This window comes from Bradyrhizobium sp. STM 3557, from assembly GCF_045571465.1.
Taxonomy (GTDB): domain Bacteria; phylum Pseudomonadota; class Alphaproteobacteria; order Rhizobiales; family Xanthobacteraceae; genus Bradyrhizobium.
This window is the reverse complement of sequence record NZ_CP120697.1, coordinates 2787411-2845081: the sequence shown is the minus strand read 5'-3', so window position 1 is coordinate 2845081 and position 57671 is coordinate 2787411. Positions and strand designations below refer to the sequence as shown.

General features: G+C 61.4%; 45 protein-coding genes, 1 tRNA gene and 9 pseudogenes (1 of these 55 only partly in view). 23 read left to right on the top strand and 32 right to left on the bottom strand.

Annotated features, from left to right (window positions below):
• A protein-coding gene (locus P6U24_RS12915; protein WP_407159481.1) for an AAA family ATPase crosses the window boundary here: on the top strand, positions 1-141 show its end. Its footprint begins 5730 nt before the window's first position; the window shows 141 of its 5871 coding nt (coding positions 5731-5871); its start codon lies beyond the left edge, outside the window; the stop codon is at positions 139-141.
• A 59-nt stretch (positions 142-200) separates the two neighbouring features.
• Here P6U24_RS12915 and P6U24_RS12910 read toward each other — a convergent pair.
• The 4 genes and pseudogenes from P6U24_RS12910 to P6U24_RS12895 all read right to left on the bottom strand — a co-directional run.
• A pseudogene (locus P6U24_RS12910) lies at positions 201-404 on the bottom strand (IS21-like element helper ATPase IstB); the annotation flags it as partial.
• Positions 401-694 (bottom strand): annotated as a pseudogene (locus P6U24_RS12905) (IS630 family transposase); the annotation flags it as partial. The pseudogenes P6U24_RS12905 and P6U24_RS12910, both read right to left, overlap by 4 nt.
• Positions 583-972: a serine hydrolase gene (locus P6U24_RS12900; protein ID WP_407160439.1), complete on the bottom strand. Its 390-nt coding sequence runs from the start codon at positions 970-972 to the stop codon at positions 583-585. The pseudogene P6U24_RS12905 and the gene P6U24_RS12900, both read right to left, overlap by 112 nt.
• 185 nt (positions 973-1157) lie before the next feature.
• Entirely contained in the window at positions 1158-2129 is a 972-nt protein-coding gene (locus P6U24_RS12895) for a GlxA family transcriptional regulator (protein ID WP_407159480.1), read from the bottom strand.
• 89 nt (positions 2130-2218) lie between these two features.
• On the opposite strand from P6U24_RS12895, the gene P6U24_RS12890 reads away from it, so the two are divergent.
• The 4 genes from P6U24_RS12890 (at position 2219) to P6U24_RS12875 (ending at position 8527) form a co-directional block, all read left to right on the top strand.
• A complete protein-coding gene (locus P6U24_RS12890) occupies positions 2219-3382 on the top strand; it encodes a DJ-1/PfpI family protein (protein WP_407159479.1) in 1164 nt (387 codons plus the stop codon).
• A gap of 431 nt (positions 3383-3813) precedes the next feature.
• On the top strand, positions 3814-5277 hold the full coding sequence (locus tag P6U24_RS12885; RefSeq protein WP_407159478.1) for a DUF5939 domain-containing protein: 1464 nt from the start codon (positions 3814-3816) through the stop codon (positions 5275-5277).
• Between the two features lie 1144 nt (positions 5278-6421).
• Positions 6422-7873 carry a hypothetical protein gene (locus P6U24_RS12880; RefSeq protein WP_407159477.1) on the top strand — a complete coding sequence of 484 codons (1452 nt, stop codon included), beginning with the start codon at positions 6422-6424 and terminating at the stop codon, positions 7871-7873.
• Positions 7874-8062: 189 nt separating this feature from the next.
• Positions 8063-8527, top strand: a complete 465-nt coding sequence (locus tag P6U24_RS12875; RefSeq protein WP_407159476.1) for a cache domain-containing protein — start codon at positions 8063-8065, stop codon at positions 8525-8527.
• A 409-nt stretch (positions 8528-8936) separates the two neighbouring features.
• Here the strand turns inward: P6U24_RS12875 and P6U24_RS12870 are convergent, their stop codons facing one another.
• The 6 genes and pseudogenes from P6U24_RS12870 to P6U24_RS12845 all read right to left on the bottom strand — a co-directional run bounded on the left by P6U24_RS12870 (position 8937) and on the right by P6U24_RS12845 (position 15814).
• Entirely contained in the window at positions 8937-9392 is a 456-nt protein-coding gene (locus P6U24_RS12870) for a DUF3237 domain-containing protein (RefSeq protein WP_407159475.1), read from the bottom strand.
• 262 nt (positions 9393-9654) lie between these two features.
• The gene (locus P6U24_RS12865; protein ID WP_407159474.1) at positions 9655-10026 is read right to left on the bottom strand and encodes a nuclear transport factor 2 family protein; all 372 of its coding nucleotides are present in this window, start codon (positions 10024-10026) and stop codon (positions 9655-9657) included.
• A gap of 298 nt (positions 10027-10324) precedes the next feature.
• Positions 10325-11753 (bottom strand): annotated as a pseudogene (locus P6U24_RS12860) (IS1182 family transposase).
• Between the two features lie 167 nt (positions 11754-11920).
• Entirely contained in the window at positions 11921-12478 is a 558-nt protein-coding gene (locus tag P6U24_RS12855; protein WP_407159473.1) for a DUF305 domain-containing protein, read from the bottom strand.
• Positions 12479-12854: 376 nt separating this feature from the next.
• Positions 12855-14254: pseudogene (locus tag P6U24_RS12850) on the bottom strand (IS1182 family transposase).
• 207 nt (positions 14255-14461) lie between these two features.
• The gene (locus P6U24_RS12845) at positions 14462-15814 is read right to left on the bottom strand and encodes a transposase (RefSeq protein WP_407154848.1); all 1353 of its coding nucleotides are present in this window, start codon (positions 15812-15814) and stop codon (positions 14462-14464) included.
• Between the two features lie 2056 nt (positions 15815-17870).
• On the opposite strand from P6U24_RS12845, the pseudogene P6U24_RS12840 reads away from it, so the two are divergent.
• Positions 17871-17960: pseudogene (locus P6U24_RS12840) on the top strand (zinc ribbon domain-containing protein); the annotation flags it as partial.
• A 194-nt stretch (positions 17961-18154) separates the two neighbouring features.
• On the opposite strand, the gene P6U24_RS12835 reads toward P6U24_RS12840, so the two are convergent.
• Both P6U24_RS12835 and P6U24_RS12830 read right to left on the bottom strand, forming a co-directional pair.
• Positions 18155-19045 carry an SH3 domain-containing protein gene (locus P6U24_RS12835; RefSeq protein WP_407159472.1) on the bottom strand — a complete coding sequence of 297 codons (891 nt, stop codon included), beginning with the start codon at positions 19043-19045 and terminating at the stop codon, positions 18155-18157.
• Between the two features lie 93 nt (positions 19046-19138).
• A pseudogene (locus tag P6U24_RS12830) lies at positions 19139-19225 on the bottom strand (DUF2066 domain-containing protein); the annotation flags it as partial.
• A gap of 22 nt (positions 19226-19247) precedes the next feature.
• On the opposite strand from P6U24_RS12830, the pseudogene P6U24_RS12825 reads away from it, so the two are divergent.
• Positions 19248-19741: pseudogene (locus P6U24_RS12825) on the top strand (transposase); the annotation flags it as partial.
• A 378-nt stretch (positions 19742-20119) separates the two neighbouring features.
• Positions 20120-20656, top strand: a complete 537-nt coding sequence (locus tag P6U24_RS12820; protein ID WP_407159471.1) for a nucleoside kinase — start codon at positions 20120-20122, stop codon at positions 20654-20656.
• A 35-nt stretch (positions 20657-20691) separates the two neighbouring features.
• On the opposite strand, the gene P6U24_RS12815 is transcribed toward P6U24_RS12820, so the two are convergent.
• From P6U24_RS12815 to P6U24_RS12795, 5 genes are all read right to left on the bottom strand, one after another.
• Positions 20692-21690, bottom strand: coding sequence for a hypothetical protein (locus tag P6U24_RS12815; RefSeq protein ID WP_407159470.1), 999 nt, complete (start codon positions 21688-21690; stop codon positions 20692-20694).
• Positions 21691-22186: 496 nt separating this feature from the next.
• A complete protein-coding gene (locus tag P6U24_RS12810) occupies positions 22187-23137 on the bottom strand; it encodes a sensor histidine kinase (RefSeq protein WP_407159469.1) in 951 nt (316 codons plus the stop codon).
• A gap of 903 nt (positions 23138-24040) precedes the next feature.
• Entirely contained in the window at positions 24041-24487 is a 447-nt protein-coding gene (locus tag P6U24_RS12805; RefSeq protein ID WP_407159468.1) for an MFS transporter, read from the bottom strand.
• Positions 24448-24828, bottom strand: a complete 381-nt coding sequence (locus tag P6U24_RS12800) for a hypothetical protein (protein WP_407160822.1) — start codon at positions 24826-24828, stop codon at positions 24448-24450. The genes P6U24_RS12805 and P6U24_RS12800 overlap by 40 nt, the downstream gene beginning before the upstream one ends.
• A 12-nt stretch (positions 24829-24840) precedes the next feature.
• Positions 24841-25080, bottom strand: coding sequence for an MFS transporter (locus tag P6U24_RS12795; RefSeq protein ID WP_407159467.1), 240 nt, complete (start codon positions 25078-25080; stop codon positions 24841-24843).
• Positions 25081-25825: 745 nt separating this feature from the next.
• On the opposite strand from P6U24_RS12795, the gene P6U24_RS12790 reads away from it, so the two are divergent.
• Positions 25826-26605 (top strand): hypothetical protein, encoded by a 780-nt coding sequence (locus P6U24_RS12790; protein WP_407159466.1) that lies wholly within the window; start codon positions 25826-25828, stop codon positions 26603-26605.
• Between the two features lie 1195 nt (positions 26606-27800).
• Here P6U24_RS12790 and tnpC read toward each other — a convergent pair.
• From tnpC to P6U24_RS12740, 10 genes and pseudogenes are all read right to left on the bottom strand, one after another.
• Positions 27801-29333 carry an IS66 family transposase gene (gene tnpC / locus P6U24_RS12785; RefSeq protein ID WP_407160438.1) on the bottom strand — a complete coding sequence of 511 codons (1533 nt, stop codon included), beginning with the start codon at positions 29331-29333 and terminating at the stop codon, positions 27801-27803.
• A 142-nt stretch (positions 29334-29475) separates the two neighbouring features.
• The gene (tnpB, locus tag P6U24_RS12780) at positions 29476-29826 is read right to left on the bottom strand and encodes an IS66 family insertion sequence element accessory protein TnpB (protein ID WP_407153976.1); all 351 of its coding nucleotides are present in this window, start codon (positions 29824-29826) and stop codon (positions 29476-29478) included.
• Positions 29823-30227, bottom strand: coding sequence for an IS66-like element accessory protein TnpA (gene tnpA, locus P6U24_RS12775; protein WP_407153975.1), 405 nt, complete (start codon positions 30225-30227; stop codon positions 29823-29825). The genes tnpB and tnpA overlap by 4 nt, the downstream gene beginning before the upstream one ends.
• A gap of 488 nt (positions 30228-30715) precedes the next feature.
• A pseudogene (ftsZ, locus tag P6U24_RS12770) lies at positions 30716-31669 on the bottom strand (cell division protein FtsZ); the annotation flags it as partial.
• Between the two features lie 44 nt (positions 31670-31713).
• Positions 31714-32205 (bottom strand): hypothetical protein, encoded by a 492-nt coding sequence (locus P6U24_RS12765; protein WP_407159465.1) that lies wholly within the window; start codon positions 32203-32205, stop codon positions 31714-31716.
• 527 nt (positions 32206-32732) lie between these two features.
• A pseudogene (locus tag P6U24_RS12760) lies at positions 32733-33231 on the bottom strand (tyrosine-type recombinase/integrase); the annotation flags it as partial.
• A 420-nt stretch (positions 33232-33651) separates the two neighbouring features.
• A complete protein-coding gene (locus tag P6U24_RS12755) occupies positions 33652-36807 on the bottom strand; it encodes an efflux RND transporter permease subunit (protein ID WP_407159464.1) in 3156 nt (1051 codons plus the stop codon).
• Positions 36804-37880 carry an efflux RND transporter periplasmic adaptor subunit gene (locus P6U24_RS12750; RefSeq protein ID WP_407159463.1) on the bottom strand — a complete coding sequence of 359 codons (1077 nt, stop codon included), beginning with the start codon at positions 37878-37880 and terminating at the stop codon, positions 36804-36806. The genes P6U24_RS12755 and P6U24_RS12750 overlap by 4 nt, the downstream gene beginning before the upstream one ends.
• On the bottom strand, positions 37877-39001 hold the full coding sequence (locus P6U24_RS12745) for an efflux RND transporter periplasmic adaptor subunit (protein ID WP_407159462.1): 1125 nt from the start codon (positions 38999-39001) through the stop codon (positions 37877-37879). Before P6U24_RS12745 ends, P6U24_RS12750 begins: the two co-directional genes overlap by 4 nt.
• A complete protein-coding gene (locus P6U24_RS12740) occupies positions 38998-39867 on the bottom strand; it encodes a histidine kinase dimerization/phosphoacceptor domain -containing protein (protein ID WP_407159461.1) in 870 nt (289 codons plus the stop codon). Before P6U24_RS12740 ends, P6U24_RS12745 begins: the two co-directional genes overlap by 4 nt.
• A 13-nt stretch (positions 39868-39880) precedes the next feature.
• Between P6U24_RS12740 and P6U24_RS12735 the strand changes: the two genes are divergently transcribed.
• Positions 39881-40699: a TetR/AcrR family transcriptional regulator gene (locus P6U24_RS12735; RefSeq protein ID WP_407159460.1), complete on the top strand. Its 819-nt coding sequence runs from the start codon at positions 39881-39883 to the stop codon at positions 40697-40699.
• Positions 40700-40874: 175 nt separating this feature from the next.
• Here the strand turns inward: P6U24_RS12735 and P6U24_RS12730 are convergent, their stop codons facing one another.
• Both P6U24_RS12730 and P6U24_RS12725 read right to left on the bottom strand, forming a co-directional pair.
• Positions 40875-41522 carry a TetR/AcrR family transcriptional regulator gene (locus tag P6U24_RS12730; protein WP_407159459.1) on the bottom strand — a complete coding sequence of 216 codons (648 nt, stop codon included), beginning with the start codon at positions 41520-41522 and terminating at the stop codon, positions 40875-40877.
• A gap of 10 nt (positions 41523-41532) precedes the next feature.
• The gene (locus P6U24_RS12725) at positions 41533-41901 is read right to left on the bottom strand and encodes a hypothetical protein (RefSeq protein WP_407159458.1); all 369 of its coding nucleotides are present in this window, start codon (positions 41899-41901) and stop codon (positions 41533-41535) included.
• A gap of 570 nt (positions 41902-42471) precedes the next feature.
• On the opposite strand from P6U24_RS12725, the gene P6U24_RS12720 reads away from it, so the two are divergent.
• The 9 genes from P6U24_RS12720 to P6U24_RS12680 all read left to right on the top strand — a co-directional run bounded on the left by P6U24_RS12720 (position 42472) and on the right by P6U24_RS12680 (position 47801).
• Positions 42472-42675, top strand: a complete 204-nt coding sequence (locus P6U24_RS12720; protein ID WP_407159457.1) for a hypothetical protein — start codon at positions 42472-42474, stop codon at positions 42673-42675.
• Positions 42672-42827 carry a hypothetical protein gene (locus P6U24_RS12715; protein ID WP_407159456.1) on the top strand — a complete coding sequence of 52 codons (156 nt, stop codon included), beginning with the start codon at positions 42672-42674 and terminating at the stop codon, positions 42825-42827. Before P6U24_RS12720 ends, P6U24_RS12715 begins: the two co-directional genes overlap by 4 nt.
• Positions 42828-42829: 2 nt before the next feature.
• Positions 42830-43069, top strand: coding sequence for a hypothetical protein (locus P6U24_RS12710; RefSeq protein ID WP_407159455.1), 240 nt, complete (start codon positions 42830-42832; stop codon positions 43067-43069).
• Between the two features lie 40 nt (positions 43070-43109).
• On the top strand, positions 43110-43679 hold the full coding sequence (locus P6U24_RS12705; protein WP_407159454.1) for a hypothetical protein: 570 nt from the start codon (positions 43110-43112) through the stop codon (positions 43677-43679).
• A gap of 216 nt (positions 43680-43895) precedes the next feature.
• Positions 43896-44315 carry a PepSY domain-containing protein gene (locus P6U24_RS12700; RefSeq protein WP_407159453.1) on the top strand — a complete coding sequence of 140 codons (420 nt, stop codon included), beginning with the start codon at positions 43896-43898 and terminating at the stop codon, positions 44313-44315.
• Positions 44316-44724: 409 nt separating this feature from the next.
• Positions 44725-45897: a DUF3734 domain-containing protein gene (locus P6U24_RS12695; protein ID WP_407159452.1), complete on the top strand. Its 1173-nt coding sequence runs from the start codon at positions 44725-44727 to the stop codon at positions 45895-45897.
• 34 nt (positions 45898-45931) lie between these two features.
• Complete coding sequence (locus P6U24_RS12690; protein WP_407159451.1) at positions 45932-46726, top strand: acetoacetate decarboxylase; 795 nt, start codon at positions 45932-45934, stop codon at positions 46724-46726.
• Between the two features lie 403 nt (positions 46727-47129).
• Entirely contained in the window at positions 47130-47312 is a 183-nt protein-coding gene (locus tag P6U24_RS12685) for a hypothetical protein (protein WP_407159450.1), read from the top strand.
• Positions 47313-47459: 147 nt separating this feature from the next.
• Complete coding sequence (locus tag P6U24_RS12680) at positions 47460-47801, top strand: hypothetical protein (RefSeq protein ID WP_407159449.1); 342 nt, start codon at positions 47460-47462, stop codon at positions 47799-47801.
• Between the two features lie 313 nt (positions 47802-48114).
• Here P6U24_RS12680 and dinB read toward each other — a convergent pair whose 3' ends face one another.
• Positions 48115-49359: a DNA polymerase IV gene (gene dinB, locus P6U24_RS12675; protein ID WP_407159448.1), complete on the bottom strand. Its 1245-nt coding sequence runs from the start codon at positions 49357-49359 to the stop codon at positions 48115-48117.
• 313 nt (positions 49360-49672) lie between these two features.
• Between dinB and P6U24_RS12670 the strand changes: the two genes are divergently transcribed.
• Positions 49673-49749, top strand: a tRNA-Arg gene (locus P6U24_RS12670).
• A gap of 191 nt (positions 49750-49940) precedes the next feature.
• Here the strand turns inward: P6U24_RS12670 and P6U24_RS12665 are convergent.
• On the bottom strand, positions 49941-50177 hold the full coding sequence (locus tag P6U24_RS12665) for a multiprotein-bridging factor 1 family protein (RefSeq protein ID WP_407159447.1): 237 nt from the start codon (positions 50175-50177) through the stop codon (positions 49941-49943).
• Between the two features lie 436 nt (positions 50178-50613).
• On the opposite strand from P6U24_RS12665, the gene P6U24_RS12660 reads away from it, so the two are divergent.
• The 3 genes from P6U24_RS12660 (at position 50614) to P6U24_RS12650 (ending at position 56713) form a co-directional block, all read left to right on the top strand.
• Entirely contained in the window at positions 50614-50847 is a 234-nt protein-coding gene (locus P6U24_RS12660) for a hypothetical protein (RefSeq protein WP_407159446.1), read from the top strand.
• A gap of 57 nt (positions 50848-50904) precedes the next feature.
• Positions 50905-51084, top strand: coding sequence for a hypothetical protein (locus P6U24_RS12655; protein ID WP_407159445.1), 180 nt, complete (start codon positions 50905-50907; stop codon positions 51082-51084).
• Between the two features lie 808 nt (positions 51085-51892).
• Positions 51893-56713, top strand: a complete 4821-nt coding sequence (locus P6U24_RS12650) for an NAD-glutamate dehydrogenase (RefSeq protein ID WP_407159444.1) — start codon at positions 51893-51895, stop codon at positions 56711-56713.
• Positions 56714-57101: 388 nt separating this feature from the next.
• On the opposite strand, the gene P6U24_RS12645 is transcribed toward P6U24_RS12650, so the two are convergent.
• Positions 57102-57335, bottom strand: coding sequence for a hypothetical protein (locus tag P6U24_RS12645; protein ID WP_407159443.1), 234 nt, complete (start codon positions 57333-57335; stop codon positions 57102-57104).
• Positions 57336-57671 lie beyond the last annotated feature (336 nt).

The window sequence follows — 57671 nt, the reverse complement described above, 5'->3', positions numbered from 1 at the left end:
CCTGGCGGTCTGGGGATGGGACTGTCAATCTGCCGCTCGATCATCGAAGCGCATGCCGGGCGCTTGTGGGTGACCGCCAATGCACCCCATGGCGCGATTTTCCACTTCACAGTGCCTGCCCATCCGGGCAGCGCGTCGTGACGATCCCGCATGGTTGCTTTTTGAGACCCCGCTCCGGCGTTCACGCCAGTTCCGATGTGTCAATCGGCGTTCAAAAATGACCCCCGATCGGCATCCAATTCTGCCCCCTCCGGCCACGCGTGCGGCGGTAGCGCTCGCGGCGTCGGAGCTGGTCGGGGTTGCGGAGACGCCGCGAGCGCGGGTTGGTACGTGATCGTCTTCGCGACTCTTGAAGCGCCAACTATCGTTCCCGTTTCGATGATGTCACAGCAGTGGGTGAGGCGATGTCGACGCGATCTTGGTACTTCGTCCATTGGCTTCGTCGCCGCGCGACGTCAGGACGATCGCGTTCGCCAGCCACCATGCCTTTTTTGAAGCTGAGCTTCTCGGCGTAGACGAACTCGCACACCGAGCGGTAATCGACCTTCAAGCCGCGCTCGGCAAGCTCGGCGACCAGCCCTCTTAAGGTGAAGTCGCTCTCTCTGATGCGTTGTCGCAGCCAAACGGCATACTCGCCCGAGATCGCCTTGGGCTTATGGCCACCCATCTGGCCAGGTTCGACGCTGCCGGTCTCAGCCTCGAGTCTGCTTTCATGCCAGGCAATCCGCGCGCAAGCGGGCGAACGCCTTCCTCCGCCGGCGAGGGGGTCGGGACGGCCATAGGACTCCTCTCTTCTGAGCCGAGTTCGCCCGTCCGCGCCCATCGCTTGCTGATCGAGCCGACCGGGAAGATGGTGTCGGGCGTCATCGCCTTCGTCCTGCCGAGATCCGCGAAGCCAAAGCCCTTGCTCCATACTGCCCCGTCCTGTCCGACGATCGCGATTGCGAGTGAGGGGATGTGCTCTTGTCGCATTCCCTGTCCGATCGACTGTCCCAGTGCCGCAAAGAGCCTCTCACCTCGGGCGAGCATAAGCGGGGCTCGCAATCAGTGAGAGCAGGGTAACAAGCGGCAGCATCCGCGCAGGAACGCCCATTTACCACCGTCAGCACGCTCGGCCCGGAGATAGAATAGAGATGCTCCTGCGCTGTGGCAGCTGATCAGGGTTCGGCGTGCATCTCGCGGAACAGACGCGGAGAGACACCGAACCGGCGCTCAAAGGCTTCGGAAAGTCTTGCCGGCGGAGACAGTCCCACCTGCGCGGCCACGGCCTTTAGCGACAGACCGCGCGAAAGGAGCATGCGCGCCGCGTCCAGCCGTACAATTTCGACGAAGCGGGCCGGCGTCTCCCCGGTCGCCGCAGCGAACTTGCGATGGAACGTTCGCTCGGTCAGTCCCGCGCGTGTTGCCAGCGCCGGTACGTCCAGCGGTGCATCGAGATTAGAATGTATCCATCCGAGCAGATCGGCGAACGGGCTGTCGGCCTTCACTTGCGCTTGCAGCAATGAGCTGAACTGGGATTGATAGCCTGGTCGTCGTGCATAGAGGACGAGCCGTTTCGCGACCTCACCGGTAATGGTCGCGCCAAGATCGTGAGTGATCATCGCTAAGGCCATGTCGATGCCAGTCGTCACCCCCGCCGACGTCCAGAGCCGCCCGTCGATGACATAAAGAGCGGCGGGATCGACGTTCAGCGAAGGAAAGGCTTCAGCCAACGATGTGCAGGCGTCCCAGTGGGTGGCGACCCGCTTGCCATCAAGCAGTCCAAGTGCGGCCAGGAAGAAGACGCCGGTACAGACCGAGCCGAATCTTCTGGCTTTGCTTGCGATTTGCGGAAGTGTTTGTCCCATAGCTGCATCCGATATCGCGTCGAGAAGCGGTTCCCGCTCGGCACCTGGGATCAGCAAGGTGCCGATCGGCTTGGAGGAAAGCTGGTCGATGGCACGTGTGTTGATGACGATCCCGCTGCTGCTCGCGACGGGTCCGCCACACTTGGAAACCAGCTCAATCTCGTAGAAGCGCGCTTTCCCAAGGACTCCCAAAGCGCGGTTGGCGCTGTTGAACGCGGAACTCGGCCCCGACACATCGAGGATTTCGAACGCTGGATAGACGGCGAACACGACACGATGCATTGGCAGAAATTACGAGATTTTTGTCGTTTCCGCCAGAAGGCGCCGTCGAATATGTTGGTAGGGCCCTCTACCCTGTCCGGAGAAATCCGATGGTGCTGCTGCGATACGTCATGTGGGGTGGACTGGCGTTTGCAACACTCTCGCTAGCAGGCTTTGGCCTCTGGCTGAGCAGCTTGCCGCTTCCGACCGCCCCCCAGGCGACGCCGGTCCCAAAAGCCGAGGAGGACGCGATGCTCGCAGCGCTCAGGCCGCCGAAGGGGGATCGGCCCCTGATAGTCGTCGTGGGCATCAACGACGCCACCGAAACCAATGACTACCTGATGCCGACGGGAATCCTGCGGCGCGCCGACGTGGCCAACGTGATGATGCTGTCGACGGGCCCCGGGCCGGTGCAGCTCTACCCTGTGCTGAGGGTTGAGCCCGATGCGAGCATTGCCGCGTTCGACGCATCGCACCCGGAAGGCGCCGACTACGTCATCGTGCCGGCCATGAGCCGCGACGACGATCCGGCCGTGCTCGCTTGGCTGCGGACGCAGTCGCAGAAGGGCGCGAAGATCATCGGCGTCTGCGCCGGGGCCAAAGTGGTCGCGGCGGCGGGACTGCTCGACGGCCGCCGGGCCACAACCCATTGGTACTACGTCGGCGAGATGCTGAAACGAAACCCGACGATCAAGTACGTTGCAGATCGGCGGATGGTGTCGGACGACGGAGTGACGACGACCACCGGCATCACCGCAAGCATGCCGATGATGCTGACGCTGATCGAGGCGATTGCCGGCCGGGACAAGGCGGACGCGGTGGCGCGCGACCTCGGGCTCGACCACTGGGACGCGCGGCATGCGAGTGCCGCGTTCAAGTTCACGCGTCCATTCGCAATGACCGCACTTCTGAACACGCTCACCTTCTGGAACTGGGAAAGATTTGGCATTTGGCTGAAGCCGGGTGTGGACGAGGTGTCGCTTGCGTTGATAGCGGATGCCTGGTCGCGGACCTACCGGTCGAGCGCGGAGACTTTCGCCGCCACGGCCGAAGCAGTTGAGACCCGAAATGGCGTCCGCGTCCTGCCCGACCGGGTTGCGACCGGGAGGCCGGAAGAGCGCCGTCTATTGGCGATTACTGATCGCCACCCTGTAGGAACTCTGGACGAAGCCCTTCATTCCATCGGCCTGCGTTACGGCATGCCCACGGCCTATATGGTCGCGATGCAGCTTGAGTATCCCGACCTGGGACAGACAGCAATTGGGCCGCGCTGAGCAATGCCGTCCCAGTGGCGTAGACAAAGGACAAGAAGCGTCAGACTTGCGGCTACCAGATCACGATAGACAACGCGCTCGCCACTCCTCTCCAGATCGGGCTTTAGTGCCGAAGCTAATTGATTCGAGAGTGATGCTCAGCTGAAGCTGATGTTACCGACGCGAGGGCAAACGAGCAGAGTCGACGAGCCTGAGCTAGTCCGCAATTGGACGGAGGCCGAAGTGGTCCAATCGCTCTGGCACCTCCGCAGAGAAGGCCAGACCGGACCTGTCCCGAACGCCACCACACCCTCGTACCTGATCATGTGCGACATGACCGGATTGGTGCAGCAGGACGTGCTGCCACTGTGTTATGATTTGTAGCCGGGCTGGCGGCGGATAGTCCGCGTCGCTCTGCGAAGCTGATTGATTGTTGCCGTCAGGAGCTGGCGATGACATCCATTGACGAACGGCTTCTCGAGATCAAGATGACCGAGATCGAGCAGGCCCGCGCCTGGAGCCCGCGCGTCATCTCCAAATTCGAAGCGCTGATCCGCAGCGGCGACGAGGTCAGCGTCTTCCGCGCCAATCCCCTGGCCTTCGCTCGCGATCGCGGTGTGGCTGAGCCGGAGTCGATCGATCTGTTCCTTCACGCTGCTCGCACCGGACTGGTCGACCTGCATTGGGACATTCTCTGCCCTCATTCCGGCCTGGTGCTGGAAAGCTTCGGCAAGCTGCGCGCGCTCCGGAGCCATTTCGTCTGCGGACTGTGCGATATCGACGGTGAGACGGACCTCGACGACTTCATCGAGGTTTCCTTCTCCGTCTCGCCGCAAGTCCGGCGTCTTGCGTTGCACGACGTCGACAACCTCTCGATCGAAGACCTGCACTGGAAGCTGAAATTCGCCGACAGCGGGCGGCTGCCCGGCGGACAAACCCGGTTTGTTGACGTCCTGCGAACCCTCGTGCGCGGCATGACATATCTGCCACCTGGCGTGACAACGACGCTGCAGGCGAAGGTTGGGCCCGGCGCCCTCTCAGGCGTCAACGTCCAGACGCAGGCTGGTTTCATGCTTCCGGTCGTGGACTCCTCCGCTGCCGGACTGACACCCGACACTCCGACCATCGTTCGCATCACCTACGATGGGCAGCGTTTCACATCCGCCGTTTCGGCCGTGCCGTCGGGGGCCGCGGTCTTCGAGATCAGCAACACCGGCCCCAAGCGCGGCTCGCTACTCCTGATCAACTGGCCACCTGAAGTCGTGGCCATGCCAGAGAAGCCGACTCTCGAATTCGACCCCTACGTCTCCGGAGGCATGCTGCTGACGCGGCAGACTTTCCGCAAGCTCTTCCGCTCCGAGCGCGTGGACGAGGAGGAAGGCCTCGGCATCCGGCAAGTGACGCTCCTCTTCACCGACTTGAAAGGCTCGACCGCTCTCTACGAGCATCTCGGGGATCTCAATGCCTATGCGCTGGTCCGGGAGCATTTCGCGCTGCTCGACGCAGTCGCCCATCGGCATGCCGGCGCCATCGTGAAGACCATCGGCGACGCCGTCATGGCGGCGTTTTCGCGACCGGTCGACGCCGTGGCGGCGGCGCTCCACATCTTGCAGGAAATCGGCCAGTTCAACCGCGAACACGGCCAGCCCGCCATCATTCTCAAGATGGGCGCCCACTGCGGGCCATCCATTGCCGTGACCCTCAACGAGAATCTCGACTATTTCGGTCAGACCGTGAACATAGCCGCTCGGGTGCAGGCATTCGCCGATGCCGGCGAGATCTGTCTGACGGAAGCCCTCTACACGGCAGCCGGCGTTCGCCAACTGCTGGCGGGCCACGATGTCGAGGAGTTCGACGCGCCGCTGCGCGGTGTCGAGGGCAATGCACGCGTCTATCGCGTCACGGCCCGATCGTAGCGTCCGGTTCCTCGATCCGCTCAACGCAACCATTCCGGCCGAGTTCTGCTTCAGACATTTGGCGACGCTTCCGCTAGCACCGCCGTCCAAACTCCAAAGACCCGGCGTCCCCACGCGATCACGCACAACACAGTCTGCCGCGACGCCATCTTCGGCTATGGGCAATCAGCCGACATCAGCCTGCCAACCAGGGTGGCCTCACTGAATTTGGTGGCGCCCCGGCGTGGGCCACGCCGAAAGGGCGCGCGGGAGAGGCGATCATTGGCGTGCTGTAGGTTTTTGGCGACGAGCTTTAGGACGTTATTCGTCAGTGGCAAGTTGCCACTCGCCCGCGCTTCAAACAAGCTCCTCCGGTTTGCGAGCCGAACTGTGGTGTCGACGATAGCCTCGGTGGTAACCGATGCGCCGCAGACGTCACCTGGCAAATGAAACGTGTTGATCTGGCGACGACCATCGGGAAGTAGCTTGTAGCTCCGAACGGCGGCTTCGCTAACCTGATATGTGTATTCTGCTAACTGTCCATGCCAAGACATTTCAGCGTCCGGTCGTATCCGAACTCACTGCAGATCACGTTCGTGCCTGTTACAGCATCTATTTCGACGATCTTGACCTCTTGCCCGCATATTCATGAATTCTGACAAGCATCGCATCGGCTCCCTTGCAAGCATCGCATCGGCTCCCTTGCGGCTGTGCACGATGAGCAGATTTCGGCAGTTCAATTTGACGTATATCAAACAGCTTTTACCAATCGCCGGTCAGGTCAATCTTTCCCTGAGGCCAATATCGCTTGCGCCGAGCGACGCAACGGCGCCAGCTTGATCCAGATCAATCCTGCGACGCGGCGTTGGCTGACGTTGCGGTTACGAGCATTGCCGTCATAGCTCCGAACAGAGCATGCAATGCGCCGCTTCTGCATCCGATAAGGGCCACTATTGGTTGATGGCCGTGAGGGCAGCGACCGGGCCCGGAGATTCCATCAAGCGGAGGCAACCGAGCCAATTAACAGTTTTGAAAGGTAGCTGCCGATCGTCCGCAGAAATGAAGCGCCTTTCGAAAATGCCAAGCCATACCCAGCCCGAACCGGGTCGGCCTGCTATCGATCAGAACAGATGTAAGGAGTGAAGAAGAAAGAAGGAGGAAGTCAATGAGATCAGAGTCCAGCAAGAAGTATACGAAGACGTTGCTCGTCACCTCTGCGATAGTCGCAATCATGCTGCTCAGCGTCGGGACGGCATCGGCGCAGTCGCAGGGTGGCACGACCGGGCTTACGCCCGAGCAGCGCAGCGCAATCCGCGCCGTCATCAAGGACCACCTTACGGACGAAATGCGAGACAGAGTTGCGGATCGGCTCACCGATGATGCGGCGGGCACGACCCAGCTCACGCCCGAGCAGCGGAACGCGATCCGCAGCGCCATCCGGGAGCGACTTGTGAATGAGGTCAGGGGGGAGATTGCCGACAACCTTGTGGACCGCATTTCGGATCAGTCGCAAGCCGCGGGGACGACCGGCGCGGCCGGACCCCAGTCTGACCAGAGGAACGTAATTCGCAGCGCCATCAGGCAGGGGCTCGCGGACGAGATGACAGGCAGGCTTGCCGATCGGGTTGGCGAGGACGCGGCCGGCGCGACGCGGCTGACGCCCGAACAACGCAGCGCCATCCGAAGCATGATCCGCGATCGGCTTGCGGACGCGGTGAGGGCCGAGGTCGCGGACAATCTCGCGGATCGGGTCGCGGAGCGAACGCGTGGCACCGCGGGTGCGGGCACGGTCGGTGCAGCGACAGGCGGTGGGTCAGCAGGTCTCACGCCCGAGCAGCGCAACATCCTTCGCAGCGCCGTCAGAGAGCGGCTTGCGGACGCGATGCGAGAAAGGGTCGCCGACCAGCTTGCCGACGATGCGGCCGGCGCGGCCCAGCTCACACCCGAGCAGCGGAGCGCCATCCGCAGCGCCCTCCGGGAGAGACTTGCGGACGCGGCCAGGGCGCAGGTTGCGGACAGGATCGTGGACGGGCTGGCCGAGCAGCGAGGGAACATCGGCGCCTTGGCGGCCGGCCAGCTCACACCCGAGCAGCGGAGCGCCATCCGCAGCGCCGTCAGGGACAATCTTGCGGACGAGATGCGAGGACGACTCGCGGACCGAATTGGCGAGGAGGCGGCTGGCTCCACTCAGCTCACGCCGGATCAGCGGAATGCCATTCGCAACGTCATCAGGGACAGGCTTGCAGACCAGGCCTCGACGGCGATCGGGGATCGGTTTGCCGACAATGTTGCGGAGCGGATGCGAGGGACGGCGGCGGCAGGTACGGTCGGTGCGGCGACCGGTGGCGGGGCAGCGCTCACGCCCGAGCAACGGAATGCTCTTCGCAGCGCCGTCAGAGAGCGGCTTGCGGACGCAATCCAGAGCAGGATCGCACCCAGGGTTGGCGACGACGTAGCCGCCGCGATCCAGCAGCTCACGCCCGAGCAGCGCGATGCCGTCCGCAACGCCATCCGGGAGAAGCTCGCGGATGCGGTGAGGACCGACCTTGCGGACAGGATCGCGGACCGGATTGCAGACGACATGCAATCGAGGATGACCGTCGGCCAGGGTCGTTGAAACAAGCCGTAGGCCACCGGACGATCCTCAATCCCGTGATCCGATCGAACGGCGCCCTGTGAACGCCAAGAAAAAAGCCCCGGATGATGTCCGGGGCTGGATCCGCTGAGATTGACCGATTCGTAGCGTGCCGGTGCTGTATGCCCCGCGAGCCAACCAAGGAGCGCGAGCCAACCAAGGAGAAAGTCCATGCTTCGTACGCTAATAATTAGCGCAGTGTCGGGCGCGGCTCTCGCGTTCTCAAGCACCGCTTTCGCGGGCGGACAAGGTCCAGAAGAAGCGAAAGCTATGCTTCAGAAGGCCGTTGCCGCCGTCAAGGCCGATCAGACCTTGGCACTGATCATGTTCGTCAAGGGAGAAGGTGGATTTTTAGACGGTGATCTTTATCCATTCTGCTTTAGAATTGCCGATGGAAAAGCACTTGCTACTCCCAAGGCGGTCAAGGCTGGGACTGATGTCAAATCTCTTAAAGACTCAGACGGCAATAACTATGGACTGGAACTCTACGCCGCTGGTCAAAAGCCGGAGGGCGAAATAACTGAGATTAAGAACTATAAGTTTCCCAAACCCGGCACCACCGAGCCAATGTTCTCGAAGATTAGCTTCGTGACCAAGGTCGGTGAACTCGCCTGCGGCGTCGGATACTACAAGTAGACCAATCACAAGCCGCGACAGTTGGGGGGCGGCAACCTATGTCGCCCTCTCTTCGACCCGCTGCTGCTGCGCCCAGTGGCCGTTCGAGGCCGATAGTGTTGAAAAAGTCCACTCCAGCGTTTAGACCTCTTTCCAAGCGCCGCCGGTGCGCTTCAGGTTTTCAGACCTGGGGGATCGCCTCACCCGAGCAGAGTCGTTCGGTCGTCTTCCTACGCACTCTAAAAGGGCATCGCCAGCTGAAGTCGGCGATCTACTCGCTTTGTGCCGATTTTTACTGACGCAATATTTCGACTTTTTCAACACAATCGCCCCGAGAGCGGACATCGTCGGCGCCGACCTGAAGGTCCGAGACGGGGCCAAAAGGTGACATTGCAAGATATGCCCGCCCGTAGGCCTGGTGGTGGCAGCCTCACGTTATGCGGTAGACGGCGTACTCGATGCTCCCGGTACCGAGCAAACGGCCTTTGGCCACGAACAGTGACGTATTCAGCCAAGCATAGCGCTCCGCACCTGTATCGAAGCGCAGTGTCAGACGCATATACTGGTCCTTCCAGTCAGTTGACTGATTTGCTGCGGCTGCTTGCTTGAAAGCGGTCGTTTGCTGAACTAGGCCGGTATAGTGCATCAGCACAGTGTCGCCGTCGCTGGTTTGAAACGGAACGCGTACATCCGGCCGCCAGAAGCCGTCGTCCGATACCCGCATCCAATCGCTTCCAGGTGCCGCAATACGGGCCTTGATCCTGGGACCGTCGAGCTCCGCATCGCTGACAATCCAATAATTTCGCTCGCCATGCGGCGAGCCCTTCGTAGTCTTTAACGGACCTGTCGTCTTCACGCGGTAGAAAAATTCCTCCGCCAGTTCCATGGTCGGACCTCGGAAAGATGGCTGGAAAGGACGCCTTCTTGAGGCGCCATCAATCAGTTAATTCACGGAGGTTTGGCAAAGTTCCGCAATTCCGCTTTGGGCCCACGAGGGGACGTACGGAATACTGCAGGCTCCGCTTCAAGAGGGAGCGCATCGCAGGCTCATTGCACAACGAAATGGCAGGGCGGCTGACCGCACTCCGGATGCAGTCGTGTTGTTGATGGTAGTTGGACCAGCATCCGGCTAAGCGTGACCATCGCTGTCATTTTTCGATAAAGCCGCCCTTCGGAGCTTTGTGAGGCATATCCCATCCGAAGTAGACTTCCACCCGAACGATCTTGTCTCCGCGAGTGGTGGTTACCTCACAATTCCGAAACCTGTGGCCTCCTGCGGCAGCTGCCTCATAGACGATGATTGCTCGGTTTCCGGCCTCGGCCGCGATGACTTCATCGAACGAACTGGTCTTTTCACTGTTGGGCCAGCAGCGGCGCAGATAAGTCGCACGATCCAACTCATTGTCGACCGGACTTGAGAAGTGATAATCCTCCGCAAGAAGCGCTTCGATCGCTGTCCGATTCTTATCGACGTATGCCTTTAGCCTGGCACGTGCCAGATCGAGCGTGCTTTTAGTCATGCCATGTTTCCTCTTGGAGTTCGACGGAACAAAAGGCCGACCATAGCTCTTCGAGAGACTCGGAGACCTCAAGGTGGACGAAGTGCGCTCCTTGCTAGCCTCATGCCAGGATGGAGCGATCTCAGATAACTTGGCTTAACAACCTTCGGTAAAGATCGTTCCGGGCTCACGCTGCGCGCGCTTTGCCAGAGTTCTGATACGGAATTTCGAGGCCTCTGTTGAACGTCCGCTCAGGGTCTTGGGCGTGTAAAAACGGCCTTATGGGTGTCCGTCCTGACCACGAGCACGCGGGCGTTTCTCAGGCTACGATCGCCGCGATCAGCGGCTTGATCCCCATGATGTTCATGACCCGTGTCAGATTGTAGGCCAGGACAGAGAGTGCCATTTCGGCGGCTACTTTCGGAAGCGTTTTGGTCAGGAAATGCGTCGCCCCCATGCGGGCCTTCATCGTGCCGAACGGATGCTCGACTGTCTCTCGGCGCAGGCGCATGGCTTGTGGATTCGCATCGAGGCGCTGCTGCACAGCTTCGAGCAGATGCTCATGCTCCCATCGCGGAATCCGCCGCTCTGGCCCCGTCGTGCACTGGGATTTGAGTGAACAATTCTGGCAGGCAGTGGTCCAATAGCGCCTAATCCGCTTACCGTCTTCTTCGCCCGTAAAGCGATATGGCAGTTGCTCTCCAGCTGGACAGCGATAGGCGTCCGCCTCTGGTAGATAGACAAAGTCCTGCTTGCCGAAGCGGCCATCTGATTTGGCTCCCGACGTCTGCGGCTTGGGCAGAGTTACCGTGATGCCGGCCTCGTGGCAGGCGAGGATCTCGGGGCTGTTGAAGTAACCGCGATCGGCAACGGCGGTGAGCGCATCGGCCTTTAGAACAGCCTTCGCCTGCTTGGCCATGCTGGCAAGTTGCGCCCGATCCGAGCCGCTGTTCGTCACCTCGTGCGCCACAATCAGATGATGCTCGGTATCGACGGCGACCTGCACGTTATAGCCGACAACGCCGGAGCCACGGCCGCTCGTCGCCATCGAGCGGCTGTCAGGATCGGTCAGCGAGATTTGCTGGTCGGGCGAAGCAAGCATTCGTGTCTCGTAGACAGCGAGCTTGCCCATTTCCTCCTTCAGCTTTGTCAGCTTCTCGCTAAGTCTCGTCACCTTCGTCGCCAGCGCCTCCGTCGGCTCCTGCCGGTCCGCCGTATCAAGTTGGCTTAGATAACGCGCGACACTCTCCTCCAGCTGATCACGGCGTCGTTGCACCTTCGCCCGCGTGAAGTTCTTGTCCCGGTTGTTCACGGCCTTGAACTTGCTGCCATCAATGGCAACACTCGCCGTTGCGAGAAGACCCATCTCACGACAGAGTTCGACAAAGCGCGCACAGACCCTGCGAAGCGCCAGGCCATTGTCCTTGCGGAAATCCGCGATCGTCTTGTGATCAGGAGCGAGTCGACCCAGCAGCCACATGACCTCAACATTACGTCCGGCTTCCCGTTCGAGCCGACGGCTCGACTGCACTCGGTTCAGGTAGCCGTAAATGTACAGCTTCAGGAGAACCGAGGGGTGATCCCGTTGCCGCTGGCTCAACCCCGTCGAACCCAGTCTCGGCCAGATCGAGTGCGTCGACAAACACGTCGATCACGCGAACGGGGTTACTCTCGTCAATGAAATCATCGAGGCATTCGGGCAATAGCATCCATTGCCCACGATCCGCCTCTTCAACGAAGCGCTTCATCGATTCCCCTAAGAATCACAGGAGAATCTTAACAGAAGCACAGCGTTTTCACACAGCCAGGGTCAACAGCCGACGTTCACCCGCTTTCACTCCTCTCAGGAGCTCAGGCGCTCAGACGCAATGAGCGACGCACTACAAAGATCATCGACCCGCCTAGAACGATGACATCAGCGTGGGATTTTGCTAGTGTGGATGCCAGTGCTCTCGTCGGTCTCCGCAGGAGGGGGTTTTTCGTCACGCTTACGGTACGACGGCAAATCGGACGCATTTGCTGTCGGTGGGTTGGCTTCTAATCGGGAGATGTTGCGCTTCATTTCGACGATTTCGCGAACCTGGGCATCGATGATCCCGTCGGCAAGCCTCCTCACTTCTGGGTCTTTGATGTGCGCCCGCTCGCTCGTCATGATTGCTATCGAGTGATGGGGGATCATGGCTTCCATATAGGCGACGTCGCCAATCGTTTGCTGGCTGCGCACAAGCCACAGCGAAGCCCCGAATACAATCAGAGCGACGGCAAGAATTGCGGCATTCAGCCTACGATTTTTGTACATGCTGAGCATGAAGCTGAGCATGATTATCGCCATCGCCGCTCCCATAAGCAGGGCCATATAGACTCTTGTCTCGCTGAAGCGCACGTGCTCCAAGGCGTAGGTGTTGAGATACATCAACACGAACATCACGATGGACGAGACCGCAATCATTGCGAAAAAGCGCGTGTAGGACATGGGCCACCTCCTCAGAGGAGACGCATTGAATTTGGCAGAGTTCCTCGGGAGCCGCCATTTCGGCTTTGGGTCAGTCGCATTGGTTTGGCGGGAAGGTCCCGAACGGGGCCAGCGGGCGACATTGGAAATGAAAGAGGCCGCCAACTGAGGCGGCCCTACTCCGCTAAATCTTTGGCGGTTCGGATTTTCTCCGCGCGCTTGGCAAGATCGTCATAGGTCTGTGCGATCTTGATCATGGCGTCCTTAACTTGCTTGTGTTCCGCGGCTTCGGCCTTGGTGCGGAACTCTTCCGACCGTTTTTGGGATTGCGGGGGCTCCTATTTTGGTTGTCCTTCAGTTCTAGCGGTATCGGCGCTTTGCGGGCTGCTTATCGTGTTCAAGTGACCGCCGAGATGGCCGGCGGGAGACGGTAGAATAGCTTGGCGAGCCGCCTGAGGTTCTGCGCGGTTGCTGTCAGCAGCACTTCGTCCCTAACCCCATTTAAGCCCCGTAGCCGAAGCCGGTCGAGCTTGAGAATGCGTTTCATATGGGCAAACCGCATCTCGACCTTCTTGCGCTCGCGGAGCGATTGCTGGAAGGCTTCCGTATCGGCTAACGCACGAACGCCGTCCCGTACGTCTTCATCGAGATCCCGGGTGATTTAGCGCGCAACCGCCGAAGTGCACTTTGGCTTCAATGAACAGCTTGAACAGTCGCCTTTGCTGGCTCTGTAGTAGACGATGTGTCCCTGATCGATATTGCCTGTACTGGTCAGCTGGGCTCCGCCCGGGCAAACGTAGATATTGCGCTCCCGATCGAAGGCGAAGTCGGCTCGGCTAAAGGTGCCATCGGGACGGGCCGATCTGTCCCACACTGGAATGTGCGGCGTGATGTTGCAATCCACCAGCCATTTGAGCAGTTTGACCGCGCCGTAAGCCGTGTCACCTGCGAGTCTTTGGGGACGCAGATCGAAGCGACGCTCAACGCGGTCTACCATGGTCTGGGTGACAGCGATCTCTACTGCGCGGTCGCGCGCGTACCGGCCGCATCAAGGATAATTCCGGCCTTGTTGTCGATCAAATAGTTCGCGCCATAAGCGAAGAATGGATCCACGCCGGGTCTGGTTACCCACGTTGCTTGCGGATCGGTGAGCGAGACTTCCTTGGGAGGCTTGCGTCGACGACCACCTTCACCTGAACCGCCGCCGTAGTCACCGCCGTTCTCGTCGTCACTCGCCCCATCAAGCGCAGCGATGTACTCGCGAACCGCGTGGGAAGCCTCTTCCGCCTTGGGCCATGCGGTCGGCTGATCGCCGGGCAGCCGCTTCATCTTGTCCACATCCGCCTTGATCAGGCTCGCATCGATCGAGAACGCTTCACCTCCGACAAACCCTGCCGAGATGCACGTTGCGACCACACTCTCAAATACCCTGCGCAAGGCATCGCTCTCGCGAAAGCGCTCGCGCCGAGCCCGGCAGAACACCGAATGATCAGGGATATTGTCTTCGATCCCGAGTTTGCAGAACCACCTGTAGGCTAGGTTGACCTGGACCTCAGCGCAGAGCCGCCGCTCGGAACGGAGCGCAAATACGTAGCCGACGATCAGCATCCGGATCATCAGCACCGGATCAATCGAAGGCCGGCCAGTGTGCGAATAAAACGGCGCCAGCTCTTTATGAACCCAACTCAGATCAAGCAAGCCGTCGATTTGCCGTACCAGGTGATTCCTCGGCACGACCCTGTCGAGGTCAAAGGAGTAGAACAACTGGCCTTGTCCGCTCTCCTGTCGCCCTAACATCAGCCGCTCCCGCAAATGCCGCCTTAAGTTGACGGAATCACGGTTCGTGAGTCGTCTCAATGGGAGTTTTGCAACACAATCATCCTGAAAGCGGACGACCTCAGCGCCGGTCGGAAGGACCGAGATGGGCCGATTCCGTTGAAAAAGTCGGCAGTAGTTTCGTCGCGAAAGACCGCTGTTCCACGAACGAATTTGGCTTGGTGGGGTTCACGCGGGCGTCGGTGCAGGCATCGGGATCAGCTTGGCCATCTTACGAAGGTTCTGAGCGGTGGCCGCGAGGGTGAACTCGTCGCGTGCGCCGTTCGGTCCTCTTAGGCGCAGCCGATCCAGCTTGAGAATGCGCTTGAGATGCGCGAACAGCATCTCGATCTTCTTGCGGAGCCGGCGTGAAGTGCGGCCTTCCCATGAGCTTGCGATCTCGCGCGCCATGTCGCGAGCGCCCTCGTAGATCGAGCGTGGAACTTTCCGGGCCGGGGTGTTGGGGCAACACCTGCTTTTCAGAGAGCATGCTTGACAATCGTGCTTGCTCGCGCGGTAGAGGATCGTCCTATGGTCGTTCACCGGCCTCCCTGTGGTGGTGAGGGTTTTGCCATCGGGGCAGCGATAGACGTCCGCAGCATAGTCGTAGGTGAAGGCCTCGCGCGAGAAAGTCCCGTCGGTGCGGGCCGACTTGTCGAAGACGGTCACGTGCGGCTCGATCCCCTGCTGGTAGACCAACCACCCGAGCATCTCAGCGGAGCCATAGGCACTGTCGCCGAGAAGCCGGCTTGGATAAAGATCGAACCTTTCGAGTGAACGCTCAATCATGCGCTTGGCGGCCAACACTTCTGCTTGGCGGATCGCCGTGGTCGCCTCGACATCGACGATGATCGCATTCTCGACGTCGACCAGATAGTTCGTCGAGTAGGCGAAGAAGGCTTGGCCGCCGTGCGCTCCCGTCCAGCGTGCCGCTGGGTCGGAGGGCGACACAAACTTGGGCGTGACCTCCGTCGCGGCGCCGAACGCGGCATCATCAAGAACAGCAAGATATTCATCGATCGCTCGGCTGGCAGCCTCCGGTGGAAGCCCCTTGTCGCCTTCGATGCCCTTCTGCCGATTGGCATCCGCCTTGATCAGGCTCGCGTCGACCGCGAATCCTTCGCCGCCGACCAGGCGCTCCCGGATGCACCGGCGCAAGACGGCCTCGAACACGCGGCGGAAGAGATCGCTCTCACGGAAGCGGCCGTGCCTGTTCTTCGAGAACGTCGAGTGATCAGGGACAGTCCCGTCCAGACCCAGACGGCAAAACCAGCGGTATGCCAGATTGAGGTGGACTTCGTCACAGAGCCGCCGCTCCGATCGGATGCCGAAGCAATAGCCGATCAGGAGCATCCTGATCATCAGCTCCGGATCGATCGAGGGCCGCCCGATGTTGCTGTAGAACGGTGCCAACTCCCGTCGCAGGTCCTCCAGGTCGACGAACCTATCGATCGACCGCAGGAGGTGGTCGGCTGGGATGTGCCTTTCTAGCGAGAACTCATAGAACAACGCAGCCTGTTCGACTTGCCGATGCCCCATCATGATCTTCAGTCCTGCCCAATTAGACAGACTGAATCATCGATATCTCTGCGTCGCAACTGCCGACTTTTTCAACGGAATCGGCCAACAGGCGACATCTCAGCCGGACATGAACGAGGCCGCCAACTGTGGCGGCACTCGGGAGGACAGGTGCACGGGTCGGTGCCGAGCGGTGCCGATCGCTCTGTAACGTCGAAGATCGCCGACCTTACATGCGACCTCTACAAGTCTCGCGATACCTACGGCAATTTCCTTCCCCTCGTTCGCCCAACTCGTTCTTATAGAGGCAGGCTTGTCTCAGTTCGCCGCACACATCCCTCCGAACTGGTCTTTGGCAAGTCTCCCGATATCTGCGGCAATTTCCTTCGCCTCGCTCGCCTAGCATGTCCTTGTTTTCGCAGGCACGCCGCAACTCCTCGCATTGCCGACCCCCTCGACCGTCGTACACTCGGACGCCTCCCGGTCCAAACTCAACGGATTGGGAAAAGGCGGAGATCGGAATTACGAAAAGAGCGGTTGCTGCTGCGGCGCCGAACGCATATTTGCGCATAGCCGAGATACGAAACTTCCTCATAGCGTCTCCTCCATTGTGCGTAGATTCGTTATGCGTAGATTACGAAGCGGTGTGGAGTCGGATCCACGGCTGGGAACTACGTTTATGTGTTCACTAACCTTCGATTCCTGGACGGAGACCTTAAAAGATTGATCTGAACCCCAGCCGAACGGGCAGTTCAGAGACTGTTTATTTCGAGCTTACCGATCAGCTTACCGATCTTCGCGTTCACAAGCGCGCTGTTACCCAGGGTCGACTTCCGGTTCGGGTCACGTGTGGACGGCGCTCTGGCAAGAACTCTCTCTGACGTCTTGCAGGATTGGTCGGGTGCGGTCACGTGTCCGCCCTCTAGGGGCGAACTGTCGCCAATCGGACTCGCGCTTAGAGCTAAGTTCACTAGAGCGGCACAGGCGCTGCTGGTTTCTGCAGTCTGTTTTGGAGCAACCGGTTTGATCGCATCAGTGGCTCGTGCTCTGCGGCGCAAAACGATGATCGGCTCCGCCGCCTTTTCTGCGCCGCCGGTGAGGTTAGGGGTGCGCAGCAACGGCTGTTGTTCATCCTGTGACCGCTGAGACGCGTTACCACAAAAGCCCGACCGGGGGCGCGCCGGGTGAAGGCAGGACGCGCCGCGTGTATGTGGCCGAGAGACGCAGGGCACCTCAAGCAACACCCGCGCCCTCAGGTATGAAGCAGCTCACACGTCGGCCCCGGCGGGGCCGACGCGGAGCAGAGATTTTTATTCCAGAGACAATACATTGGAACACGCCATTGAGCGGGAATTGACGTTTAAGTGACTGTCGTGATGCTGAAGCGTTTGGCAATTTAGTGGCAACCTTCGCGCGAGAGCCGACGGGGAGTGCGGAGCGGCAAATGAGCTTTCAGCAGTTATCTCTAGGGTTGCTCGAATGGCTAGTGATCGCCGGCATCTTTCTTGGCGGTTACGCCGCTCGCTACGCCCCCAAGGTCGCTTATTTCAACAATGGCGACGTAGCAGACTCCGTGCCGCCTTTAGAAGTGGGGCATTTGAGGCGTTGCCACGGCGGCAGATTTTTCAGGAGACATGCCTGTCTCCCAGGAACATGCCACACGCGCAGCCATTGAGCATGTCGATGATCGGGAGAGTTCAATGCGCTTTCACACATACCGCGATGAAACCCACGCTTGCCATCTAGACCTCGTTGGCGGCGCCGCCAAAACTTGGACCCTTGATCTTATCAGCTGTGGGGCGGGATTGATTTTGGTAGTTAGCTTCGTGTGCGCTCTGGTTGCTCAATTCGTCTGAGCGAATTGGTAACTCATCCATTCTGGCTGGGACGCCAGACGTACCAGGGGTTCGGAGGAGTTCTTTCCGAGGTGGATAGCTGCTCGCGCGAGCGGCGAAGGATCTCCTGGTAAGTTCATCCACCGCGCGCCTGTGCTCCGTACTTTGCGAAAGAGCTGCCGCCGCCTCAGATCGCTAGCACCATCTTCATCCCTCGATCTTCGTCTCTCGGCATGCCGGGAGTTAAGAGCGCCGGCATCAAGAAGGCCGCGCGGGCACAGGCGGCCCGGGAAGGCCATTTGAGCAATTTCAGCCGCGCCGAGCGGAAGCGCTGAACGCACAGCGCCAGGCTCAATCGATCGGGTTACGCCACCGGCACGCCGGGGCGACCGACACCAGGAAATTCAGTGTGCCGGCCTGCGCAGATCGACACCGAGCACACCGCCGAAGAAGTTCAGCTCGGCGCCTTCGATCCAGCCGATCCCGGCGCGATGCCGAGCTTCCTGCCTGATTGATAAGCCGGGCGAGATCAATGTGGATGACCGGGGCCACCGCCCCGCGGGCCACCACCACCTCCGCCACCCATATGAGGTGCAGCACCCATCGGGGCACCACCGACGTGCGGTGCGCCACCCGTCTGCGGGGCACCACCGATCGGGCCGTGCGGCGCGCCGCCCATCTGCGCGTGGGCTGCCATCGGAGGCCCGCTCGGCCGCGCGAAATTGGGTTGCGCCATGTGTGGCGCCACATTGTGTGGCGTCAGATTAGGACGGGCTACGGGGCCGGGCGCGAAGCGCGCGCCAACATGGGCCCCGGCGCCTGGCTGCATGCCGCCAAAGCGATGTGGGCCGGCCTGGTGCCCGATCGCGATCGGGCCGCTCGGGCCGCGCTGATGCTGCGCAAAACCGCCCTGCCCTTGCCGATGCCATCCGCGGCCGACCACCGCCGGTCCCGGCGCAACACCAACGTCGGGTCGCCCGGCGAAACGCGCATGCGGGCGCGAGCCATATGCCACTGCAGGCGGATGCTGGTGCCAGTACCGGTCCCAATAAGCGTGGCGGTGATACCAGGGCCGGCCGACATAATAGCTGTCCCAATAGCTGGACAGCACGAACGGCACGATCGGGACGTCATCAGCATAGTCAGGCAGATAGACGTAGCGATGGCGATAGAGATAAGCGAGCCTGGTGGCGGCGACCCAGCCGCGCTCTCCCGCATAGCTCACATCGCACCACGCGCCACCACGGATGCAGCCATGAATGTTGACGCGGGCGCCGGCTGGAATGCGGTCGACGGCTGGAAAGCCGAACCCGGGTCCGGCGCGCAGCGTGGCCGAGTTGCGGACCAAGCCCGGTGCGGCCAATGCGGAGACGGGTGCTGCCACCACAAGTGCTGCAGCGAGACATGTCTTCAGACTCATGATGACAACCTCCTCATTTGAAGGAGGAACTCAGGAAAAAACGCGCCGTTCCGTGCACGGATTGTCGCAGTCGCGATGCAGCAAGCGCGATTGCTATTGCGGCGCTCCGTTTCCCGATAGGATCTGCGCGGCGCCGCCGAGTGTGCGCCGAAACGCTTCGTCGAAGGTGACACCAGCAAGATGCGATGCGACTAGCCGTCGACATCCAGCCGGGATCGAGCCGCACGTGACCGTCTTCGACAAGTCGGCCCGCACCGACGGGACTTTCTCGCGTGAGGCATTCACCTACGGCCATGCCAGGGACGTCTATCGGTGCCCCGGGGACAAAACCCTCACCACGACAGGAACACCGGTGAACGATGATAGGACGATCCTCTACCGCGCGAGCAAGCACGATTATCAAGCATGCTCTCTGAAAAGCAGGTGTTGCCCCAACACCCCGGCCCCAAAAGTACCGCGTTCGATCTACGAGGGCGCTCGCGACATGGCGCGCGAGATCGCAAGCTCATGGGAAGGCCGCACTTCACGCCGGCTCCGCAAGAAGATCGAGATGCTATTCGCGCATCTCAAAACGCATTCTCAAGCTGGATCGGTTGAGATTAAGAGGGCGGAACGGTGCACGTGACGAGTTCACCCTCGCAGCCACTGTTCAAAACCTTCCGCAAAATGACGAAGCTGATCCCGAAGCCCGCATAGCATCGGTGAAGTCGGCTCGGCTGCTTCGGCGTCGACCTCTGTACCGCCGATTACTGCTGCCTTTTTCAACGGAATCGGCCAGAAGCCGCCTTTCGGACCCGCCGTGGGTTACTTCCGGTTGAGCCCCGGGAGCAGACATCGCTAGTGTCGACCGGAAGGTCGGAGATAGGCCAAAAGCTGCCGCAGTGACATACCGACGATCAGACAGCCTATGGTCTTCGTGTACGCCAGCCAGTCCGATTTCCTGGGAACGTTTGTTGCGCGCCATTCAATTTGCACACATCGTGAACAGCCCCACAGGCCTCGCTACTTCAGCCGAGTTGTTCCGGATAATCTGGGTGGATTCACCGTCCCATGCGAAAGGAGTATCATTGAGCCATGGGCAGACGAAACTATCTGATCGACGGCGTTTCGGGCGCCGGCAAGACGGCGGTTTGTACAGAATTGCGGCGGCGCGGCTACCAAGCCATTCATGGTGATCGGGAGTTGGTGTATCGGGGCGATCCAGATACGGCCCAGCCGATGGCTCCGGAAACCGATCCTCCGACGGCGATCTGGATGTCCGAGCACCAGATCTGGGATTTAGCTAAAGTACAAGCCCATATCGTCGACCAGACGGAGGCGCTTACGTTCTTCTGCGGCGGCTCGAGGAATTTTGCGAAATTCGTCGACCTCCTCGACGGCGTGTTTATCCTCGATGTCGACGTGGACACCATGAACCGGCGGATCGATGAGCGGGTGGTACTGGACCCGACAGACTTCGGCGGAAAACCAGAGGAACGTGAGCTCGCTGTGCGCCTGCATCAGACGAAAGAAGACCTTCCGAAAAACGGTATCTTGATCGACGCCGCAGCACCGCTCGCGCACGTCGTTGATGAGATCCTCCGACGAATCGACTCGCATGGACCTCTGTAGCTCGTTGCTCACCGGCGAGCCGCCAGAAGCATCCATCAACGCCGCAGCATCCAAATCTTGGCGGTCCTGTAGCCCCTCTGCTTCAAGAGAGAAATCTTTGATGGCCAGCCCGCGGGGCAGACCACGAGAGCGCTGTGTATGCCGCGCCGCGCAAATGCGCTTTCTGCCGCGGCCAGCAAGCTCGCTCCACTCGTCCCGTTCGTCGCCAATGCCGAGACTTCGGCGAAGTCCAGGTCATAGAAGTCGTCGATGACGCCGATGGCCTCGATCTCATGTGCGATCGGAACGAGTAGAGGCGCAATCGGCTGCGCGACGGCATAGCCGCGCACTTCGCCTCCGGCGGTCGCGACAAGCACGTCGCGGTCTTTGAAGTTCAAGCTCCGGTGCATCCACGCGCCAAAGCGCGTGTCGGCCTGAGGATGAATGTGCCAGAAGCGAGAGTTGATCTCCGCAAGCGTCCGCCGATGTTGCGAGCTGTGCCTAACGATGCTGGAGATGTCGTCTGTGCTGGCCGACCGCACGCCCGAAGGGGTGGCCTGAGCCTTTAGTCCATGCTTCGCCATGTACAGGGTGACGGGCTCATAGCCGCGCTGCTCGTAAAGAGTGCGCAATGGAGCCGCTGCCGGACAGGACGCAATCAGCCGCGGCGCCCCGGCCGCTGTCAGCGCAGCCTCGGTTGCGGCCAGCAAAGCTTCGCCCGTGCCTAAAGGGGCATCGGGAGATACGAAGCAATCATCGAGGAGCAATCCGGGATGCCCAGCCGACCCATCATAGATCGGGGGAACCGGAACCAGCATCGCATGCATGACAGCGACAATTCGGCCCGCTTGCTCGGCGACGAACCACAGCTCCTGCCCTACGGCCTGCAATCCGTTGAGGACGGCACCAGCCGCTGTTTCGATCCGCGTGGAAGCATTTCCAGCAACGCGCCAGAGTATAGGGTCCAGTGAGTTTCGCGCCCCGGCATCCTCGATCAACAATGCGACGATCGCCGGAAGATCCTGCAGAGTTGCTGGTCGGGCAGCAGGAATCATGGTTGACGCTCTCGGCGAATTGGACCGGGCAAACGGTTTGCCTCATTCTCAGTTCAATTTTAACCTGTGATAATCGGCTGCCGAGGAGCCGCCGGTGCGAATCTTGTTCGTCGAAGACGATCCGTTTATTCGAGAGCTCGTGGTCGAAGCACTGCGCGATGAAGGCTACGAGGTTATCCATGCGTCCACCGGGAAGAGGCGCTTGTTTGGTGGGAGCGGCGGATCGCAGACGTGCTCGTCACCGACATCAAGCTGCCCGGCCCGACGGTTGGCAGATTGCCGAATGCTACCGCGAGCACGCCCCCGACCTTCCGGTCACCTATGCGAGCGGTTTCTCGCCAGTCGCCGTCCGGCCGGTGCCCGGCAGCCTGACCTTACAGAAGCCCTACCATCCCAACGACGTCATCAGGGCCTTGCGAGAAATCGCGGGCCGCCATCGGATTGATAGTATCAACTGAGACGCCGGAATGAGAGCCGGCGTCGAGGTGGCAACGGTCTAACTGGAACGCGTGCGTACCCTTACGCGCAATCCGGGATTCAGCCGTTCGTACGCGATCTCTCCCTCTAGCTGCTGCGTCAGGAGTTGGACAATCCGCGAACCCAATCCACCGGGTTCGGCTGCCGCAGTGAGACCGATGCCATTGTCCGACACTGACAGCTCGATTTCATTTGTCTTCGAAAGCTCGACGGTAATGTGCCCTGCCCTTTCGTCGGGAAACCCGTACTTCAGCGAGTTCGTGACGAGCTCGTTGGCAATGATACCGATCGCCAATGCGGTAGCATGCGGCAGAGAGAACTCTTCGCAAAGCACCTGGAAGGCAACCGGCGCGGATGGCGCCAAGGACTGGAAGACCTTGTGGACGACATCATTAAGGAAGTAGCGCATATTGACGGTGCGCAATTCCTGCTTGACTGCGAGGTGGTCGTAGACTTCGGCCATCACCTGTATTCTGCGCGCAGTCGCCTCCAGCGCTGCCGCGACCTCGGGCCCACCGTGCCTTGCCTCAAGCCGGATCATGCCGCTGAGAATAGCCAGATTGTTCTTCGTGCGATGCGCCATCTCTTGCAGCAGCACCGCCTTGGTTTTGTCCGCAAGCATGACCCGCCCGAGCTCGGCACGCTGGAACTCGGCGACCGAGGCTGTGCCGGCCGCGGTAATGGCGAACAACCCGTTGGTTGCTAGGTAATTGGGCCCTGGGCTGCCCGCGTAGCTGAGATAAGCCCCCACGGCAACAGCGATCACGGCAGCGAAGACCCCAGAGCCGCGATCGAAGATCAGACCCGAAAGAAACACGCCAGGCAGCAGGAGGAAGTATCCAGGCGCCCCCGTCTGCATTTGAAGCGCCATTTGGAGTACGGCGCAAACCATCATAATGCAGGCGGAAATGCAATATCGCACGACGCGCGGAAGCTTGTGCTCCAGCACCAACGGATATAGCCGGTTCATGCACTCCAAACCGCGGACGGGAATTGCCGTTCCGCTGCAGTCGCAGCAATTGCGCTCTGCGCGGGATCTTCGCGGATGGAACCAGCACCTCGGGTCACTGTTGCTCTATCAACCGTTGGGACCTCTGTGGAGGAAGCGAACTCGCACCCAACGCCTCGCGCAAGATCGGCGCAGCGAGCGCCCGTGTGCGTTGTAGCGTGCCAATGGGGGTGATCGATGAAGTGGATGCTTGTGGTCCTGGTGAGTGGCATAAGCCCGGTCAACACCGACCTGGTCTTTGACAAGTTCACCGATTGCCTGGCCGCCGAAGAGCAGATGCGTACACTATGCCGACGCTTTCGATGCCTGGGACCGATGGGCAGCAGCCAACATCGAACGACGACGTGACTATTCCAAGGCCCGTAACCTGCAGGCCAAACGACTTCTTGGCAACACAGGAACATGCATCCCTCATGGCGGTGGCGATCAAGCGCCCACCGCCGCCGTTCGGCAGGAACCCGCTCCTACACTATTGTCTCCGCAGCCCGCCGCGCCTCAAGCCTCGCCGACACCGCAGCCAATCCCTCGACCATGACGCTTGAAGACAAAGCTCGACTGCTGTGTCCTCCCTCGGTTTGACAGGACGCCGTCGGGTACCAGGTGCCATCACCTCGATTCCGTCTTCGCACCAGGCCAGGACCACCGGATGCCCTCGTCGCCGGTTAGAACGAAATCGAGGTGATGGCGGCCTTGCCACCGCCCGGCTGGATGCCGGCGAGCGGCAGCTTTATTAAGAAAGCCCGCATCGATCTCGTTCATCGGCAAAGCCATGCCAGGCAAACGGAAGCGCTACTGCACAGAGCGTTGCCATCGGCAAGAATGCCGCTCCCGCATATCGAGCATAAAGAATCCCGGACAACGATATCAGCGTAGCCGTAACGAGGCCTGAACCGAACGCATAAAGCGCTTGGGCGGTGGCGGCCGTCCTTGGGGGACAAATGCCCTCATCATGCGCATGCAAGCGAGATGGAGCAATGCAAAGGTCAGTCCGTGCAAGGGCTGTATCAATGATAAAAGTAAAATGGAGGTCGTCACGCCCGCAATCAGCCAACGTATGATCCCGGCTGCGGCGGCGAAGGTAGCCGCGCCACGGACGCCAAACCGGTCGATCAATGCAGGACCCACGACAAAGAACACGAAAACTTCCGCGGCCACCGCTTCTGACCACAGGAAGCTTATAGCCGAAGTGCCTATTCCAGCGTCGCTCCACCGAATGACCGCGAATGCGTCATGCATCGCGTGGCTGCCATAGACCAAGGCTGAGACCAGAATCAGGATCCGAAATCGCGGAATCGCCAGAAGGGCGTGCACCTCACCCACAGCAAACCAACGATGGTTATGTAAAGCGGCCCGAGGAATAGCAGGGGGACAAACACTGTCGCGCAGGCCGCCACGATCAGTAAGCTCGCATTCATCCAAACAACGGGGATGAGGTCAGCCGGACCGATGAGTCGTCCAACGACAATCGTGCCCACAACGAAGGCCGCCGAGCCCGATCCCCGTATCCAGCCGTATTCAAAGGGCCTGCCGGCCACCTGGGATATGGCTACATTCACCGACAACGCATCCGCAATCGAGGTCGTCGGAGCAAGTGCCGCGGCTTGAGCTAAAGCGACAACAAGCAGCAACCAAAACCCATCTGCCCAGATCAAGGCAGCTGCGGCTCAGGCAGCGCACATGGCACAGCTTGCGAGCACCAGACGCAATGAGCCGAGGACATCAGCGAGCCTTCCAACACACGGGCCGGAGACAAGCCGCATCAACATTGCCGCAGCCACGATCGAACCGATCTGCTGGGGCGTCAGCGCTCTCGTCTCGAAAAACTTTGGCCAGAATGGCGACGCCGCGCCGAATGCGGCGTACAGGGCACCGTAAAGAGCAATATAGGCGATTGACCCAGGCACGGCCTCGACTCACTCAATAAGGTTTTGCCAACGCTCTACGCCAAGATCTCGAGTCCGTTGCAATCTCCGCAGCAGCGATGCTGGCAAAACCGGGCTCGTCCGATAGTTCTTGGTTTGCTGCAGTGTAGCCGCGCAACCCATCAGCGCCACGGTGAAGAACCGGCAAGTTGGTGCCCAACTGCGTGCAACACACTTCGGCCGCTCACGAGCGCTGGCGTTCAGCCGCAGCGCTTGGCCGATAGGATATTATTCGGGACCACAGTGGCTTCGACGATTCAGAATTGTAGTGAGGTCGGACATGGAAACGAGACGGCCAGCGCGAAAACGCTTCGGCCATTCTAATGATGGGCCGCGGAACAGCTTCCGCACTAGCGCCCATCGGTGCTCATCCCGCTTTTGAGGTCGAGAGCAAACTTCCCTAAAGGTTGGCGACCTCGGAACTCAAGCCGAGGTCGCTCGACAGCTGTAGCAGCGCAAAACGGCCGCGCGAACGGCGAACACCACCGAAACCGAAGCATAAGGCCTCGCCTCACAGCGAACGATGTCTGGCGATCGACTGGCTCGACCGGAGAGAGCGCAATTTTTATTTCGCGACCGCGAGTTGCTGGACTGTACTTTCAATTCGAACCCGGATCTCACTTCAGAAGCACAATAAATTCACCATGCCGCCCGATTTGGGCCGCATGGCGGCCCATGTCGCCGCGAAGGGTCGTGCCAAGAGGGGGCGCAGCGCCGGGAGTTTTCGATGTCCGGTCATTTGCGAATTTGCTTCGCCGGCTTGGCTCTTGTTGGAGGTCTTTCGAGCACGCCTGCGTTCTCCAACCCTTTTGTAGACTTTTTTAAAAACGCTCCCCACGAGGACGCTGCAACAACTTCTTCCCCGCAAGAGGAATGCCTACCGCAGCCGGGCAACTCAACCGGAGAAGGGCAGCGCTGGGTGTATCGGCGCGATGGCCACCGCAAATGCTGGTTCCTAGCAGAGGGGATTGCGACGGTACAAAGGCCGGTTCATCGCCGCGCAGTCAATCGCGGCGCCGGTCCCAACGAGACCGACAAGGCCCGGCGCAGACGAAGCTCCGTGGCTGATGCGCGCGCCGAGTTGCCGCGCTCCGCACCAGCCGAGGGGGTTCAGCCCACGCCACTTGCAGGCCAAATCAAGGTAGCTGATGCCGCGTCCGTCTTCAGTACGGGCACGAGCGACCCGATGCGGACAGCACCGATTACAAATCTTCCGCCCAGCCAGCTCACGCTCGAGCAGTTCGTGTCGCCGCAAGTTGACGTGGAGAAGCTCCTATCGGTTGGACGCGACGCTGACGAGAAGACCTCCGCGCGTTCGGCTGTGCCTGCCGGCATGCGCCTTGCGGAGGCGAGCGACCAGAGAACAGATTGGATGGCAAGCTGGGTGGGCTTGCTGCTGATGGTCCTTGGAGTTGTCGCAATCTTAAGCTCGAGCGGCGCGTTTCGGGAAGCCTGTGCTGTCTCGCTATTGAGAGAACGATGGGCTCGGGGCTACACCAACCAGTGAACGACGCCGATCCGGAGCTGATTCGTGGCTGAGAAGAGACTGCATTTGGTGGCACCCGAGCGGGCGCAGTATCTTCCGTTCGAATCGGCTTCGACGCCTTCAGTCGCGGGCTGATGCGCTTATTCTCACGCTATCCATTCGTCGTTTAGGGTAGCCATGCTGACCGAAGTAGCAAATAGCAGCCGAGACTTGATCTGATGCTCCCCCAAAAATCGCTATAGCAATACCTGTCGCAAACACGCTGTCGCGGCCGATGGCAGCCCGGCTCGCTACTCGCGACTGCTTGCATTTTCCACATTCCGACAGATACTGATCGACGCGCCAGGAGCGTTGCTATGCGGCAACAGATCCATGCGCTGGCGCTTCGGAACATTGGAAAAAATGCGGAGAGCGTTGGGACAAAGGCTGCTTTTAAGGAACACACTGCTAGGTTTCCGACTTGCGCACTTGCGGGACTTGCCAAGTCCAGAATTGCCTGGTTCGAGCAACCGAGCTCGGCCGCCCAAACAAGTTCGATGGAGTTTGGGTAATCAGAGAGATTTGCGAAAAGAGAGGAATCTGGCGCGCGGATACTTACCAGTTCGCGGGCAAGATAAGGGACGGAATATTTCACTTCGCGTATGGCTCGCAAGGTCAAACCAACAGCGCGACGTAGGATGGATAGATCCAAGGAGATAGTAGTGCAGAAATTGTTATCAAAGGCCTTACTGGCGATCCCGCTAACGACCCGCTTCGCCGTCCTCTGGGGACTTTATTCCAATACGACATAGCCTCAAACTAGACGAGGCGCGCGGCTCCGGCATTCGCATTGAGACGCCCCGTCCCTGTCGCTCCGAATGGTCCAAGCTTTCGCCCGACATGATAGTCACCACAAGTGCCAGCCGGAATTCATCAGGCGGCACTAGGGACGGGACGTCTGTCCAAAGCCGGATAAACAAACCCGCCGCCAAGACTACATTCAAGACAAGCGTGCGAACGTTGATAGCAACGTAACTCGAGTCACCGGGCAATAGCTGTCTTGAGTTGCACCAAGATGTTGAGCAAATGGGGAGTAGTTTGCGCCGCGAACACGGGCCGTCCCGACTGCGGCTCAACCATATGTATGCGACTACAGCAAGAACCTGAGCACAGGCTGCTGGGTAAGTATCCGGTGAAGACCGCGGGTTAGTCGATTGCCGCCCCGCCAGTCCAAGGATCAGGCGACGAGCTTCTGGGCTGAGAGCTTCCAATTCCAAGGCAGAAGCTGGTCAAGCGTGCGGATGTTGTGGTCGTTGATTCGAGCGAGGACGTCGGCGAGCCAAGCCTGAGGGTCGACGTCGTTGAGCTTGGCGGTCTGTATCAGCGTGTACATCACGGCGGCCCGTTCGCCGCCGCGATCGGAGCCGGCGAACAGCCACGCCTTGCGGCCGAGTGCGATGCCGCGCAACTCGCGCTCGGCGGCGTTATTGGTCAGGCAGATGCGGCCGTCGGAGAGAAAGCGCGCGAACGTCTCCCAGCGCTTGAGCATATAGTCCATGGCCTTGGCGACCTCGGAGTGCCGTGACAGCTTAGCGCGCTCGGTGCGCATCCAGATCTGCAGATCAGCGACCAGCGGCGCAACGCGCAGCGCGCGCTCGGCGAGCCGTTCGAGCGGCACCCGGCCGTTGATCTTGCGTTCGACGTCAAAGATCGCGTCGATGCGCTTCACCGCCTCGAACGCCATCGGCGCGATGACGGCGAGTTTGCCACGCGCCTTGGCGGTGACGTCGGCGAGCACGAAGAACTTGCGCCGAGCATGCGCCCAGCAAGCGGCCTCGGTGATCGGCCCTCCCTTGCGGCCGGCCTCGTACAGCCGGTTGAAGCCAGCGTAGCAGTCGGCCTGCAGGATGCCGCCATAGCCGTGCAGGTGACGCTCGGCGTGCTCGCCCGCGCGGTCGCGCGAGTAGAAGAACACTGCCGCTGGTGGATCGTGGCCGCCGAATGGGCGATCGTCGCGCACATAGACCCAGGCCCGTCCAGTCGCCGTCTGGCCCTTGGCAAGCACTGGCACCGGGGTCTCGTCGCCATGGACGCGGTTGCCCGCGAGCACGTGCGCACGGATCAGATCATGCAGCGGCCGCAGCAGCGCCGCGCAACCGCCCACCTGGTCGGCGAGCGTCGACAGGCTCAGCGCGATGCCCTCGCGCGCGTAGCGCTCCGACTGGCGATTGAGCGGCTGGTGCTGCCCGTACTTCTCGAACAGGATCATCGCCAACAGAGAAGGCCCGGCGAAGCCGCGCGGCAGAACGTGGAACGGCGCAGGCACCTGCGTGATCTTCTCGCAGTCCCGGCAGGTGAACTTCTCGCGCACGTATTGCACGACCTTCCACTGCCGCGGCACCACCTCCAGTGTCTCAGTAACATCCTCGCCGAGCTTGGCGAGCCGGGTCGAGCCACAGCAGGCGCAGGCATCGGGACCGGGCAGCACGACCCGCTCGCGCGGCAGATGCGCCGGGAACGGCTTGCGCGCAGGCTTGTTGCGCGGGAACGCAGACAGCGGCGGCGTCTCGCCAACAGCAGCGGCTGTCTTCTCGGCCGCAAGTTCGTCCTCCGCCGCAGTTGCTTCCAGCTCCTCAAGCTGAAGCTCCATCTGGTCAAGGAGCCGCGCCTTGTGCTCGCTGCGCTGTCCAAAGAGCTCGCGCCGCATCTTCGCAATCGTCAGACGCAGATGCGTGATCAGAGCCTCCGCGCCAGTCGCCTCGGCACGCATCCGCGCGATCTCGGCGTCGCGATCGCGCAGCAGGCGCGTCAATCTCTCGATCTCATCCGGGGAGAATCACTGGGGCTCATCGCCAATGATGGAATCACAGGGCGCGCGGTTTGTATGCCCTTCCTATCGCGCTCCAACGCGTTCAGCCCGCCGCCTCCGGCCGCCATGTCCGCTGCGGCAGCCGCCAGTCGATCCCTTCCAGGAGATACCCGAGTTGGGCCGGCGTGATCGCCACCGTCCCGTCCGCCGGCGACGGCCAGATGAAGCGGCCGCGCTCCAGGCGCTTGGAGAACAGGCACATGCCCTGGCCATCGTGCCACAGCACTTTGATCAGGTCGCCGCGCCGGCCGCGGAATACGAACAGGTGGCCGCCATGCGGATCGCGCTTGAGGGTCTCCTGCACCAGCAGCGCCAGCCCATCGAACCCCTTGCGCATGTCGGTGCGGCCTGTCGCCAGCCACACCCGCGCCCCGCTCGGAATAGGGATCGTCATCGCCGCTCCAGCGCGCCGATCATCCGCGCCAGCGCACCGGGATCGACGCCTTGCTCGACGATGACCCGCAGCCCATCCGCAAGCACGATCTCCATGCGTCTGCACCCACCAGCGGGAGGCGGCGATGCCGCCGCGGCCGATCCTCCATCCGCAATCACCGCTTCGGCAAACGACACGGGCTCGGCATTCCCGCCCAGTCGCCCCTTGCGTGCCAGCCGACGCCAGGTGAACAACTGACCGGTCGACAAGCCATACCGCCGGGCGGTTGCCGAGACCTGCCGCGTGCCGCTATCGCTCTCGGCGACGATCCGCCGCTTCTCTTCCAGCGTCCAGCGACGCCGCGACCCGGTCTGGATCACCTCAAGCCGCGACACCTTCGGCATAGTCGTATGCTCAGTCATACGACTATGTCTTCGCGCCTCCCTGCATCAGCGCAAGGCGGTTCTCACCGGAGGGGTACGCTGCTGGCGCGGAAAGCTGTTCAGCAGTTGTGGGCTGATCAAACAATCGCTCGATCAATCGGACGATCGGCCGCAAGCTTTCGCCGGCGCACTCTTAAACGAGCCAATTGGTTTCTTACGAGGGCTCAGTTAGCCTTGCGGCCCAGGAAGGCCGGGATATCGAGAACTGCTTGCTCGATGGAATTGCGTACAGCGGACAGGCGGCCGTGCACGAGGCTCCGCGGAGCCGCGTAGCGCGCATATTCCGGAATCGGCTTTGTCGGCACCCGTTCAGGGTGGCGGGGCGTCGGGGGGAGCACAGGCCTCCTTAATTGCGGCGGTGGTGCAGTGCGCTCGATAGGCTCGGCGCCGCGATTGCTGTCGTTGCGTAGCTTACTGGCAACGTCGATGAGTGAGCTCGCTGGTTGCGTCTGGCTCGTCGAGCCAAGATTATCAATGCCGGTCGCCACCACGGAGACGCGAACGATACCTTCCAGACTTTCATCGAAAGTGGCGCCGACGATGATGTTGGCGTCCTCATCGACCTCTTCGCGAATGCGGGATGCGGCCTCGTCGACCTCGAACAGCATGAGGTCCTTTCCGCCAGTGATGGAGATTATGAGGCCACTAGCGCGCTTGATCGAGGGGTCCTCGATCAATGGATTGGAAATTGCGGCCACGGCGGCATTGAGCACGCGCTTCGCGCCGGAAGCTTCGCCCCTGCCCATCATGGCTTTGCCTTTCTCGCGCATTACAGAGAGAACGTCCGCAAAATCGAGATTGATCAGACCTTCCTTGACTATAAGGTCGCTGATGCATGCCACGCCCGAATAAAGCACTTGATCTGCCAGCGCGAATGCATCGGCGAACGTGGTCTTCTCGTTCGCCACCCGGAACAGGTTTTGGTTTGGGATGACCAGCAGGGTGTCTACCGCCTTGAGCAGTTCCGCGATGCCTGCTTCGGCAAAGCGCATGCGGCGCTGGCCCTCGAAGTGGAATGGCTTAGTGACAACACCAATGGTAAGAATGCCAAGCTCACGCGCGGTCTTAGCTATAACCGCCGCTGCTCCGGTGCCGGTACCGCCGCCCATGCCGGCAGTAACGAAGACCATGTTTGCGCCGCTCAAATGGTCGCGGATGACATTGATTGCCTCTTCGGCGGCAGCGCGCCCTACTTCGGGCTGCGAGCCGGCGCCAAGGCCTTGGGTTACCTGAGCGCCCATCTGGATGACGCGCTGAGCCCTCGACATGGTGAGCGCCTGCGCGTCGGTATTAGCGACGATAAATTCGACGCCTTGCAGTCCGGACGCGATCATGTTGTTGACGGCGTTTCCGCCAGCGCCGCCGACCCCAAACACGATAATGCGCGCCTTCATCCCGCGAATATCGGTGATGGTGGTCATTTTTTGCCTCACGATTTCTCCGGCGAGCCCAGGAATGAGAGATGCTAACCAGAGGCCTTGCGGTCTGCCGCCACTAACTCCGCGGCTAGTTGCGCGGGTCGGCGTGCGGCTAGTCCGTGCCTGTCAGCCGGGCCGCCAGTCCGGCCATCGATCCGCAGAAAACCTTCCACCCGCGCCATCACCTCCTTAGCCGCCACAATTTCGGCAGTCGCCTGCAGCAGCTCAATCATCAGCCCATCGGCCCGCTCGCGCTCACGCTCAAGATCGGCCCCGTGGCGCTCTACAGTTGCTTCCAGCCGCGCGATCTCCGCCTGCAACGCCGTGATCTTTGTCGCCAGGGCGACGTTGCCTGCCTCGCGATGACCTGGTGGCCGTGGCGTATGCCGTATTTCCCCGAGATCCACTCTCACCAATGCTTTGCCATCCTCCGAAAGTAAGCGGGGCAGCCCGAGCCGTCTGGAAAGGGAACGAGCCGCCTTTGGTGAGATTGTGAGGCGGTCGCCAAGTGCGGCATATGTCAGCGTTTCAGCAGGCATCGGTTGTTCTCCTGGAACGAACCGGGCGGTCTGTTAACCGAAAAGTAACCGCAAGCTAGGCTGCGATGGTTAACAGATCGTTAATGGTAGGCGGCAATCCGCCACTGAGCGAGCGTTAGCTCGTCTGACGCCCGACGCTACCGCGAGCACAGCAGGAGCGACTGAGAGCTGGGAAGCCAAAATGGACGTTGCTTCGCGGGCCTGCTGCGATGGCTGATTGCACAACGGGATTGCTGGCCGTGCAAGCCCTGCGCGCTTCGCAATCGATCTTCCGTCCTCAGGAAACGACGTGCGAGCTTCAAATCAGATCGCGATAGCCGCAGCTTTGGTTGGACCCAAAACTGGAGCAAACGCGCCCCGGATCAACAGGGGAAACCGGCATGTCAACTCGTATATGCGCCTAAACACCGATCAGGGAGGACTCTCCTCCACAACGTCGAAGGTCTGATCCACGATTAACACTCCGCTCATCTTGTCGTCTCTCTAGGCGGCAAGACTCTGAACGTCCTCAGCGCCCCCTGAGACGCTCACCAATTGCCGGACTTAAGAAATTGCGCCAACGCCGCTTTATGAGACTTGCGATCCAACGCGTATTCGCTCTGCTTAAACTTGACGCCGTCCAGGACGCCTTGGATTAGCCGGAAATCGTGTCGGCCTGCCATGATGAGCGCTGTGTCAAGCCTATGGATGTACTTGCTGGTAACGGATCCCTTCGAATGACCGACCAGAGCCGCAATCGTCACCTCGGTAAAACCGAGATCGTTCGCGATGCTGGCGAAGCTATGACGTAGAACGTGTGGGGGCTACGTCGGGGAGGGGCGATTTTCTGGAGAGCTGCTCCCAATGGTTCGCGAAGCTACCGAACGCATTGTCGTCCCCATACCCAGGAAAGACATAGGAGCCAACCTTCTGGTTTCGCCGAGCTTCTATGAATTCGACAACGGGGAGTCCGATTGGACGGATAGAAGCGCCCTCTTTGCTGTCTGCCAAACGCAGACAACTTGTTTCGGTGTCTACCTCCGACCAAATGTCTATGCGTTTCAGCCGGTTTGGCCGACCGACTTGCCCCGCGAGCTCAAATTTTGCTGGCCGACGAGGTCCGGCCTGAATCACGATGGGTCGGGTCGGTAGCGGCCGCGTTAGAGTTTCCGTTCTCCAACTAGGTTCACTCTCACCAGTCATCTCGATGTGGGATGGCGGTGTCGGCCGTTCTCTTGTGAGTCAAACGCCTACTTGCAACGTCTGCTCGGCGCTGCGGTCCGCCCGCCTAATAAGCCGATCACTTCGCTGCAGCCCCGCAACAGCCGCAGGAGGCGGCCCCGGAGGAGCCATCGGTGGCGGCGGGAGGAATTGCGCGGTGGCTACGCTGGGAGTGAGCGAGATGGCCGCGAGGACCATGCCTGCAGAGACGGTCGACGAGATCTTTGACGTCATGATGCTTGATTCCTAGTTCTGCAGCTCGAGCACCGGCTCGGCTGGATGTTGGGCAGCGACAACGGGCTCCGCTGCCGCCGTCTCGCTCTCGGGCCCCTCAATCGAAGGTGCGTGTGTTCCACCGTTTTGCTCCGGCTGGATCCTGAACCAGACGACATAGAGCGCCGGCAGGAACAGCAAGGTCAGCAGCGTGCCGACGATGATGCCGCCCATCATCGCGTAGGCCATCGGCCCCCAGAAGATCTCGCGCGCGATCGGAATGAGCGCGAGACTTGCGGCCGCCGCTGTCAGCAGAATGGGGCGCATGCGATGCTCGGTCGCCTCCACCACGGCATCCCAGGCTGGCCGCCCCTCCTTCTTCAGATCCTCGATCTGCACGATGAGGATCACGGAGTTGCGCACCAGAATGCCGATGAGCGCGAGCACGCCGAGAATGGCGACGAAGCCCAACGGCGCTCCGCTCGGCAGCATGGCCATGACAACGCCGATCAGGGCCAGAGGCGCGACCGCAAACACCAGGAACAGGCGGGCGAAGCTCTGCAGCTGCACCATCAGCACCGTCGCCATCACGAACAGCATGAGCGGAACGACGGCGATGATCGGCGCCTGGCTCTTCGCGCTCTCCTCCACGGAGCCGCCGATCTGCACCGAATAGCCGGCCGGCAGCGCCTTGCTGAACTCGGCCACTTTCGGCGCGAGCTGATCCACGATCGTCTTCGGCTGGACGTTGCTGATGACGCCCGCCTTCAGTGTGATGGTCGGAATCCGCGCGCGACGCCAGATCGTCGGCTGCTCGAGCTCGTAGCGCAGGTTGGCGACGGCCCCGAGCGGCACGGAGTGGCCGCCGGGCCCGGTCAACTGAAGATCGCGCAGCGTATCGATCGAGGCGCGCTCCGGCGCGGTCGCTCGTCCCGTGACATTGACGAGATAGATGCTGTCACGGACCTGCGTGACCGGCGTGCCTTCGAGCACCGAGTTCAAGGTGGTGGCGATGTCCTCCGAGGTCACCCCGAGCTGGCGCGCCTTGTCCTGCAGGACATCGACCTTGACGACTCGCGCAGGCTCCATCCAGTCGAACACGACGTTGCCGAGGTCGGGGCTGCTCCGGACGATGCCGGCGAGCTTCTGCGACAGGTTCCGGACCTTGTCGATGTCGGGCCCGCTCAGACGATACTGCACCGGACGTCCGACGGGCGGCCCGACCTCGAGCAGCTTGACGTAGGTGTCCGTGCCCGGGAACGTCTTTCTCAGGTAGTCCTCGAACTGCGCCTTGAGCTTGTCGCGCGCGGCAATGCCGCCCTTCGTCACGATCACCTGCTGGCCGAACCAGGTATTGGCGGTCTGCACGTCGAACGAGAGCACGAAGCGCGGCGCACCTGTGCCGACATAGGTCGACCAGTGCTCGACGGCACCGTTGCCCTGCAGCTGCTCGCGCTCAAATCGCGCGATCTGCGCGTTGGTATCCGCGATCGAGGCGTTCTGCGGCAGGTTCCAGTCGATCACCAGCTCGGCGCGGTCTGATGACGGGAAGAACTGCTGCTGCACGAACTGCAAGCCGAACAAGGCGAGCAGGAAGGCCGCGACCGTCACGCCGATGGTGCTCCAGCGGTGGTGCATGCAGAACAGGAGCAGGCGCGCGAACATCTGCGCCATCCGGCCTTTGTGCTCGTGATGTCCCTTCATCTTGGCCGGCAGGATGGTCACGCCGAGCAGCAGCGTGAACAGCACGGCCACGATCCACGACACGATCAGCGACACCGCAATCACCACGAACAGGGTGAAGGTGAACTCGCCGGCATTGCTGCTGTTCAGCCCGATCGGGATGAAGCCGGCCACGGTGACCAGCGTGCCGGTCAGCATGGGAAACGCGGTCGACGTATAGACGTGGGTTGCCGCCTTCTCGAGGGGATCTCCGATCTCCAGCCGGGCCACCATCATCTCGACCGCAATCATGGCATCGTCGACGAGTAGGCCGAGCGCGATGATCAGGGCGCCCAGCGAGATGCGCTGCAGCGAGATCCCGCAATAGGCCATCACCACGAAGGTGATCGCGAGCACGAGCGGAATGGCAATCGCAACCACGAGTCCGGCGCGCAAGCCGAGGCTCAGGAAGCTGATGCCGAGCACGATGATGACCGCCTCGAACAGCGCCTCGGTAAAGCCGGACACGGCATGCTCGACCACGACGGGCTGATCGGCGACAAGGTGAACGCCGACGCCGATCGGCAGGTCGGCGATGACCTTGTTCATCTGCTCTTTCAGCGCCTCGCCGAACTCCAGCAGGTTGGCGCCGGACTTCATGCCGATCGCGAGTGCGATCGCGGGCTGACCGTTGTACCTGAACAGCGTCTTCGCCGGATCGACGTAGCCGCGCGTGATCGTCGCGACCTCGGTCAGCGGGAAGAAGCGGTCATTGATGCGCAGATTGACCGCCTTCAGGCTCGCCTCCGACGTGAACGCACCATTGACGCGGACGCTGATCCGCTCGGGCCCTTCCTGGAACACGCCGGACGGCGCGACCGCATTCTGGCCCTGCAGCGAGTTCATGATCGAGTGGACGTCGAGACCGAGCGCGGCGATCTTGCGGGTGGAGAATTCCAGATAGATCACCTCGTCCTGGGCGCCGAGAATGTCGACCTTGCCGACGTTGGGCACGGTCAGCACCTTGGCGCGGATGTCCTCCACCTGGTCGCGCAGTTGTCGCTGGCTCAAGCCGTCGCTGGTGAAGGCATAGACGTTGCCGAACACGTCGCCGAAGCGGTCGTTGAAGCCCGGTCCGATCACGCCTTGCGGAAAATCGCCCTTGATGTCGGCGATCATGTTGCGGACCCGAACCCAGGTCGGCTTCACGTCGGCGGCCTTGGTCGAGTCGCGCAGGTAGACGAAGACGGTGGTCTGACCCGCGACCGTGACGCTCTTGGTGTAGTCGAGCGATTCGAGCTCTTCCAGCTTCTTCTCGATGCGGTCGGTGACCTGGCGCGTCATCTCCTCGGGCGAGGCGCCCGGCCACTGCGCCTGGATCACCATGGTCTTGATGGTGAAATCAGGATCTTCCTGGCGCCCTAGCTGAAGATAGGCGAACAGGCCGGCCGCCATGAAGGCGATCATGAAATACCAGACCAGCGACCGGTGGCCGAGGGCCCAGTCGGAAAGGTTGAACGACTTCATGGCTGTTGATCCTGTGCGATGCGGACGTGCTGTCCGGATTTGAGGCTGTGAATGCCGGCGGTGACGACACGGGCGCCGGGAGCAAGTCCGCCGGTGATGCGGATCCCGGCCTCGTCGGCGACGCCATCGACCTGTTGGAGCGACACGGTGCCGCTCGGCTGATCGACGACCCAGACGAAATGGGCGCCATCCTCGTCGAGGACGGCCGATCCGGGCAGGCGCAGCATCGGCGTCTGGTCCTTGCCGAGCTTTGCAGTAACGGTTGCACCCAAGCGGAAGCTTTCAGGCGGATTGTCGAGCGTGGTCCGGATCCGGCGCAGGCGGGTCAGAGGATCGGCCTGCGGCGCGACCTCGCGTATCTTGCCTTCGACCTGAACCTCGGGGACGAGTTGCAGCGCGACCGTAAAGGGCAGCCCAACTTCGAGCGGTACGGGAAAATCCTCGCCGATGTCGACCACGGCCTCGCGGATGTCCGGCCTTGCCACCGTGACTACGGTTTGACCGGGCGAGACCACCTGACCGACCTCGGCGCCGACCGCCGTAACGACGCCGGCGAAGTCCGCCTTGATCTGCGCGTAGCCGAGCTGCTCGATCGCCTTGGTGAGGTTCGCCTGTTCCTGGGCGACATTTGCGTCGGCACCGGCGCGCGCCTGCTCGGCATTATCAAGCGTCTGCTTCGTCGTAGCATCGCTGGTGATGAGCGTGCGCTGCCGCGCCTCGTTGGCCTTGGCCGTCGCAAGCTGCGCTTGCGCCTTGGCAAGCTGTGCTCTCGCCGAACGAACAGCAAGGTCGAGAGCGATCGGATCGATGGCGCCGACAATCTGTCCTTCGCTGACGAAATCGCCGACGTAGACGGGACGCGACGTCAACCGGCCCAGCACGCGAAAGCCGAGATCGCTCTTGTAGCGGGGTTCGATGACCCCGACGGCGACCGCGCTCTCGCCTTTGCCGGGCTCGACCAGCGTCGACAACACGGGCCGGACGGGCTCCGGCACCTGCGTTTCCTGCTGACAGCCGGCGAGCAGCAATGTCGAGGCCGCGACGCCGGCCAACATCGTGAGCTGTATCTTCATGACCGGTCTCCCTCATAGGTCACGGGCTGGCCGACGCTGAGCAGCTTGCCGCCATCGATCACGACGCGCTCGCCGGGCGCGAGCCCTGCCTTGATCAAGACCTCGCCGGCCTCGTAGCCGCCGACCGTCACGGGCTTTAGCGAGGCCGTCCGGGTCGCCGGATCGACGGTCCAGACCGCCGGCTTTTCGGCGCTCGCCATCAACGCGCTCCAAGGCAATGCAATCTGCGTCTGCACCTTCGCTTGGACCGTGCCTGCCACGACGCTGCCGAGTGTCATCGCGGCCGGTGGATTCTCGATCGACACCTTGACGCGAATGGTCGAGCTCTTCGCATCGATGACCGGCGAGACTTCCCTGACATGCCCCCAGGCTGTCACGCCCTCATCGGAGACCAGCGACAGCGCAACGCGGCGACTGTCGGTCTGACCGAGGAAGACGGATTCGTAGACGTCGAACACGGCATCCCGCTCTCCATCCTGCGCGATCGAAAACACCGGCTGCGCGGCCGGCACGACTTGGCCGGCCTCCACATTGCGCGCGGTGATGACCCCGTCGGCTTCGGCCCGCAACGTCGTGTAGCCGAGCGCCTCCTTCGCGGTGCCGAGCTGCGCGCGTGCCGCCTCCAGCGCGCCCTCCGCCGTGCGCAAGCCCTCTTGCGCCTGATCATAGACCGTGCGGGTGGTGAAGCCGTTCCTGATCAGCGTGCTCTGCCGCTCGAAGGTGGCCTTCGCCACGCGCAGTTGCGCCTCCGCTGAGCTCACTGCTGCGCTTGCAGCGTCGAGATCCGCCTGCTGCTCCGCGGGGTCGAGGATGGCCAGCACCTCGCCCGTCTTCACATGGGTGCCGACGTCGGCGTAGCGCGCCAGCACGCGGCCGCTGACGCGGAATGAGAGATCGGCTCGGAAGCGCGCCTGCACCTCTCCGGTCAAGGTGATGGAATCCCGCCGGTCGCGCGGCTGCACGACCGCGGTGCGGACGATTGCGGCACGGCTGGCCGTCGGTGCCGCCTCCTGCTTGCAGCCGCTGAGCGTGGTCGCGACAAGCGCGACCGCAACGACGAGGACCTTCGGCACAGCCTGGACTCGGACGTCTTGGGGCGAAATCGATGATCGGGATCTCATTGGGCGTCCATGGGATGGAAGGATGACGACAGCTCGCCGGGCACGCTCAAGGCCTGGTATGGAACAGCCAGATCGTGCCGGCGCGGCAGAGACGGTTTTCGATGGGGTGTGCCGGTCGCGCGGCGGCGACGATCGCGGGCGGCTGCGCTCGCAGGACGCGGCGTGTCATTCGAAGCAAGCGCTCGCATCGGACGCCGCGTCTTCATCTGACGCGTCGCGATCGTCCAGTTCACGGCGCGCTCGCGCTTTGTCAGCGGGAAAGACACGATCATCGACGTGAACTCGTCGCCGAAGCCGTGCTTGAGGCGGCCGCCGAGCGCCTTGACAAGATCCTTCGTCACGCGAAACTCGCGATCCGACACATTGCGGGCCGAGCGCCAGCCATTGTCGGCGACGATACAGTTGACCAGGGCGCCGACGCGCGTCAGCCTGACCTCTATCCGGCCGAGTTTTGCTTCGAAGCAGGCGTGCCTTGCCGCGATCGACACGAGCTCGTGGAGGAGTAGGCCGAGCCGCCAGCAGCGCTCGGGCTGGAGCGCGAGTGACTGAGTGGCGAATGTCAGCTGGATGTTCATCGGGTCCAGCAGCGCCCGGCGCATGCCGTGACCCAATTTGTGGATGTAGGACGCGGCGTGTATCAGGGTGTCGCTGCTGGGCTGCTCCAGGGTCCGATGCACCTCTGCACAGCCCTGCAGCAGCTCGACGACCTCGCCCAGAGCGCGCTTGGCCTCCTCGCCTTCGGCCCGAACGGCCGCGGCCGAGACCAGGCCGACGACCGCGGCGACACTGTTGGAAACCCTGTGATGCAGCTCCCGGAGCAGGACACCTTCCTGCAAAGCTGGCGGGTCACGGGTGAACACTGTCACGACAACCTCCTCAATGGCTTCTGATAATCCGGAAAGCGGCCGCGTCTGGGGCTCCCGATCCGGCCGCTCGGTAATGAACTATACCGTATATTTTCTTTTCCTTGCCTTTTTCCGCCGACCATGTCAAGTGGGAAGCAAATGCGCACAGACTCGTGATTGGGAGACAGCAATGAAGAAGAGGAGCACCCCGAAGCGGGGCCGACCGCCCAAGGATCTTGCCGGCGACGTCCAGGCCCGGATCCTCGACGCCGCACAGCAGCTGTTTCAGGATAAGGGCTACCGAAGCGCGAGCATCGACGAGATTTCCGAAATGGCTCCCGCGAGCAAGCCGACGATCTATGCCCACTTCCCCGGCAAGGAGGCGCTGTTCGCGGCCGTGGTCACACGCACGATCAGCGAATTGACGGATTTCGAAGGCTTCACGCCGGAAGGCCGCACGACCCGCGAGAAGCTGATGAGTCTTGGAACGGTGATCGTCGAAAAGTTCATCGAGGAGTCGCTCGGGATGGTGCGCGCCACGATCGCGGAAGCCCAGCGCTTTCCGGAATTGAGCCGGAACGTGCACCAGGCCGCGAGAGAGCGCTCGATGAAGTCCGTTTCGCGAATCCTGGATTCGGCCACACAGAAGCTCCCCCGAACCCCCAAAGGCCCTTTCAGCTCCAAGCGCAGCCTTGCCACCGCACAGATCTTCCTTGATCTGATCCTGCTTCCGATGCTCTTCAGATCTCTCCTCGGCGAGACGCCGAAAGAACTGGAAAGAGAGCTGCCGGCTTTCATGCGCGAGCGGGTCGGCTTCTTTCTTGCGGCCTGTGAAACGGATTGGACCGGCTAGGGGCACGCTGAACTTCGGGCGCTCGCAGCCGTGCCCACTTGAATCGCGGCCTCGCGTTCTGCAGCGGGTCTGAGACCATCACGTGAGGAGCGCCGTCCGAAAAGGACACCGTTCGCGCGGCGCTCGCGCCGATATGCGCTCGCTGCCTGCGGGCGCTGCCGCCGGCGGCTGCGACTTACTCTCCGACGGCCCGCAATCGGACGTCGGGCACCGCGCCGACGGGCGCCGGAGCGCGACGCAGCGCATCCGCGCAGAAATGCATCATCTCCGCGAAGCTCGGCCGAATCCCGCCCGCTTCGAGCCGCGACGGATTGAGATATGCATCCATCGCGTCGAGCAGACAGCACGTCAACACCATCGGATTGCCTGCGGCCAGCTCGCCGCTGGCCTGTCCAGCGCCGATGATCGATCGTATCAGCCCGCCGATGCGATCCGCATGATGGACAGTGGCGGGCCAGCGCTGACGAACTGCCGCGACCAGCAGCGCGTGGAGCCTCGGATCCTGCGCTGACCGCTCCTGATTGAGCTCTGCGATCGATCTGAGGGTCGCTTCCAGACGCAATACGGCCGAGCCGCCGGCGCGTGCCGCCTCCGTCGCCGCCTTGGCGATCTCTTCGAGCAACTCCGCGACGACCCCATCCTCGAGCGCCTGCTTGGATGCAAAAAAGCGATAGATGTTCGCCGAAGACATCGACGAGCTTCGCGCGATATCGGCGACGGTGGTCTTCTTATGCCCGATCTCGCGATATAGATGAATTGCCGCCTGCAAGATGCTGCGGCGGGTGCGCGCCGGTTTGGTCCGGACTTCGATCGGTCTTGGCATGGTCGCCTCCTCAATGCGGCGAAAGATCCAACAGCTCGCGCCGGCACGCGTGACCGAAGTCGCGTAACGGGTCGATTTCGTCGATGAACGCCGGCAGATCGATGAAGGCCCGGTTCGGCGACAGGTAAGTTTCGATGATCAAACGGCCGGTCCTTTCCGCGGCGTGAACGACGTCGTCGCTCGACAAGATCCGCATGCGGCCGACCAGCGTATAGAGGTTGACGAGTTGCGGGATTTCCGCCCGGTCGCTGACCAGCGCGTCGGCATAGAGCCGGGATGCCTCCTCGATGAAGCTCCGATAAAGTCTTTCCCGCTTCGAGAACGAGCGCGCGTGGTGGCGCTCGCGCAGCCTGCGGCGCCGACCGAGCCATCCGCTCACGAGAGTCGAGATCGCTCCGAACGCCGAGCCCCCGAACCCGGCCAGAGCGGGGATATACATAGTAGTCATGTGATCGCTCCTGTCTGTCGTTGCAGTCAGGGACGTGACAACGGCGTCTTTGATGCAGAACCCCGTTGGACCAACCGCAACGATCCCCCTATCGGGCTCTGGCCGCTCCAGTCGTTCCGTGTTCGAACACCGCTCTGCAGGCTTCGCTCAAATGCGGCTTGCGGAGCCGGAGGCAGGCCTCGACAGCCGAAGCGTCGGGAATGTAGGCGCTGCACAGGCGGAAGGCGTCCGGAGTGCACGCTGCCCTCTCCTCCGGAGTCCCCTGATTGTCCTGCGCGAAGCTCATTGAGCTGACAAGTGCAACGATCGCGGCTGCAGCGAGTGACGGCACGTACCTGATCATGACGGATCCTTATCTTCGGTTGAGCATCGTTTGATGGGAGACGACCAGCCGCCCCCCGAACATCCCGAACACGCGCTTGTGAGGCCCTCGCCTTGACACGTCCCGCGCTTCCGTGGTGTATACGAAATATACGGTGTAGTTTATTAAGGAGGCCGGAAATGTCAACCCTGCTGTTGCTCCTGCGAGAAAATCCGCTCCCGGGGCTGGCACTCGCGTCGCTCGACCTGGTGGTGGCGCTGTCGCTCGTCACTCTGAGCCTGTTGATCGGCGTCACGATTTCGCTTCTCAGCTGGGCGCATGCGCTTGCTGAGCGCGAGCTGGCGCCGGTGACGCACCATGCCAGGCAGAGGACCTTCGCATGACGCCGCTGCTGCTGTCCCGCAACTGCATCATCTGCTCGGTCAATGTCTGGCTGGCGCCGGTCGAATGCGTGTTCGACCTGATCGAAGCGGCCCTGGTGCGGAGAGGAATAGCGCTTGACCGGGCCGACGACCGCGTGCCGCAGAGGATCTGACCATGACGGCGAGCGGCGCTGACATGCTGAATCTCGTCGAGGTCTTCGACGTCATGGAAACGGATGCGGTCACCGGACGCGCCGTGTGGACCGGGGTCACGGGGACGCGACGTGCGCTCCACCGCGGCGGGATCATGATCGACCCGAAAGCGGCCGCTTATTGTCCCGGCGCGTGGCTCGACGAGCGCGGCTATCTCGACGCCGAGCTCGCGCGCGCGCATCCAAGCCGCTGGGGGGTCTGACGATGCGCCACCTTCCCTTTGTGATCAGGAGCAATTTGTCGTGAGCAGGCGATCCGTTCTCTCGATGCGCGTAAGCGGATCGCTCGATCCCGTCCTTCCGCTGCGGGGCTACTTACTCGCCGTCGCTGGCGCGTTGCTCTTGCTGCTCCTGGCCGCCGATTGGGTGTTGCCCGCGCCGCTGCCAGGCCGTTTCGACGAGTCCAATCCGGCGCTGCCGCCGATCCGCATCCACTCCGATGTGAAGGGACCGGAAGCGGTGTCGATCGATACCAATCAGCCGCTGCCGGCTCATACGGATGAGGTCGTCATGGTCGCATCGCAGCCAGGCAGCCTTGACGCACCGGATGCCGCTCAGCAAGCAGGGGCGCCCTGCCCCGCTCGACTCGGACGAGCATCGTTCTGTGGCAGCGTTGACTGCGCAAGCGCCCGACAGCCTGGCGCAGTCCATTCCCGACCGGGTTGCCGGAATCGCTCACAAGAAGCCCACGCCGAAGGTTGGGCAGAAGTCCTCTCGCGTTCGAGCCGCAAAGCGGTCACCGCCTGTCCGACATTGGAAGCCAACGAAGCCAGCGGCCGTTGTGGCGATGCGTTCGCTTTCTTTCGACCCTAGTAGACAACTGACAATCTGAAACGGGATGTGCCTGATGTCGAAGAAACATCTATTTGCCCTCATCGTTTGGTCCGCGGCGCTCGCCGCGACCGGAGCAGCCGCCGATGTCGCCCAGCGCCGCTCAATGTGGGCGGCCCAGCCGCAGCAGCGGAAGCCGACAAAGATCAGGCCGCAATCCGCCGCGTGCTCGAGCAATTTCGCAGCACGCGCGTCTCCATGAGCCGCGCCATAGCGGTCGCCGATCATCTGCATGAGGGCTCGAAGACCACCGACATCAATTTCGAGAGCTCCGGACCGCCGGTCTATCGGGTGCGCACGATCAGGAACGCGCGCGTGTGGGAGAACGTGATCGATGCAAATACGGGAAGCCCGACCGGCAAGGAGATCGAGTCTTCGCTGAAGGAGCTGGACCGGGACGATCTCGCCAACATCATCGCCCTCAGGTGGATCAAGCAGGACCTGTCCGATGCCGTCCAAGTCGCCGAGAAAGCCGCCGAAGGCAGCGCGCTCGCCGGAGGACTGATGAGACAGGACGGCAGGCTCAGCTTCGTGGTCCTCGTCGCCAGCGGCGACCATCTCAAGGAAGTCATGCTCGAGCCTCCGAAGGTCGGAAAGCAAAGCTCAACCCGCCACTAGCCGCTCGGCCCCAGAGTTCAGAGAATGCTGATCGTTCGTAATAGAGCTCGTCACCATGGATTGAGACCGGAGCCATGGGTCGCGCGCCTCAGCCTCGTCGTCACCGTCACGCTTGCCTGCGCGAGCTTGCTTGCGAGTTCGACACATGGCCGCGCCCTCCCAGGCTCCGCCTCGGACCGCGCGGGTGACCGCAAACGGGCCTGCCATGCCGGAGGTCGGCGCTCACCGAACAAGCGAGCCACGTACGTCGTGGCCGACGAAAAACAGCCGCAGACAGCAAGCCATGCGCAGCAATTCCGCGCCCGGCACCCGTCCGCGCCATGCCTCTCTCACCCATCCTGATCAACGCTCCCGCGCGAGAGCCAGACCGTCAGCCCCGCCTCGCCGCACAACCGAAGGCACATCACTCATGAACTTCCAGCCCCGCTCACAGTTCTCGACCGCGCAACGGCAGCTGCCCTTTGAATGCATCGCCCTGCTCCTACAAGGCGGCGGCGCGCTCGGCGCCTATCAAGCCGGCGTCTATGAGGCCCTGGCGGAGGCCGAGATCTATCCCGACTGGGTCGCGGGAATCTCGATCGGAGCGATCAACGCTGCCATCATCGCCGGCAATGCGCCGGAATCGCGCGTCGATCGGCTGCGTGAGTTCTGGACGCAGGTGACCTCGACGGCATCCAGTGACTGGTCGGCCTATCCCTTCCTCGACTGGACGCGGAGCGACCACGCGCGCAACCTGATCAATCAGATGAGCGCAGGCCTTGCCCTGACCTGCGGTGCATCTGGGTTCTTCTCGGTGCGTCCGATGCTGCCCTGGCTGCAAGCCGGCGGGACCAGCGACGCGACGAGCTTCTATGACACCTCTGCGCTGAAGACCACCTTGGAGCGCCTGGTCGATTTCGATCGCCTCAACGCCGGGATGACGCGTTTCAGCGCGGGCGCGGTCAATGTCCGAACCGGCAATTTCGTCTATTTCGACAACACGACTCATACGATCCGCGCCGAGCACATCATGGCAAGCGGCGCGCTGCCGCCGGGCTTTCCGGCCGTCGAAATCGAGGGCGAGCACTATTGGGACGGCGGCCTCGTCTCCAACACGCCATTGCAGTGGGTGATCGAATGGGGTGCCCCCCAGGACACGCTGGCGTTCCAGGTCGACCTCTGGAACGCGCGCGGTCAGCTGCCTCGCAACATGGCCGAGGTCATCACGCGCCATAAGGAGATCCAGTATTCCAGCCGGACGCGCGCAAGCACGGACCAGTTCAAGCGCGTGCAGCGCCTGCGGCGCGCGCTCACCGACCTGCTCGGCCGCCTGCCTGACGATCTCGCCGGGCACGAGGACGTGAAGCTGCTCAGCACGGCCGTATCCCGCAACGTCTACAACATCGTCCACCTGATCTATCGGGCACGGACTCACGAGGGTCACTCCAAGGACTACGAGTTTTCCCGTCTGTCGATGCAGGACCATTGGCGCGCGGGCTATCACGATGCACTGCGCACGCTCCGCCATCCCGAGGTGCTCGCCCGCCCCTCGACCCCGGACGGCGTCTTCACCTTCGATCTCGAACACGATGGCCGCGAGTAGACGCGAGCGGCCACTGACCCCATGGAGAACGCAAATGCGCGAGACTGACGTGAAACAAAAGGCTTTTGCCATGCCGCTCACCAACCCGGCCTATCCGCCAGGGCCGTATCGGTTCGTGGACCGCGAATACCTGATCATCACCTATCGCACCGACCCGGCGAAGCTGCGGGCGGTCGTTCCCGAGCCACTGGAGATCGACCAGCGAAACGCTCTCGTCAAATATGAATTCATTCGCATGCCCGACTCCAACGGCTTTGGCGACTACACCGAAAGCGGGCAGGTCATTCCGGTCTCGTTCCGCGGACGCAGGGGCGGCTACACGCATTGCATGTTCCTGAACGACGAGGGGCCCATTGCCGGCGGACGCGAGCTCTGGGGCTTTCCCAAGAAGCTCGCGCAGCCAACCTTGCGAACCGAGATCGACACCCTGATCGGCACGCTGGACTACGGCCCGCTGCGCGTCGCCACCGGGACGATGGGCTACAAGCACCGCCCGGCCGATCTGGCGCAGATCAAGGCCGCGCTCAACGAGCCGAACTTCCTGCTCAAGATCATCCCGCACGTCGACGGCACTCCACGCATCTGCGAGCTCATCGAATACCACCTCGAGGACATCGCGCTGAAGGGAGCCTGGACCGGCCCGGCGGCGCTCGCGTTGACACCCCACGCCCTGGCGCCCGTCGCCGAGCTGCCGGTGCTGGAGATCGTCTCCGCTGTCCACATCCGCGCAGACCTCACACTCGGTCTCGGCAAGGTGGTGCACGACTATCTGCACCAGCCGGTCGGACGCTCCGTTCGGGCTGCCAATGAGCGAGCTTTGGTCTTCTGAGGGCACTTCACCCTGGCCAACGCATCTCAGGCGGCACGCCACGCGGCCGCGCTAACAGCAATGTACAACGAAGGCTGAAAGAATGGGATTTTTCAAAGCAAGCAACCGGCTTGAACATTCGAGCCGCCGTTCCCAACCCGACGCACCGAGAAGGAACTTTCGGTTGGACCTGACCGCAAACGCGAGCTTGAGCAAGGCGCTGCGCGGTTGCGAGGACGCTTTCAACGAGGACGTTCTGCCGGGCGATGCCGTGCTCCGCGCGAGAGTTCTCCGCTTCTCTCGTCTCCGCACGCCGCCCATCGTGCGCGTGGAAGCAGGAGCGGCCGAAGCGACAGCATTGAGGACGAACGGGATTCTCCCTCGTGTGGACTCGAGGGAACGGGAGCACCAAAAGCGATGACCATTGACCCAAGTCAACACGAGCAAAGCAGGGTCGGGAATCTTTCAATGTCGGCTGGTCAACGGAGACGGTCAGGTCAGAGCAGAGCAGCACGCATTCTATCTGAACTGGGCCAAGGAGCGCATCGACGAGATGGACGCCGCGCTCACCTCGTTCGAGATCAAGGCCGATGAGGCCAAAGCTTAGTCCAAGATCAAGGCCGACCAGATCATCGCGGATCTAAAGAAGCGCCGCGACGAATTTCAGGCGCAGCTCAAGACGCAGGCGGAAGTCGGCGAAGCCGCCTGGGCACGGGGCAAGGCGGAAAAGCAGTGGAACACGTTCGAGGCGCAGATGAAGACCTACTTCGAAAGCGCCGGCAAGCAGTTTGAGCAGCAGCAGGCCACGTTCAAAGATGTTGCAGCGGTGCAGGCAAGGGCATGGCGAGAGGCGGCCGAGAAGTCTCACAAGGCAGCCGGGAAGGTTGCCGCTGCCCACACCGGCGACTTCGACGCCGTGCTCAAGCAGATGAAATCCGCCGCCTCCGAGGCAGAGGCTCGTCTGCAGAGGCTGAAACAGGCCGGCAGCGAGTCCTGGACGGTGCTCAGCGCAGCACTTGCTGAATCCCGCAAGGCGTTCGATCAAGCCAATCAGGCCGCCTGGGAGGCGTTAAAACCCTTGGGCACCAAGAGCTGAAAACAAACCCGAGCTGCCCAGGCTGCCCAGCAGACAGACGCCTGCCAGGGGAGGCGCTTGGCAACTCGTCCGATTGCCTGTGGTATGGGTATCTTTCTGTCACTCAGAATTTGAAGCGTTCGACCGAAAGGCCTGGGACCGCAATGAGCATCTTCTAAGTTGTTGATCTTTTTTTGTGTGGGGACCATTACCATCGCGTTTAGTTCACGCTCGTTTCACCCAATTCATTGCGATTTCGTTGCGGCGTTCTCGGGAAAAACTGCGGGCGCTATTCCCAACTTTGGACCACGGGATGAAGTTCGGATGGTGACGGTCACAGCTCCTTTTCGGCGAGCTCGCGAAACTCGTCAGGAACGGAACGCGAGACCAGCGCCACCGAACCGTATCCAATTGCGTCCCATCCAAAACGATCGCGGATCTTGTCGACGGCACGGTCGGCCGCCCATCGCGCCAGGCCTATCCTGCTGCCGGGGCGGTGGCGCTCATCTTCAAGCCCAAGCGGAAGTTCGAGTTCGAGATCCCAATGCTCTTCGAGATGCGACACGGAGATCGCCAGGAGCGAGATTGTCTTCTCGTCGGGGTGTTCCGCGAGCACGGCGCGCACGAGATCCCCAGCAATCTCGGCAAGGATCACGGTCGCGGAGATTGGGGCATCGAGTGTCACCGACCTGGTGGCCGAATTCAGATCTGCGAAGCGAACGCGGACCGTCACGGTTCGACCAGGCCTGGATTTGGCGCGGAGCCGAGTCCCGATCCGGTCAGCAAGGTGAAGCAGGGTTGGTCGAAAAGCTTGCTCCACGGCTGGTTTCTTTCCAATTGCCGATTGCGCGCCTGCCGATCGGGCCCGTCGGCGTGTCTTGATTTCCCGCGGATCGCTATTCCACGCGAGCGCCGCAAGTTTCTCGCCCGCCGCGGGGCCAAGCAAGCGATCAAGCGACCATTCTGGTGTCTTTGCCAGCTGCCCGATCGTCAGCACACCGATCTCGGCGAGCCGCGCCTTTGTAACCGGCCCTACGCCCCACATCAGCTCGACGGGTAGACGGTGAAGGAAGTCCAGCTCGGTGTCGGGATCGACCACCATCAGCCCGTCCGGCTTGGCCACTTGCGAGGCGATTTTTGCCAGATGCTTGGTGCGCGCCACACCGACCGAGATCGGAATTCCAAGCTCGGCCCGCACACGCCGGCGGATTGCAACGGCAATCTCGGCAGGGGAGCCGAACAGATTGGTGCAGCCCGCAACGTCGGCAAAAGCCTCGTCAATCGAGATCCGCTCCACTAGCGGCGTGAAGTCGCCGACCACCTTGATAGCGGCGTCGCCCAGCCGTTGGTATTCCCTGAAATGCCCACTGACAAAGATGATTTGCGGACAGAGCTCGCGCGCCTGCCGTCCCGGCATGCCGCCGCGCACTCCAAAGGCCCTTGCTTCGTAAGACGCGGCAAGCACAACCCCACCGCCGACTGCGATTGGTTTGCCGCGCAACCCAGGGTCAAGCAGTTGCTCTACTGAGGCGTAGAAGGCATCCAGGTCCGCATGCAGGATGGTGGCTGTCGTTGCCATCCCGATCGTTCGCCCGTGGTGTTTCGGAGAAAATTGCGAATATAGAACATAATGAGAACACCCGCGGCGAGTGTCAAGTCGAAAGAAAGAGCCTTTGCGTATTCAGCTCCGCGACCAGCGCGCCAACGACGCGTTGGGGCACAAGTCACTGGTCCGCAACATCGTTTGAGCATTGCCCTCCGAAGGCAGATGTCAAGCTGATTCCTACGAGAGCGAAGCAAAAAAGAGACTGCAGTTTCAGAGACTTAGTAAACCCGCGCGGATCGCTTCACAGCCACGAAGTTTCCGCGTAAGCACCGCGTAAGCAGCGCAGGCACCCGTAGCTCAGCTGGATAGAGCGTCGCCCTCCGAAGGCGAAGGCCACACGTTCGAATCGTGTCGGGTGGGCCAGCAGTTTCATTCAGGTCGTGCATAGGGAAGCGCGCGTGAAAAACGCACCACAACCCATCGGACGGATCAGCCTGCAACACGGCCTCGGCGGTCGTCCGGCTTCGCCCTCGCAGGGCTCGCATCTCGCGAACTTAGATTATTGATCTGCCGCTCGTAAACAAACGGACTATTGGAGGAGTGGTTCGGGCTGGCTACGACTTCGGGCTCTTGAGCCTCACCCCTTCCCCTTTTTGGTCCGCATCGAGAAATTCTATCCCGGCTTTAACCAACGCTCTTTGGACGGCCTGCACCGTACTGATCCGCGAATCTACGATGCCACCCTCAAGCCTTGCGACGGCGTTTAGGGACACAATTGCCTTGTCCGCGAGTTGCTGTTGGGACCAGCCCAGCAAGGCTCTGGCGGCGCGGATCTGTCGAGCGGTGACCATGCGATCACCATCGACACCTCTAGCAAAAGCGCCACTATGAGGTTATAAATACACCTCTTACGGGTATTATATACCCGTAAGAGAATGAGACTTTATGTGGACAACCCTTGAAAGTTTCCAAGCCGAGCCCTTCCAAGCGATCTTTCGGCGCGCGATGCCGTTTGAGAGGATGCGTCAGCAATGAACACCTCCTCATTCCCGCCGTTTAACGAGGCTCAGACCAGCCTCTCTTCTTCCCCTGACCTCCAGGACGGTAACTGTGCCGGCAAAGCTTACCGGCCACGGCCCGCAGAGCGCGTCGATTTGCGGACGGAGGCAACGGACGGCGATTCGAATCTGATCGCATTAGGCAAACAGCCTCGAAGAGGCCGTAACAAAAATCCGAAGATTGTACGATTCGGCGTCCCCAGAGAGCCATCTCGAGCTAATTGAATCCATGCTAGTGAGCCTTGAACCTATCGAACAGGCCATCATGGCGATACCGGCACGGACTATTGCCGGTCTGGGCGTAAAAGCTCGCCATGCAGCCTACGTCATTTCCGAACATTGGGATGCGCCGATTGGTCAGATCGACTGGGACGCTCGAGCCGTTCGTTCCTTGATTGAAGCAGTCTGCGACATGGCCTGCATACCACTTTCGTTAGAGTCGAACTTAGATGAAGACGAATAGTCGCGTCGTACAAATCACGCTGCTGTTCAAGCTTTGCCGATGGAAGGAGTGGAGCGAATGGGCGTTGTGTCGATCATGGCCGCGATCCTCGAAGAGGAGTTGCGAGACCGTGGCATCCGCGGGCTAACCCAACTCGATCGTGAAATGATTGTCCACAGCATGATTGAACGCACGGCCGAACTCGAAACAGACATCAAACAGCCCCATTCAGGATCTCGCCTCGATGATCAGAGCTGAGAGATTGTTGGTGTGTTTCGGTTGCTTTTCGACGTTGCGGGGAGAGAGTGTCAGTCAAGCCCCATCGAGAAACAATAGCATTTTCCAACTGGACGTTGATAGCCACGGTCTAATCCACGGACAAACTGAGGGACCGCACCTCACATCGTCGTGGGTATTGGTTGCGCGGACCTGCAACCATCTCAAATTGCTGTTTCAAGCGGTAGCCTGACTTAGCGATGCTTGACTGCGTCTCGCACGCGATGTGCATCTTCTAAGATACTGATTTTTCTGGTTCGACCACCACATTCCTTCCGCTTTGTTCACGGTCGTTTAGTTATTGTGATTTCGTCTGGACTTCCCAACGAGAACGGTTCGCTTTTGACACGAGAGTGATCTTGCAGTGAGGTCGAAGACGCGAGCGCGCTACTTTGAAAGGGAGTATTTTTGGAGCAGGAATTCAGCGGACATTAAGACGAAGTGGTCACGACCGGAGCAACCTATCAGCGCGCCAATCGGACTCCGGGCTGGTCGCCGTCGATGAATTGAACGCCCGCAGCCTCCAGGGCGCGTCTGACTGTCGCCAAATTGTTGATTGACGGGATCCAGCGGCCTTTTCCGAAGTCGCGATAGTACTCTCGCTCAAATTGGACCGAGCAGCCAATTCAGCGGGCCATGGCACAAACGAGTGGCTTTATCGGCGCCGGCTTTGAGAAGCTTTGCGGACGCCGTGAATTGCGGTTAAGCTAAGGATACTCCTACAGTTGCACTGCAATACGCGGCAGAGACCAATCTCTGCGGTCAGACGGCGCGGCAAACGGAGGACGTTATGGCGTGGCGCGACGACAAGGCCCGGGCCAGCCTGGTCCGGGAGGCAGCGGCAAGCGTCCAGCCGGGCAAAACGCCCCGGGCCTTTGCCGAACTTCTGTTCGGCCATACCAATCTGGAGGACCTCGCCAACTACGATAGTGCCTCCCTGGCCTTCCTCGCCGGACAGGCCTGGGAGCACGTGCAGCAACGCACGACCGGCAGGGCCGATATCCGCGTCACCAATCCGATCATGCCGGACGGGCGCGAGATTTCCGTGCTCGAGGTTCTTAACGACAATATGCCGTTCCTGATCGATTCGACCATGGCGGAGCTCGCCGAGCAGGGCATCGAAGTCACACTCGTTGCACACCCGATCATTGCGGTGGAGCGCGATGAGCAAGGCCGGCTCCTTCGTTTCCACGGCGAAACGTTGACCAACGGTACCAAGGGCGCACGTGAAAGCCTGATCCACTTCCACGTCGCCCGCCTCGACGCCGCTGCCGACCGTCAGAAGTTGATTGAGGGCCTCACCAAGACGTTCGACGACGTGCGGGCTAGCGTTGCCGACTGGCGGCCCATGCGCGCCCGCATCGAGGAGGCGATCAAGAGTTTCCAGTCAAACCCGCCGCCGCTGCCGATAGACGAGGTCGCCGAAGCCAACCAATTTCTACAATGGCTGTGCGCCGATAATTTTACGTTCCTCGGACTGCGCGAATACCGCTTCTCGTCCGACAGCGATGCGTCGGACGAAGTCAGCACCGGTGAAGGCCTCGGTATCCTGCGCGATCCCAATGTCAAGGTCCTCCGCCGTGGCACCGAAATGGTGGTGATGACACAGGAAATCCGCGAGTTCATGCGTGAACCGACCCTTCTGATCGTGGTCAAGGCCAATGTGAGCAGCCGCGTTCACCGACGCGTCCGCATGGACTATATCGGCATCAAGCTCTACACCCCGGACGGGCGGCTCGAGGGCGAACTACGACTTGTCGGCCTCTTCACCTCGGGCGCCTACACCCGTTCGGCGCGGCAGATCCCCTATATGCGCCACAAGGTGGCGTTGGTCTTGGATCGCGCCGGCTTCGACCCGGAAAGCCATTCGGGCAAGGCGCTCCAGCACATTCTCGAAGAATATCCGCGCGACGAGTTGTTCCAGGTCGATCCCGAGACGCTCTATAATTTCGTCATGGAAGTCCTCATGCTTTACGAGCGTCCTCGCGTGCGGGCGCTGGCACGAGCCGACAAATTCAACCGCTTCGTCTCGATCCTCGTCTTCATTCCGCGCGAGAAATACGATAGCGATGTGGGTACAAGGGTCGCGGCTTTTCTGGCCCAAGTCTATCAGGGCACCCTGTCGGCCTCCTACGCCTCCTTCCCCGAAGGCTCACTCGCCCGCATCCACTACATCATAGGACGCTATGAAGGCGAGACACCACTGATCGATCGCGGCACGCTGGAAGCCGGGATCACGGCCATCGCCGCGACCTGGGCCGACAGGCTGAAGGCGGCGCTCGCCGCCTCCACTGACGGCATGCGCGCCCGCATGCTCGCCAACCGCTATGCCCGTGCCTTTACCGGCGGCTACACTGAACTCTTCGATACGAGGGAGGCGATTGCCGATATCGCCATTATCGAAAAACTCACTCCGACTCATCCGGTCGCGATTTCGGTCTACCGCACCGAGGGCGAAGACAATGCAGCGCGCTTCGCGATGAAGGTCTTTTCGCGCGGCGCGCCGTTGTCGCTGTCTTATCGGGTGCCGGTGATCGAACATCACGGCCTGCGCGTGGTCAACGAGCGCACCTACAAGATCGTGCCCAGCGCCACTCCGGCGCCCGCACCGGTATGGCTGCATGACATGACGCTCGATGCCAATGACGGCCAGCCGGTCATCATCGGAACGGAGTTCAACCGACGCCTTGAAACCTCGATCATGGCGGTGGTGGGCGATCGCGCCGAATCCGACGGCTACAACGCCCTCATTCTGCGGACAAACCTGAGCTGGCGTGAAATTTCGACCATCAGGGCCTTATCCCGCTATTTGCACCAGATCCGCGCGCCGTTCAGCCAGGACTATATGTGGGAGACGTTGCGCAAGAATAGCGCGATTACCGTCAACATCGTCGCCCTGTTTCGGGCTCGCTTCGACCCGCGCCACGCCGCCACCACTGCCGAGCGGTCGGCACTCGAGACGACCATTCTCGCCGAGATCGAGGAGCAGCTCACATCCGTCGCCGCACTCGACGAAGACCGCATTCTGCGCCGTTTCACGAACCTGGTGCAGGCCGCCATCCGCACGAATCTGTGGCAGATCGGCGACGACGGGCATCCGCGTCCAGTGATCTCGTTCAAATTCGAAGCGGGCAAGATTGAGGATTTGCCCGCACCCCGGCCGCTTTACGAGATCTTTGTCTATTCACCGCGCGTGGAGGGCATTCATCTGCGCTTTGGCAAGGTGGCGCGCGGCGGCCTGCGTTGGTCCGACCGACCACAGGATTTCCGTACCGAGATCCTGGGTCTGGTCAAGGCACAACAGGTCAAGAACGCCGTCATCGTGCCGGTCGGCGCGAAAGGCGGCTTCGTACCCAAGCGCTTGCCGTCGCCGTTCGATCGCGATGCCTGGATGGCGGAAGGCACCGAGGCTTATCGGATCTTCGTTCGCTCGCTGCTCGAACTCACCGATAATCTCGATGGCGACATGATCGTGCCGCCCGATGACACCGTGCGCCACGATGGCGATGACCCCTATCTCGTCGTCGCCGCCGACAAGGGTACCGCCACCTTCTCTGACACCGCCAACGCGATCTCCATTGAGAAAGGGCATTGGCTCGGCGATGCGTTCGCCTCTGGCGGCAGCCAAGGTTACGACCACAAGAAAATGGGCATCACCGCCCGCGGTGCGTGGGAAGCCGTCAAACGCCATTTCCGCGAGCTCGGCACCGATATCCAGACTGTGCCTTTCACCGTTGCCGGCGTTGGCGATATGTCGGGAGATGTTTTCGGCAATGGAATGCTGCTCTCACCGGCTACCAAGCTCGTCGCAGCTTTCGATCACCGCGACATCTTCATTGATCCCTCACCCGACCCGGCGATCAGCCATGCCGAGCGCCAGCGCATGTTCAACCTGGCGCGGTCGAGCTGGCAAGATTACGACAGATCGTTGATCTCGCAGGGCGGAGGCGTGTTCTCGCGCTCGCTCAAGGCGATCCCGCTTGCGCCGGAAGTGCGGATCTTGCTCGATCTCGACAAGCCACAAGCCACACCCTTTGAGGTCATGAGGGCAATCCTGAAAGCGCGCGTCGATCTCCTCTGGTTTGGCGGCATCGGCACCTATATCCGCGCTTCCGGGGAAAGCAACGATCAGTGCGGCGACCGTGCCAATGATCCAGTTCGTATCACGGGCGCGGACGTGCGCGCCCGTGTGATCGGCGAAGGCGCCAATCTCGGGGCCACCCAGCGCGGCCGCATCGAGGCGGCGCAGAACGGAATCAAGCTCAACACCGACGCGATCGACAACTCGGCCGGGGTCAACACTTCCGACGTCGAGGTCAATCTCAAGATTGCGCTTGCACGTCCGGAACGCGACGGGCGACTTAGCCCGAATGATCGTAACAACCTGCTTGTCGCGATGACCGAGGAGGTCGGCACGCTGGTGCTACGCAACAACTACTTGCAAACACTGGTGTTGTCGCTCGCCGAACGACGCGGGACAGCAGGCAATGGCTTCCTTGCGCGCCTGATGCAATCGCTCGAGCGGCGCGGCCTGCTCGATCGTAGCGTCGAGCATCTTCCCGACGATGCGGCGATCGCTGAGCGGAGCCTGCGCGGGCAGCCCTTCACGCGACCGGAACTGGCCGTGCTGCTCGCTTACGCCAAGCTGACGCTCTATGATGATCTACTCGTCACTAGTGTGCCGGACGATCCTTATCTCGCCCGCAAATTGTATCAGTATTTCCCGCACCAAGTTCGGGACAAATTCGAGGATGCGGTAGAGCACCATCGCCTTCGGCGCGAGATCATATCCACCAATCTCGCCAATGCGATCATCAATCGCGGCGGCCCGGCTTTCGTCGTACGCCTGATCGACGAAACCGGTGCCGACCTGTCCACCATCGCCATGGCCTTCGAGGCGGTGAATGAATCCTACGGCCTCGAACGCCTGAACGACGCGATTGATGCGCTTGACAACAAGATCGACGGTCAGCTGCAGCTTGGCCTCTACGCTTCGATTCAGGATCTTTTGCACTCCCGCATCGTCTGGTACGTGCGCAATGTCGATTTCAGCGCGGGTTTGAATGCGGTGATATCGCGCTATGGCTCCGGAATCCGTGAGATCGCGGCCGCGCTCGACGATGATTTGCCGGAGGAGATGCGGGCCCAGCGGAACAGGCGCCGGCAGGACCTGGTCGACGGCGCCGTCCCCGCGGAGCTTGCCGGCGAACTCGCTGACCTCGACGTCCTCGTTTTCGGCCCCGACATCGTGAAAGTCGCCGAGCGCACCAAGCGCGCGATCGGCGATACCGCGACGACCTTCTTCACCGCCAAGGCCGATTTCCGTCTGGACCGCATTGTCGCCGCCGCACGCAGCGTGCCGGCGAACGACTATTTCGAACGTCTCGCGATCGATCGGGCCATTGACCAGATCGCAGCGGCCGAAAGAAGACTGGTCGCGGACATGCTGGCGAACGGCCAGTCTGGCGAAGAGGCCGCCGAGCATTGGCTTGCGGCCCATCCTGAAGCAACGCGCACTCGCCGTTCGGTTGACGAGATCGCTGCCGGTGGCCTAACGCTCGCCAAGCTAACGGTAGCGGCAAACTCGCTGGGTGATCTGGTGAAGAGCTGAGTGTAGGGAGGGATAGATGCTCGCTCCAGCAAATATTCCCAGGTGGAGCGCTTACCAACGGCGTCGGCGTTCGTATTCAAGAAGTCGCTTACCGTTCGGCGTCCTTCGTCGATGTAACTGAGATCGCTGAGATGTGGAGCTAACGCTCCTCAAGAAAGGCGATCGAATACGCCCCACGTAAGAGCCCGGTGGGCGCCACCGGCCTGGAGCGCAAGATCGATCATATCGGTTTAGCGACCATTTTCAACCACGCCATTTTAACGTTGACGCGTGAGCAAGCGGCTCGCGTGATGTGAGTCAGGAGCCGTTCTCTCAAATCAGAATGCGCTCCTCCGTGAGCCCCGAAAATTAGTTTTTGTTCAAATAACTTCAGACAGAGCGCGCGACTCTAAGGCCGACCCAGCGCACTTAGCCGCGAACCTTCATAGGATCGTCGGAGCAACGCAAACAGGCTGCCACCCGTTGCCGCGCCAAGCAGGTAGACAACGGTGATCTGAAGCGCGAGCGGTGCGCGGACCTTAAGGCCGAGAAACGACATCGTGACGACCTCGATGTTCTGCACAGCGAATGTTACGATTGCGACGGCGAACAGGACGATGATGACAAAGTATATCCAGCGCATGATGCGAGCCTCCCTTATAAAGCGCCAACGCTGCCTGCGATCAATCTCGGCTGTGGCGTCTAAGGATCATGGCAAATCCCTCTAACCAACGAGGGCACTCGCTGCGCCAGCAAGCTCCCGAATACGCTCAGCCGTGACCGCAACGACGCTCTCATGGCATGCAACCATGGGTGACAATGAGCTCGATTGCGCTATACTAGCTCAAGAGCATGGCTCGATCACCGGAATTGATCGGCCAGTGTTCTGATTGCTGGCGCTCGCTTGGAGCCGTGCGCGGACGTGGGGTTGCGGCGTATCCCGCGCGCCAATATCGCTCTGTCCAGACGCGGCTTGGGC

What these genes read in the sequence shown, in the direction of transcription:
- P6U24_RS12900 (WP_407160439.1), bottom strand. Translation starts at nt 972, where the DNA reads ATGCGACAAGAGCACATCCCCTCACTCGCAATCGCGATCGTCGGACAG.
- P6U24_RS12895 (WP_407159480.1), bottom strand. Translation starts at nt 2,129, where the DNA reads ATGCATCGTGTCGTGTTCGCCGTCTATCCAGCGTTCGAAATCCTCGAT.
- P6U24_RS12890 (WP_407159479.1), top strand. Translation starts at nt 2,219, where the DNA reads ATGGTGCTGCTGCGATACGTCATGTGGGGTGGACTGGCGTTTGCAACA.
- P6U24_RS12885 (WP_407159478.1), top strand. Translation starts at nt 3,814, where the DNA reads ATGACATCCATTGACGAACGGCTTCTCGAGATCAAGATGACCGAGATC.
- P6U24_RS12880 (WP_407159477.1), top strand. Translation starts at nt 6,422, where the DNA reads ATGAGATCAGAGTCCAGCAAGAAGTATACGAAGACGTTGCTCGTCACC.
- P6U24_RS12875 (WP_407159476.1), top strand. Translation starts at nt 8,063, where the DNA reads ATGCTTCGTACGCTAATAATTAGCGCAGTGTCGGGCGCGGCTCTCGCG.
- P6U24_RS12870 (WP_407159475.1), bottom strand. Translation starts at nt 9,392, where the DNA reads ATGGAACTGGCGGAGGAATTTTTCTACCGCGTGAAGACGACAGGTCCG.
- P6U24_RS12865 (WP_407159474.1), bottom strand. Translation starts at nt 10,026, where the DNA reads ATGACTAAAAGCACGCTCGATCTGGCACGTGCCAGGCTAAAGGCATAC.
- P6U24_RS12855 (WP_407159473.1), bottom strand. Translation starts at nt 12,478, where the DNA reads ATGTCCTACACGCGCTTTTTCGCAATGATTGCGGTCTCGTCCATCGTG.
- P6U24_RS12845 (WP_407154848.1), bottom strand. Translation starts at nt 15,814, where the DNA reads ATGATGGGGCATCGGCAAGTCGAACAGGCTGCGTTGTTCTATGAGTTC.
- P6U24_RS12835 (WP_407159472.1), bottom strand. Translation starts at nt 19,045, where the DNA reads ATGAGTCTGAAGACATGTCTCGCTGCAGCACTTGTGGTGGCAGCACCC.
- P6U24_RS12820 (WP_407159471.1), top strand. Translation starts at nt 20,120, where the DNA reads ATGGGCAGACGAAACTATCTGATCGACGGCGTTTCGGGCGCCGGCAAG.
- P6U24_RS12815 (WP_407159470.1), bottom strand. Translation starts at nt 21,690, where the DNA reads ATGATTCCTGCTGCCCGACCAGCAACTCTGCAGGATCTTCCGGCGATC.
- P6U24_RS12810 (WP_407159469.1), bottom strand. Translation starts at nt 23,137, where the DNA reads ATGAACCGGCTATATCCGTTGGTGCTGGAGCACAAGCTTCCGCGCGTC.
- P6U24_RS12790 (WP_407159466.1), top strand. Translation starts at nt 25,826, where the DNA reads ATGTCCGGTCATTTGCGAATTTGCTTCGCCGGCTTGGCTCTTGTTGGA.
- tnpC (WP_407160438.1), bottom strand. Translation starts at nt 29,333, where the DNA reads ATGCGTGCCGAGGCGACTGGCGCGGAGGCTCTGATCACGCATCTGCGT.
- tnpB (WP_407153976.1), bottom strand. Translation starts at nt 29,826, where the DNA reads ATGACGATCCCTATTCCGAGCGGGGCGCGGGTGTGGCTGGCGACAGGC.
- tnpA (WP_407153975.1), bottom strand. Translation starts at nt 30,227, where the DNA reads ATGACTGAGCATACGACTATGCCGAAGGTGTCGCGGCTTGAGGTGATC.
- P6U24_RS12765 (WP_407159465.1), bottom strand. Translation starts at nt 32,205, where the DNA reads ATGCCTGCTGAAACGCTGACATATGCCGCACTTGGCGACCGCCTCACA.
- P6U24_RS12755 (WP_407159464.1), bottom strand. Translation starts at nt 36,807, where the DNA reads ATGAAGTCGTTCAACCTTTCCGACTGGGCCCTCGGCCACCGGTCGCTG.
- P6U24_RS12750 (WP_407159463.1), bottom strand. Translation starts at nt 37,880, where the DNA reads ATGAAGATACAGCTCACGATGTTGGCCGGCGTCGCGGCCTCGACATTG.
- P6U24_RS12745 (WP_407159462.1), bottom strand. Translation starts at nt 39,001, where the DNA reads ATGAGATCCCGATCATCGATTTCGCCCCAAGACGTCCGAGTCCAGGCT.
- P6U24_RS12735 (WP_407159460.1), top strand. Translation starts at nt 39,881, where the DNA reads ATGGCTTCTGATAATCCGGAAAGCGGCCGCGTCTGGGGCTCCCGATCC.
- P6U24_RS12730 (WP_407159459.1), bottom strand. Translation starts at nt 41,522, where the DNA reads ATGCCAAGACCGATCGAAGTCCGGACCAAACCGGCGCGCACCCGCCGC.
- P6U24_RS12720 (WP_407159457.1), top strand. Translation starts at nt 42,472, where the DNA reads ATGTCAACCCTGCTGTTGCTCCTGCGAGAAAATCCGCTCCCGGGGCTG.
- P6U24_RS12715 (WP_407159456.1), top strand. Translation starts at nt 42,672, where the DNA reads ATGACGCCGCTGCTGCTGTCCCGCAACTGCATCATCTGCTCGGTCAAT.
- P6U24_RS12710 (WP_407159455.1), top strand. Translation starts at nt 42,830, where the DNA reads ATGACGGCGAGCGGCGCTGACATGCTGAATCTCGTCGAGGTCTTCGAC.
- P6U24_RS12700 (WP_407159453.1), top strand. Translation starts at nt 43,896, where the DNA reads ATGAGCCGCGCCATAGCGGTCGCCGATCATCTGCATGAGGGCTCGAAG.
- P6U24_RS12695 (WP_407159452.1), top strand. Translation starts at nt 44,725, where the DNA reads ATGAACTTCCAGCCCCGCTCACAGTTCTCGACCGCGCAACGGCAGCTG.
- P6U24_RS12690 (WP_407159451.1), top strand. Translation starts at nt 45,932, where the DNA reads ATGCGCGAGACTGACGTGAAACAAAAGGCTTTTGCCATGCCGCTCACC.
- P6U24_RS12680 (WP_407159449.1), top strand. Translation starts at nt 47,460, where the DNA reads ATGAAGACCTACTTCGAAAGCGCCGGCAAGCAGTTTGAGCAGCAGCAG.
- dinB (WP_407159448.1), bottom strand. Translation starts at nt 49,359, where the DNA reads ATGGCAACGACAGCCACCATCCTGCATGCGGACCTGGATGCCTTCTAC.
- P6U24_RS12665 (WP_407159447.1), bottom strand. Translation starts at nt 50,177, where the DNA reads ATGGTCACCGCTCGACAGATCCGCGCCGCCAGAGCCTTGCTGGGCTGG.
- P6U24_RS12660 (WP_407159446.1), top strand. Translation starts at nt 50,614, where the DNA reads ATGCTAGTGAGCCTTGAACCTATCGAACAGGCCATCATGGCGATACCG.
- P6U24_RS12655 (WP_407159445.1), top strand. Translation starts at nt 50,905, where the DNA reads ATGGGCGTTGTGTCGATCATGGCCGCGATCCTCGAAGAGGAGTTGCGA.
- P6U24_RS12650 (WP_407159444.1), top strand. Translation starts at nt 51,893, where the DNA reads ATGGCGTGGCGCGACGACAAGGCCCGGGCCAGCCTGGTCCGGGAGGCA.
- P6U24_RS12645 (WP_407159443.1), bottom strand. Translation starts at nt 57,335, where the DNA reads ATGCGCTGGATATACTTTGTCATCATCGTCCTGTTCGCCGTCGCAATC.